Origin of the sequence: Sinomonas atrocyanea, assembly GCF_030811715.1 — a bacterium.
GTDB classification, from domain to species: domain Bacteria; phylum Actinomycetota; class Actinomycetes; order Actinomycetales; family Micrococcaceae; genus Sinomonas; species Sinomonas atrocyanea_A.
Map to the genome: position 1 here is coordinate 1 of NZ_JAUSRH010000017.1, position 53,945 is coordinate 53,945.

The window sequence follows — 53,945 nt, forward strand, 5'->3', positions numbered from 1 at the left end:
GTGTTGATGCTGGCAACGTCTACGCTTCTCAACGAGACAGACCTGTCTGTTCCGTCAGAACGTTTATATAGGTAGACAGACCTGTCTGTCCAGAGTGCTACCATGGACGGCATGAACGGTCGAGACAACGGCCGGGCCCCGGAGGCCGCGGCACGCAAACCTGCCCGCGAGCGGATCCTAGAGACCGCCTACGAGCTATTCGCCAAACGTGGCATCAGGGACGTGGGGATCGACGAGATCATCGCCAGGTCGGGAGTCGCCAAGGCGACGTTCTACCGGCACTTCCCCTCGAAGGAAGCCCTCGTGCTGGCCTACATGGACCGCTGGTACCAGGTGCGCCACGACGCCATCGAGGAAGCCATCGCCCACGCACACAACCCGGACGACGCCCTCCTGGCGGCCTTCAACGTGCTCGACGACTGGTTCAGCCGCGGCGCGGCCGAGGTCAACACGTTCCTGCACGTCATGATCGAGTTCGGGGCCGAGCACCCCTTGGGCCAGGCGGCCATGGCCCATCTCGCCGCGATCCGCGAGCGCCTCGCCGCCCTGGCCGACGCGGCGGGGCTCGACGACCCAGACGGCTTCGCCTGGTCCTTCCACATCCTCACCAAGGGTGCCATGGTCGCCTCCATCGAGGGGGACCAGCGCGCCGCCCTCCGCGCCCGCAACCTGGCGCGCGTGCTCATCGACCTCCACAGGCCGGACCGGCGCCCCGCCGCCCGAGCCGTAGTGAAGACGACGGGGCACGCCTCCGAGCAGAACAAGGCCGGCGGCAGGGAAAGGTCCGGCGGCAGGGAGCCCGCGTCCGTGCGGGAGCGTGGGGACTCCGCCTCGGTGCGCAGACTCGACGACGCGCGCCGCTGAGCTACTCGCCTGCCGCGAGTCGCTTCTACGCCTGCCGCGAGTCTGGGGGAACCGGCCCGCCGGGAGGGAACGGCTCCCCGGGGGCTGGGCGCCCCGGAGACGGCAGGCCGGGCTCCGGTGCCCCGTCCGGGTCGAAAGGCGGGAACGTGTCCGGCCCGGGATCCGGCGGGATGCTCGGCCCCGGCGGAACGCCCGGCTCCTGCGGGCGGTGCGGCGGCGCCGGCTCGGGCGGCACCGTCTCGAGCGCCGGGGCGCAGGAGGAGAGCGCAGAGCTGTCCGCGACCGAGCTGACCTCGACCGCGCAGACGGTGGAATCGATGGTTGCCTCGATGGTCTTCATCCCCACCTCCTTCCCCCTGCGGGCGCCCTTACACAGTCCGGGCCGGGCCGACTCGTCCCTCGGCCGATGTTTGACCCCGGGGCCCGGGGGGAAACGGGAGGGCATGCGGCGCGGGGAGCACTCCCCGCAGCCCGCGGCAAGAACCGGAGGGAGGGGGCACTCCAGCCCCTTCTCGCATCCCAGAAGGAGGAAGCCATGGGTATCGGAGACAAGTTCGAGAACAAGGCCGAAGAGCTCAAGGGCAAGGCCAAGGAAGGCGCCGGCGAGGCCACGGACAACCCGGACCTCCAGGCCGAGGGCAAGGGCGACCAGGCGAAGGCCGGCGTCAAGCAGGCCGGCGAGCACATCAAGGACGCCGCCAAGGACATCACCGGCCACTGAGGCCGCCCCGAACGGTTCACCTCGCGGACCCGTCCGACGTGATCGGTCCGGAATACATCGAGTCCCCCTCAGAAGGAGCTAATCCATGGGCATCATCGCGTTCCTCATCCTCGGCCTGATCGCCGGGGCGATCGCGAAGGCCATCCTCCCCGGCCGTCAGGGCGGGGGCATCCTCATCACCATGCTGTTGGGAGCGGTGGGTGCCCTCCTCGGAGGCTGGATTGGAAGTGCGATCTTCGGCGTCGGGCTCGCGAACTTCTGGAGCCTGCAGACGTGGATCGTTGCGATCATTGGCTCGCTGATCGTCCTCGGCATCTACGGCGCAATCACGCGCCGACGGGCCTGAGGTCCAGTAGCCGACCCTCGACGGCGGCGGCTCGCCCACCCGGGCGGGCCGCCGCCGTCGTGCGTCCGGCCCCCGCAAGGCAATACATAGCAACATCGGGTGCATATTGGACAACTTCCGGGCTAGGATGTGGGCGTGACGCCCCAAGAGACTGAGCTGACCGCAGAGACCCAGACCGCCCTCGAGCGTGCCGACGCCGCCCACCGCCACGAGGCACTCTTCTCCGAGCGCGCCCACAACATCAGGCAGTCGGCGGTCCGGGACGTGTTCGACATCTCGATCCGCCCGGGCCTCGTCTCCCTGGCGGGCGGCTCCCCGAGCCTGACCCGCCTCCCGCTCGGCCTCGTCGCAGAGACCGCACAGCGGGTCATCATGGACCACGGGATGGAGGCGCTGCACTACGGCGGCGGCAAGGGCACCCTCGCGCTGCGCGAGCTGATCTGCGAGATCATGGCCGAGGAGGGCATCCTGGGCGCCTCACCCGAGGACGTTGTGGTGACCACCGGCTCGCAGTCGGCCCAGGACATCGCGGCCAAGGTCTTCTGCAACCCGGGCGACGTGGTGCTCGCCGAGGACCCGACGTACGTGGGCGCGCTGAACACCTTCGAGGCGTACCAGGTCCGGGTCGAGCCGGTCGGGATGGACGAGGACGGGCTCGTGCCCGAGCTCCTCGAGGCGCGCATCGCCGAGCTCGAGGCCGCCGGCAAGACCATCAAGCTCCTCTACACGATCCCGAGCTTCAACAACCCCTCCGGCATCACCCTGGCGGCCGAGCGGCGCCAGCAGGTCGTGGACATCTGCCGCGAGCACAACATCCTCGTGCTCGAGGACAACCCCTACGGCATGCTGCGCTTCGACGGGCGTCCGCTCACCCCGCTGCGCGCCGACAACCCGGACGACGTCATCTACTGCGGCTCGTTCTCCAAGATCTTCTCCCCCGGGGTCCGGCTCGGCTGGGCGCTCGTCCCCAAGCACCTCTACCGGCGCTTCTACCTCGCCGCCGAGGCCGTGGTGCTGTGCCCCTCCATGCTCAACCAGATGCTCGTCACCGAGTTCTTCCGCTCCTTCGACTGGCGCGCGTACCTCGCCGAGTCCCGCGCCGTCTACGCCGAGCGGTGCGCGGCCATGCTGCACGCGCTCGGGGAGCATTTCCCGGCCGAGGCGACGTGGACGACGCCGAGCGGCGGCTTCTTCGTCTGGGTCACCCTCCCCGACGGAGTCGACACCTATCCCCTGCTCCACGAGGCGATCGACGCGGGCGTCGTGTTCATCCCCGGCGCCGCGTTCACGCCGTCGGACGCGCCGAGCCCGAAGCTGCGGCTCGCGTTCTCCGGCGTGGCGCCCGAGCAGATCCGCGAGGGCGTGCGGCGCCTTGGCCCGGTGGTGCGGGCCGCCGTCGAGGCGAACGCGCGCTAGGCGCTGCCCGCCCCGACCGCCGCGGGCGAGGACTACCCGCCGATGGCCCGGAGGGCGTTCACCTGGCCCTTTCCGTAGAACGAGGTGGCCCCCGCGCCGCCCTGGCACACCTGCGGAGCGCCGCCGTCGAACGCCGGGAACGGGGCGTAGATCGACAGGTCCGCCGGGCAGGCCATCGGGTCCGCGGTGTTGGCGATCCTCGCCGCAACGGCTCCGGGGTTCGTCACGCCCGAGCTCACGATGAGCGCGGCAAGCCCGGCCACATGTGGCGAGGCCATCGAGGTCCCCTGGAGGTAGCAGTACGTCGCGCCCGAAGGGTCGACGACCGGGCGCAGGCATCCGCCCATCAGGGCCTTCGGCCACGTCGACAGCACGCGCCCGTTGGGGGCCGCGGCCGTGGGCTGCAGGATGGAGTCTCCGCCGGGGGCCGCGACGTCGACGACTCCGACGCCGTAGTTCGAGAAGAACGACTTGAGGCCGAGGTTGCCCGTGGCCGAGACCGTCACGACGCCGGGGACCTCGGCCGGCACGACAGCGCAGGCATTGGTGATGTCACGCGTCACGGGCGTGGTGTCGTCCGGGCTCGTGGCGTCCTGGGTCGGATGGGCGAGGTCGTCGGACTGGTTGTCCGCGGCCGCGACCACCGTGACTCCCTGCTGCTCGGCGTAGCGGATGGCGCGCCGCTCGGCCTCCCAGATGGCCCTCTGGCCCGGATCGTTCTTGCAGTTGAAGAGCCACGGGTCAGCGAAGTAGCTGTTGTTGGTGACCTGGATGCCGTGGTCAGCTGCCCACATGAACGCGCAGACGATCGCCTCCGGGTAGAAGAGACCCGCCGCGTTGCCGGCCTTGATGCCCGCGAGCTTCACGTTCGGGGCCATGCCCACAATGCCGATGCCGTTCTTGGCTGCCGCGAGCGTGCCGGCCGTGTGGGTCCCGTGGCCGTTGTCGTCCATCCACGCGCTCGGCGCCGTGTTCTCGACCCCGCCCACGCACGAGGCTGAGCGCGAGAAGTCGACGTTCGGCGCCAGGTCCGGGTGCGACCAGTCGAGTCCCGTGTCGATGTCGCCGACCACGACCGACGGGCTGCCGCCGTTGACCGCCCGCGCCTCGGGAGCGTGGATCTGGTCCATGTCCCATTGCAGGGCGGAGAGGCTGTCCGATCCCGGCGCAGGGACCGGAGGAGCAACGGGGGCCGCCGCATCCCCGGAGGCCTCGGCCTGGAGCGCCACGCCGAACGCCGACGTGCCGGCCGCCGCGTCGACGCTCGGGTCTGCGGCCCGGAGCCTCGCAGGGAAGTCCGACGCCGCCGAGCTCACCACCGCGACGCCGATGGCACCGTAGTCCTTGATGAGCGTGCCGCCGGCCGACGCGATCGCGCTGAGGGACCTGCCGGCGGCCTTCCCTCCGGAGGCGTAGAGCACGAGGTAGTCCTGGGCGGCCCGCGCCTGCTGGGCCGCGGGAGCCGTGGTCGCCGACTGCGCGGCCGCTGCGGCCGAGGAGGTGCCCGCGGCGAGGGCGGCGGGGGCTGCCCCCGCGACCGAGAGCCCTGCGGCGAGGCCCGCACAGGCCAGAGACCGTGCGAAGGTACGTGATCGCATCGTGTGCCTTTCGTCCCGCTGGAACGCCTGGGTGCGGGCGACGCTTCAGCCTGAACCTCCGCGACGAAGACTAGTGACGCGAGCTTCCACAAGGGAAGAGTCCGCTGCCACTAGCGCACATCATGCAGTCATGCCCTTGTCATGTCCGTTCATAGACCCACGGCAGGCTGGAGATGGTGAGCCGGTGGCGCCCGCTCCCGGCTGCCCGGGGGTCCCCGTACTGCGCGTCGCCGGCCCAGAGGACCGCCTCGATCCGCCCCTCGGCGTCCACGAGCTGGTAGCTCGCAAACCGGGCCGCCGGCCGCTGCACGCTCCCCAGGGCCTCCTCGACCGAGCCGGCGCCGGCCAGGCCGTGCAGCGTGAGCCACGTCGGCGGGAACAGCACCATCTCTCCCGCCGCGTGCCGCTCGAGGGCAACACCCGGCCGGAGCCATGCGGAGTCCACGTGCTCGTCGGCGCTCAGCAGCATCTCCCCGCCCGGGTCGCGGGCGAGGAAGAACCACGTGGTGAGCCTCTTGGGGGCGCGCGCCGGCGGCACCCAGCGGGAGAGCTCCACGAGGTGCGACTCGGCCAGGACCAGCCCGGTCTCCTCGCGGGTCTCCCGCACGGCGGCCCGGCGCACGGCGGCCGGGGCGGCCGAGGAGGGGTCGTCGTCGTGCGCGGCGGGCTCCTCGGCATCGTCCGGGTGGGAGTCCTCGGGGTCCACCCGGCCGCCGGGGAACGCCCAGGCGCCGCCGAAGGAGCCGGCCACCGGCCTCTCGAGGAGCAGGACCTCGAGCCCGGCCTCCGCATCCCGCACCACGACGACGGTGGCCGCGCGCCCCACGATCGGTGAATCCATACCGTCACTGTAGGCCTACGCTGGAAGACGTGCCCCTCACCCGCCGTGCCTTCCTCCGCGCAGCCTCCGCCGCCGCCGTGCTCGCCCCCGCCGCCCCCGCGCTGGCCGGGTGCGGGGGGACCGAGGACGTGCCGACTGTGCCGTTCGGCGCGCGGCTGCCCATCCCGCCGCTCGATCAGGGCACCGTCGAGACATCGGACGGGGGCCCTGTGCGCACGTTCCGGCTAGCGCCGCAGGCTGGCACGCACGAGTACGTCCCCGGCAAGGCCGCAGAGTCGATGGGCTACAACGGCGCCTACCTCGGCCCGACCCTGCGCGCGGCCCGCGGCGAGAAGGTCCGCATCCGCATCGAGAACCGCCTCTCGGAGGCCACGACCGTGCACTTCCACGGCATGGCGCTGCCCGCGGCAGCGGACGGCGGCCCGCACGCCATGATCGATCCGGGCGGCTCCGCGGCCCCCGAATGGACCATCGACCAGCCCGCCGCGACGCTCTGGTACCACCCCCATCCGCACGGGAGCACCGAGAAGCAGGTGGGGCTCGGGCTCGCGGGCCTGTTCCTCCTCGACGAGGCGCACGACGGCGGCCCGGCGGCCGCGCTCCCGCACCAGTACGGCGTGGACGACATCCCGCTCATCATCCAGGACCGCCGCCTCGACGGCAGCGGCAAGGTCACGTTCGACCCCTCGGGAAACTCGCTCGGCACACTCGGCAACTCGATCGCCGCGAACGGCACGCTCGGCGCCGTGCTGCCCGTGACCACCCAGCGCGTGCGGCTGCGGATCCTCAACGCGAGCGCAGGCCGGTGGTTCAGGTTCGGCTTCGCCGACCGCCGGCGCTTCCACATGGTGGCGTCCGACGGCGGGCTGCTCGCCGCGCCGCTCGAGCTCGATGCCGTGCAGCTCTCCCCCGCGGAGCGGGCCGAGATCGTGGTCGAGCTCAGGCCCGGCGAGTCCGTCATGCTGCGCTCGTTCGCCCCGGACCTGGGCCGGGTGAGCCCGCCGGACGCATTCGGCGGCGGCCGGGACTTCGATGTGGTGAGGCTCGACGCCGCGGCCAGCCTCGCGCCGTCGTCCGCCCTGCCGTCTGCGTTCGGCGCGCTGCCCGCCCCGGTCGAGGCCCGCACCGCCACCTCGCGCTCGTTCACGTTCAGCGGCCGCCAGATCAACGGCAGGACGATGGACATGGGCCGGATCGACTTCACCGCGGCGCCCGGCGCTCCCGAGGTGTGGTTCGTGGACAACGTCAACCCCTACCAGCACAACCTGCACGTCCACGGGGTCCAGTTCCGGCTCCTCGACATCAACGGCGCGCCGCCCCCGCCCGAGCGCGCAGGCTGGAAGGACACCATCCCGCTGCTGCCCAGGGAGCGGAACCGGATCGCGTTCCGCATGCCCCGGTACGCCGACGCCGAGCACCCGTACATGTACCACTGCCACCTGCTCACCCATGAGGACCAGGGCATGATGGGGCAGTTCACCGTCGGTACCTAGCGGGTGCCGCCGCCCTCCGGGGGCCGGGGTCCGTCCGGGTCCCCGGCGGCCGCGGCGTCCGCAGCCGCCGCGGTCGGCGCGTCGGCGTCGGGCGCGTCGATGGCGGCGAACTCGAACTCGTCCTCGCCGACCGCGGCGGCGATGTCCTCGGGCTTCATGGCCAGGCTCACGGCGTAGTAGAAGATCACGAGGCTGAAGCCGACGACGAAGAGGATGTCGACCCATTCGGGGAGGATGTTCAGCGACCCGGTCCCGTAGCGTCCGAGCAGGCCCAGGACGACCAGGCCGATCAGCCAGGGCCAGATCCACGAGGCGGCGCGCCAGTCGAGGTCCCGGCGGAAGCGCAGGGACTTGGACCGGTGCAGCGCGATCTCGAAGATGACGCGGCCGATCAGGATCGCCGTGAGGATCTTCCAGATTGCCTCGAACCCGGACCAGTAGATGATGAGGTTTGCCGCGACGAACCCGAACGGGGTCAGGACCTGCGGCCACGGCACCCGGTAGGGGTGCTCGCGGCCGGCGTGCTGGCGGATGAGCGCCTCGAGGGAGACCGGGGCGAAGGCGTACATGATGGCCGTGGCGTCGGTGACGAGGCCCACGAGGGACTGCCAGCTCGGGAACGGCAGGAGCGCGATGAGACCGATCACGAACGCGAGCACGATCGACCCGAACGGCACTCCGCGCTTGCTGACGGACGTGAGCCACGGCGGTAGGGCGTCGTCCTCCCCCAGCGCGTAGGAGATGCGGGCCGAGGTGCCGATGTACACGAGTCCGGTCCCGAACGGGGAGACGACCGCGTCGATCAGGAGGACGGTGGCGAGCCAGCCGGCGCCGGCGGCGAGGGCGAGGTCGTAGTACGGGCCGAAGGCGCCGGCGCCCAGCGGATTGTCCCAATTCTGGGCCACGTTGGCGGGATTGATTGCACCGATGAAGGCGACCTCGAGCAGGATGTAGACCGCCGCGCCGATGAGCATGGCGGTGATGATGGCCCGGGCGACGTCCTTCTTCGGGTTCCTCGCCTCGCCGGCCATCTGCGCTGCCTGCTCGAAGCCCTGCAGGGCGAAGACGACGCCGAGCGGGAGCGCGGCGAAGATCCCGTGGACCCCGTGGGGCGCGAAGCCGCCCGCACCCTGGCTGAAGTTCTGCGGGTGGAAGGTCAGGGCGATGATCACCACGATCGTCAGCGCGGGCACCGCGGCCTTCCAGATGACCACCGCGATGTTGCTGTCCGAGAGCCATTTGGCCCCCAGCAGGTTGACCACGGTGAACACGGCCAGGGCCAGTACCGCGATGAGGAGTCCGACGGGGGTGAGCGTCGAGTCGGCGTTGACGAGGTCGATGCCCTTGGCCCAGGGGGCGCTCTCGAGGTACGTGATGGCGCCCTCGACCTCGATCGGGGCGATCGTCACGGCCTGGAGGTAGCCGACCCAGCCCGCGGAGAACCCGGCGAGCGCCCCGAACGCGTAGAGGGGGTACCGGGCCGTCCCGCCGGCCACGGGGTAGGCGGCGCCGAGGTCCGCGTGGATCAGGGCGAGCACGATCAGCATGACCGCCGCGATGAGCCACGAGATGATCGACGCCGGCCCGGCCGACTTCGCGGCGCCGAGCGCCCCGAGCAGCCAGCCGGATCCGATGATCGAGCCTAGCGAGACGAACATGAGTCCCCAGAACCCGACGACACGCTTGAGGGGATGTCCGCCGTGCGTGGGGGTGACGACTTCCTGCGCCATGGTGGCCGCCCCTTTCCGGGTTGAAGCCTGCCGGACCCTGCGGCCCGCCCCCAATGACTCCTCGAAGATAAGCCCGCCCTGATCTGCACGGAAGGGTCTGCGCGTCAAAGGGTCTGCGCACGAAAGGGTCTGCGCACAAAAGGGTCTGCGCGCCCCGGGCCCTGCCCCACCCTGGCCGTGGGGTAGGTTCGCACCATGAGCCGCGTCGTCGTCATCGGTGCCACTGGGCACATCGGGTCCTACCTCGTGCCGCGCCTCGTGCGCGCGGGCCACGACGTCGTGGCGGTGAGCCGCGGGAACCGGGAGCCGTACGTCGACACCGCCGAGTGGGCCCTGGTGGAGCGCGTCACCGCGGACCGGGGCGCCGAGGAGGCGGCCGGCACGTTCGGCGGCCGGATCGCCGCCCTGGAACCCGACGCGGTGGTGGACCTCCTCTGCTTCACCCCCGAATCGGCGCAGCACCTCGTGGACGCCCTGCGCGCCACGCGGCCGCTCCTGCTCCACTGCGGGAGCATCTGGGTCCACGGCCGTGCGCTGCGCCTCCCCGTCACCGAGGACGAGCCGCGCACCCCGTTCGGCCCCTACGGGACGGGCAAGGCCCGGATCGAGGAGCTACTCCACCGCGAGACGCGCACCGGCGGGGTGCCCGCCGTCGTGCTGCACCCGGGCCACATCTCGGGCCCCGGCTGGCCCGTCATCACGCCCGCGGGCAATCTGGACGCCGAGGTGTGGCGGCGTCTGGCCACCGGCGAGCCGCAGGCGCTGCCGGACCGGGGCCTCGGGATCCTGCACCATGTCCATGCCGACGACGTGGCGCAGGCCTTCGAGCTCGCGCTGCACCGGCCCGCGGCGGTCGGCTCGAGCTTCCATGTGGTCTCGGCGCAGGCCATGACGCTGCACGGGCTCGCCGCCGGCGTCGCGGCCTGGTTCGGCCGCGAGCCCGTGCTCGAGTTCGTGGACGCCGCGGAGTTCGAGCACCGGTACGGGGCCGAGCATGCACGGGCCACGTACGAGCACACCGAGCGGAGCATCGCCGCGAGCATCGCCCGCGCCCGCGAGGTGCTCGGCTACTCGCCGCGCTACTCGTCGCTCGAGGCGCTCAAGGAGGCGCTGCGGTGGCTCGTGGACCACGGCCAGGTCGAGGTGGGCAGCCAGTCGTTCTGACCCGGCCCGTCGGCGGCGCCGGCCGCGTCAGCGGCCCCACTCGGTCGGCGGCCCGACCACGAGCAGCGCGGTGACGATCAGGGCCACGGCGGCCGCCATGCCGACGCCGAGCGCGACGGGGTGCGCGAGGAGCACCCGCAGGGCCCGGCTCGGGAAGGCGCGGTCGCGGGGATCGTCGGTGGGCTCCCGGCGCCAGGCCCCCTCGAGGTGGCCGCGGCGCTCGAGCCAGCGGTCGAACGGATAGGTCGCGTACGGCACCACGGCGGTAGCCACCGCGGCCGCGATACGGGCCAGGGGCCAGCGCTGGTTCACGCCCACGAGCGCGGCCGTCACGGCATAGGAGACGAACACGATGCCGTGCACCATGCCCGCCACCTGCACGGGCCAGTCGCCGAGCCTCACGGCGTACTTGAGCACCATGCCGAGGATCAGCAGGGTCCAGGTGGCCATCTCGGCGAGGGCGAGGGTCCGGTAGAGGGAGCGGGGCGTGGCGGCGCGCGGCCGGTCCAGGGTCTTCAACGTGGTCACCTGACCATCCTCGCCGAGGCGCACGACGGCGCGCGTCCACCTTTCGGTTGATCCTCGCCCCGGGCGGGGCTTCCCCGGGGAAGGGCCTCGGTCAGTAGCCGGCGGCGGCGTCGACGAGGCCCTCCAGCTGCTGGCCCGCCGAGTACCGGCGCAGGTTCTCGGCGAAGCGCTCACCGAGCAGCGGGCGGATCATCTCGATCGTGTCCGCGGCGTGCGGGGTGATGAGCGCGTGCGGCTCGTCCCAGAGCGCGTGGCCGTCGGGCAGCGGCTCGGGGTCCGTGACGTCGAGCGCCGCGCCGGCGATCGTCCCGGACCGGAGCGCCGCGACCACCGCGTCGGTGTCGACGAGGCCGCCTCGGGCGATGTTCACGAGGATCGCGGTGGGCTTCATGAGCGCCAGCTCGGGGGCGCCGATGAGCTTGGAGGTGTCCGCGGTGAGGGCCGCGGCGACCACCACGACGTCGGCCTCCGGCAGCAGCTCGGCGAGGTGGGCCGGCGTCGTCGTGCTCCTCGCCCCGGCGACGGAGGCGCGCGTGCGGCGCACCACGTCGACGTCCATGTCGAAGACCCGGAAGAGGCGCAGGATCTCCAGGCCCACTCCGCCGGCGCCGATCACGAGCGCGCGCATCCCGTGCAGGGACGTGCCGGTCGCCGGACCCCAGGAGCGGGCGCGGGCGCGCTCGGGCAGGTGGCGCAGCAGCGCGAGGGAGAGGGCGAGCGCGTGCTCCGCGACCGGCTTGGCGTAGGCCCCCTTGGCGCTGGTCCACACCTTCCCCGGGTGCGCGGCGAGCGCGTCCGCATAGGCCTCGATCCCGGCCGAGGGCAGCTGGACCCACCGGATCGAGGGAGTCGCATCGAGCACCCCGAGGAGGTCGTGCTTCGGGTTGCCGTGGTCGAGGGCCAGGACCTCCGGCTCCCCGTCGAGCCCGACCAGGGCTGCCCCTCCCGCCTCGATCGCCTCGGTCATGAACGGCAGCAGCTCGCCGTGGACGGCGACGCGGACGGGCGCGGACGGGGTCTGTGTGGTCATAGGGCCAGACTAGCGGCGCCTACGATCAATGCGTGCACCGCTTCGCGATCGTCCTGCCCCTGGCTCCCATGGCCGTCGGCGAGCGCTACGCGGTGCGGGACTGGCCCCTGCACATCACCGTGATGCCCGTGTTCACGACGTGGGCGAGCGCTGCGCAGCTCGCGGCGGACATGGGTGCGGTGGCCGCCCGGACGGCACCGATCACCGCCGTCGCCGGCCCCGGGGAGCTGTTCGGCCCGCGGCACGACACCCCGGTGGCCCTCGTGGATTCCCCCGAGGTCCGGGCCCTCCACCGCGACCTCGTCGAGGCGCTGGACATCCATGTGCCGACGTTCCGGCGCCCCGACTTCGCCGGCGACGGCTACCGCGCCCACATCACCGCGACCAGGCGCGGCGCCGCCGAGGAGGGCCGGCCGCTGCAGCTGGGCCAGCTCGCGCTCGTCGACATGGAGCCCGAGCCGGGTCAGGGGCGGCCTCTGGTGGTCGCGGTCGCCGGGCTCGCCCCGCCGGGGGGCGGCGCCTGAGCGGCACGCCGGTCTACGGTGCCGTGTGGAGGGACTCCTGGGCACGTTCGGCGGTCGAGCGGAAGACCTCGGCGGCCTGCTGCGCCGCCGGGCTCAGGCGGCGGCCCGCGAGCTGGGCCAGGAGGATCCTCCGGGTGGGCGAGTTCACGATCGGCACGGTCGCGATGTCGGGACGCAGCGCGCTGAGCGCGAGCCGAGGTGCCAGGGCGATCCCGAGGCCCGCCGCGACCATGCCCTGGGTCTCGTTGTAGTCGTTCGCCGCCAGCGCGATGCGGGGTTCGAAGCCTGCCCCGCGGCAGAGGCGGCTGAGGACATCGGCCACCGGATGCTCGTCGCGGACCACCCACTCCTGCTCCCGAAGCCGGCCCACGCGCACCGGACCGCCGCTGGCGAGGGCGTGCTCGCGGGGCACGAGGAGCACGGTCGGGTCCTCCATGAGAGGCGTGATGGCCAGCTCCTCGTCCTTGATGCGCTCCCACGGGTAGTCCCACAGGAGGGTCAGCTCGATGTCCCGGCGCTTGAGCCGCTCGATGAGCCCCGCGCGCCGGGCGCTGGCCACCGTGACGGCGACCCCGGGATGGCGCGCGCGGAAGGCGAGCACCACGTCCGGCATGAGGGAGGCGCCGACCGTGGGGAAGGTGCCCAGGCGCAGCTGCCCCCGCCGCAGGCCCGCGAACTCGCCCATCTCGGCGTGCGCCGCCTCGATCGTCCTGTCGATGTCGTCCGCGTAGCGCAGCAGCGCCGTGCCCGCCTCGGTGAGGACCACGCCTCGGGGGTGCCGCTCCACGAGCGCCACGCCCATCTCGCGCTCGAGCTTGGAGATCTGCTGGGAGACCGCGGACGTCGTGAAGGACAGGGCCGCCGCGGCGGAGGTCAGGGAGCCCAGACGGCCCACTTCCCGCAGGAGATGGAGCCGCCGCAGATCGAGATCAGCCATGGCCCGAGTTTAGCAAGAGTAGAGGGAGGTCTACTTTTCTGCGATTGTGCTGAAGCTTCGATGGCTCGATCGTAGAAGGAGCAGGCGCTGTGAGGCGCGCCACCCAGCGTGAAGGAGAGGACCGTGCAACTCCGCGGCCATTGGTACCGAGGCGGCACGAGCAAGTGCTGGCTCTTCGACGCCCAGGACGTCGCCCGGCACGCCGGCAGCCCCGCGGAGGTGCTCCACCTGCTGGCCGACGCGTTCGGCGCGGCGGATGCCCGGCAGCTCGACGGCGTCGGCGGCGGGACGTCGACCACCTCGAAGGCCGCCGTCATCACCGCGACCCCGGAGGGCCCCTCGGACCTCGACTACCTCTTCGCGCAGGTGGGGATCGGTGACCCCACCGTCGAGCTGGGGTCCAACTGCGGCAACTGCGCCACCGCCATCGCCCTCTACGCCGTCCAGTCCGGCATCGTCGCCGCGCAGGAGGGCACCACCCGGGTCCGGATGCGCAACCTCAACACCGGGGCCGTGCTGACGGGGACCATCGCGACTCCCGGCCGCTGCGTCCCCACCTCCGGCCGGGCGACCGTGCCGGGCAGCAGCGCGCTCGGAGTCCCCGTGAGCCTGTCCTTCCACTCCCCCTGGGGCGGGACGACCGGCAGCGTGCTGCCGACCGGCGAGCCGGTCGACGCGCTGGCGGTGGGACGGGCCACGCTGAACGTGACCATGGTGGACGCCGGCGCCCCCGCAGCCCTGCTCCGGGCCGACGAGCTCGGGATCGACCTGTCCTCCATGGGCGCCGGCCTCGGGGGGCACCTCCCCCAGCTCGTCTCCGCCCGTGCCGCCGCCGGCCTGGCGATGGGCCTGAGGAAGCCGGAGGACCCGCCGCAGAACGCCATCCCGAAGGTCGGGGTGGTGGCCCCCGCGGCGGACTACACCGCAGCCGACGGCTCCCTCGTCACGGCCGGGAGCCACGACCTGCGCGTGCGCATGCTCTCGATGCTCGCGCCGCACCCCGCGATCGGCCTGACCTCGGCGGTCGCGGTCTCCCTCGCCGCCGCGGTGCCCGGATCGTTGGTGGCCGACGTGCTGCCGCAGTCCCGCACGGGCCAGCTGCTGCGCCTCGGCACCCCCGCCGGTGTCATCACCACCGAGGTGGTCACCGACGGCTCGGGAGCAGTCACCGAGGTCGCCCTCCACCGGGCGGCACGCCAGCTCGCGGTCGCCGACATCGACGTCGCACGCTCCATGGCCCAGACGGCCTGACCCCTCTCCCCCCGGCCCCGCCACCAGCTGCGGGCCCCACCCAGGAAGTTGTTCAATGAAGATCAAGTCCATCCTCGGACACCTCTATGTCCAGGTCCTCGTCGGCGTCGCGCTCGGCATCCTCGTCGGCGCCCTCTGGCCCGACCTCGGCTCCACGCTCCAGCCCCTCGGCGACGGCTTCGTCAAACTGGTGAAGTTCCTCATCGCCCCGATCGTCTTCTGCACGATCGTCAGCGGGATCACCTCGCTGACGGACACCAAGAAGGTCGGGCCGACCCTGCTGCGCTCGCTCGGGCTCTTCTACACCCTCACGGCGCTGGCCCTCGCCCTCGGCCTCGCCGCGGTCCTCCTCTTCCAGCCCGGGGCCGGGATGCACATCGATCCCGCCCACCTCAACTCGTCCGTCGCGTCGAAGTACACGAGCCAGCTGCCCAGCAGCAACCCCGCCGACTTCCTGCTGAACATCATCCCCGCCACGTTCGTGGGGGCCTTCGCCAACGGCGAGGTTCTGCCCGTGCTCCTGGTCGCCCTCCTGTGCGGCTTCGCGTTCACCAAGCTCGGTGCGCCCGGCCGGCTCGCCCTCGACGTCGTCAACAGCTTCAACAAGCTCCTGTTCGTCGTCTTCGGCTACGTCATGAAGGTCGCCCCGATCGGCGCCTTCGGTGCCATGGCCTTCACCGTCGGCAAGTACGGCGCCCACTCGATCGGCAACCTCGGGATGCTCATCGTGGCCTTCTACGCGGCCTGCATCGCCTTCGTCGTGATCGGCCTGGGCATCCTCGCCAAGGTCACCGGGTTCAGCCTCTGGCGGCTCCTGCGCTACTTCAAGGACGAGTTCCTGATCGTCCTCGCCACCTCCTCCAGCGAGCCCGTGCTGCCGCGTCTGCTCGCCAAGCTCGAGCGGATCGGCTGCGAGCGCGGCGTCGTCGGGCTCGTCGTCCCGACCGGCTACTCGTTCAACCTCACCGGGACCGCCGTCTACCTCACGCTCGCCTCGATGTTCATCGCCCAGGCCTGCGACATCCACCTCAGCTGGGGCCAGATCCTCCTCATGCTCGGCATGATGCTGCTGACCTCGAAGGGCGCAGCCGGGGTCAGCGGCAGCGGTTTCGTCGCGCTCGTCGCCACGCTCACCGTCATGCCCACGCTCCCGGTTGCGGGCGTTGCGCTGATCGTTGGGATCGACCGGTTCATGAGCGAGGCGCGTGCCCTCACGAGCACGGCCTGCAACATCGTCTCCTGCATCGCCGTCGCACGCTGGGAGAAGGCCCTGGATGCGGAGGTCCTGCAGGCCGAGCTCACCTCCGGCTTCGTCCCCACCGAGACCGAGAAGCAGGCGCTCGCCGCCGCCGTCCCCGCCCACTGACCCAGACAGGCCTCCCGGCGCCGGCTCGCGCAGCTCGCAACACGCACCCCGAGAGTCGGGGGAGCCGGCGCCGGGAACACGTATCCTAGGACAAAGGACGAAGACCATGGCACCCACAGCACTGGACACGATCGAGACCATCGCTATCGAGGACGACCCCTGCACCGGCGGCCCGCAGGCCGGCGAGTGCGTCTACTGCTCCGGCCCGGAAACCGACTGAACAGGGCCCCAATGCTAGGCGGCGGCTGGACCCGAGGCCCGTCGGTGGACCTCGTACTCCTCGAACTCGATGATGCGCCGCTCGCCCGCCGGCGATTCCGCCCAGAAGAGGCCCATGCTCGGGTGGATCTCCAGCACCCGGCCGGCAAAGTGCCACACGCCGCCCACTCTCGCCTCGATGTCCATCCCGGCGCTGAGCTCCCTGCATGCCCTGATACGTCCCGGTGCCACGCCGTGTGCCGTCGCCATCGTTGCCTCCGCTGTCATCGTGGTCTCCGCTCGTCGATGCCTCCGCGATGCTTATACCCCGCCGGCCGGCGGAATATCCGACCGGTTGCGCGGCGGGGCGGCCAGCCGGCGCCGGCCGCCCTAGGGCATGTGGCGCGGCGCGGATCTGTGGAGCAGGTTGAATCTCTCCCAACTGCGTTCCACGGCCATCAGGCTCGTTCGGGTGCGCTCGTCGTCGAGCTTGGCGAGGGCCGCCACGATCCCCTGCTGGACGGCCATGGCACCTGTGAGCGAGGGGAAGAACGAGATGCTCTCCGCCGGCGTGAGCACGACCTCGTCGGCTGACTTCTCGAGCGCCAGCGAGAGGTTGTCCGCCAGGACCACGACCTTGGCGCCATTGGCCTTCGCTTCCGTTGCCGCAGTCACAGCGACGTCGTACAGGCGCCAGTACGAGCAGACCACGAGGGTGTCCCCCGACCTCATCCGGGCCACGGCGTTGGCGAGGCCCGCCGGATTGTCCAAGAGGGACCGGGCCGGGTAGCCGGCGATCTGCATGTTGTGCACGAAGGCGTGGCCCACGGCGGCATAGCTCCCCTGCGCGGTGACGTAGATGTTCTCGGAGCGGGCCAGGAGATCGACGATCCGCCCGATGCGCTCCTCGTCCACGCCGCGCAGGAGGCTCGCCAGGGAGTCCGCGTCCTGGCGGAGCGAGGCCCGGAAGGGAGAGTCCTCCGTTCGATGGCTCTCGGAAACCTCGAGCACCGACAGGTGGGCCAGATAGCGCGCCCTCAGGTCTCGCTGCAGGTCGGGCCACCCCGCGTAGCCGAGCCGCTGGGCCATCCGCGTCACGCTCGAGACGCTCGTCTGCACCAGTTCGGCGAGTTCCGCCGCCGGGGCGAACGCGGCCTTTGCCGGCTGGCTGGCAATCAGGGCGAACACCTGATGAGCGCTTCCTCCCAACGCTTTGTCCGGCAGCAGGGAACGCAGCCAGTCCTCCACGGAGTCAGCCTCGCCGACCCTTGCCACCGTTTCGTTGCTGGCCACACAGCCCCTTCCCTTGAAAAAATCATTGCAGAAAGGCATTGTCTGCAAAAGACCTTGCGCCTACGATTTCGGATCAAGCGGATCGAACCGTCCGATCACGCTATCCCCCAAGGAGCAAGCAGTGTCCCTTTCCGCAAGGCTAGACCGGCTGCCGCTCAGCAAGCCGCACTATGCCCTCCTCCTCATCGGAGGCCTCGGGTACACCTTCGATGGCATGGACAGCGCAATCGTCGCCTTCCTCATGCCGGACGTCCGTCATGTCTTTGCCCTCTCCTCCGGGCAGCTGGGGCTCGTTGCATCGGCCGCCCCGTTCGGCTTCCTCTTCGGCGCTTTCTTCGCCGGCTACCTCGGCGACAAGCTGGGCCGGAAGAAGGTCATGATGTACTCATTGGCCCTGTATGCGGTCGCCTCGCTCGTGGCCGCGTCCGCGTGGAACTTCGAGGTCTTCCTCATCGCCCGGATCCTCGCCGGCGCGGGCGCCGGCGCCGAGAGCGCCATCATCGCCCCGTTCCTGTCCGAGTTCGTGCCCCGCCATCGGCGCGGCTGGTTCATCGGCGCCCTGTCCGGGTTCTTCTCCTTCGGCTTCGTCGCGGCAGCGCTCATCGGCCGCTTCATCGTCCCGGAGATCCCGCAGGGCTGGCGCTGGGCCCAGGTGATCACCTTCCTGCCCATCGTGATGCTGCTCTGGTGGCGGCGCTCCCTGCCCGAGTCGCCGCGCTACCTGCAGAACCTCGGCAAGGCGGGCGAGGCCGAGCACGTGGTGGCACGCTTCGAGCAGCGGGTCCTCGACGCCACCGGCTCCGCGCTCCCCACGCCGGATCCGCACCATGCCGAGGAACCGGCTCCGGTGAAATTCTCCTTGGGCAAGGCCATCGCATTCCTCTGGGGACCGAGGATGTGGCGGATCACGGCTGTCACCTGGCTGATCTGGTTCGTCATCACCTTCTCCTACTACGGCTTCTTCTCGTGGATCCCCACGCTGCTCATCAGCAAGGGCCTCACGGTCACCAGCAGCTTCACGTTCTCCCTGTACATCTACCTGGCCCAGATCCCCGGGTACTTCAGCGCGGCATGGCTGAATGAGAAGCTCGACCGCAAGTTCACCATCGCCATCTACCTCGTCGGCTCCGCAGTCAGCGCCTTCTGGCTCAGCGCGATGACGGACACGCTGTGGATCACCGTTGCCGGCATCGCGCTCTCGTTCTTCCTCAATGGCACCTACGCCGGCGTGTACGCGTACACCCCCGAGGTCTACCCGACGTGGCTGCGCGCCACGGGAGTCGGCCTGAGCTCTTCGTTCGGACGCGTCGGCTCCATCACCGCTCCCCTGATCATCGGAGTCTTCGCGACCCAGTGGGGCTTCGCCGGAGTCTTCGGCATGACCACGGCGGTCCTCGCGGCCGGCGTCATCTGCACCCTGCTCTTCGCCGTCCGCACCGCCGGACGCTCACTCGAAGACATCACCGCCCAGGAAATCATCGGCAAGGAGAAGCCCGCTGAATACCCAGCAGCCCACTGACATCCCCACCGTCGAAGACGCCATCGCCCGCACTGTCGGCTTCAGGCTCTTCACCGTCCTGGCCTTCCGCAACGACGGCCGGGAGATGGAGCGGATCCACTCCTCCCGTCCTGTCGAATACCCGGTGGGAGGGCGCAAAGAGGTCAGCAAGGACGTGGCCGCCGACTGGCTCCGAGCCAGCCTGGTGGAGCAGGTCCCCTTCTTCGGCAGGAGCAAGGCCGACGTCGACCGCATCTTCAAGGACGCCGAGCTGATCGCCAGCCTCGGGTGCGGCTCGATCATCAATGTCCCCGTCATCGCTGACGGGAAGACCGTCGCGGTCCTGAACGTCCTCGATGCCGAGGGCGCCTACACCGACGACGACGTCGACACCGTACAGAACATCGCCAGCGACGGCGCAGACGCGATCATCGCCGCCGCGAAGGAGTAAGAGATGCCCAACGACCTGCTCATCACCAATGCGCGCTACCTCGATGCTGCCGCCGGCGAGTACCGGAAGGGGGCCATCAAGGTCGTCAACGGCACCATCGCCGAGATCGGCACGGATCTGGCTGCCGTTGGCCAGGACACCCTCGATGCCAGCGGCAAGTTCGTCCTGCCCGGCCTGATCGACTGCCACGTCCACGTCACGGCCGCCACCGCGGACCTCACGCAGCTCGGCGAGTGGTCCCCGAACTACGCGGCCCTGAACACCGCGAAGCTCATGGGCGACATGCTGGACCGGGGCTTCACCACCGTGCGCGACGTCGCCGGTGCGGACTTCGGGCTCCATGACGCACAGGCCGAAGGGCTCCTGCGGGGACCGCGCCTGTTCTTCGGAGGCAAGGCGCTGTCCCAGACCGGAGGCCATGCCGACCCCAGGCCTCGGGGCCGGGCAGCCCACGACGGCGGCTACTGCTGCCCCCACATCGGGCGCCTGGCGGACGGCGTCGACCAGGTACGCCATGCGGCCCGAGACGAACTGCGCAAGGGCGCGCACCACATCAAGATCATGGCCGGCGGCGGTGTCGCCTCGCCAACGGACCGCATCGACTCCACCCAGTACTCGATCTCAGAGATCGAGGCCGCAGTCGAGGAGGCCGCCGCCGCCAACCGCTATGTCACGGCGCACGCCTACACGGGCCGGGCGATCAACAGGGCCCTCCGCGCGGGGGTGCGGGGCATCGAACACGGCAACCTGCTCGACGACGAGTCCTTGGAGCTGTTCAAGGAGCACAACGCGTTCTTGACCATGAACCTCGTGACCTACTGGGCGCTGGAGCGGGAGGGGCGCAACTTCGGGCTCTCCCAGGAGAACTGGGAGAAGGTGGCCGAAGTACTCGACGGCGGGTACGAGGCGCTCGGCAGGGCCCACGAGGCAGGCGTCAACCTCGCCTACGGGTCCGACCTCCTCGGCGGCATGCAGGCGCACCAGGCCAAGGAGTTCTCCATCAGGGGAAAGATCCAGCCGGCCATCGACGTCATCCGCAGCGCCACCACGACCGCAGCGGCCCTCCTGCAGCGCGAAGGCCAGCTGGGAGTCATCGCCCCGGGCGCCCACGGCGATTTCGTGATCAGCAGCGAAGACCCCCTCGCTGACCTCTCGGTCCTCGCCGACACGCGCCTGGACTACGTGATCCAGGACGGTTCCATCGTCAGGGGCGGGAGCGCCTCCTGACGAGAGTCAGCGCTCCTCGGCCCGGGGAGCCTCATCGCCTGCGGCCTTCGGCCCGCGCCGCCCTGGCCGGCTCGTAGCCAGGGCTCGGGCGATCCTCGGCTCCAGCCAGAAGACGAGCAGCCCGACCGGGACCCACGCCCAGCTGCCCCACTCCGTGACCGCGTCCGCGGCCTCGTGACGGCCGTTGGGCATCCCCGCGCCCTCGGCCACGAGCTGGAGCGGGGCCCCGGCCGCGATGCAGAGCGAGAGGGCCACGGTCCCGGCGAACGCAGCCCTGACGAAGACCGCCTGCAGCGTCGGGGCCCCCTCCCGGGGACGGTGGTACGCCAGGAGGACCAGCAGGAAGGCGATCCCCAGGACCACCGAGAGGAAGGTCCAGTCTCCGGGCTGGGCGAAGAACGCGGCACCTGCCGCCACGATGGCCGTGGTCAGGGCGCCCGTGTCCACCGTTCCCGGCTCCGAGGCTGAACGGGGCCCATCGGCCGCCCCTGGCATCGTCATCCTGCCATTGTGGGCGGGCACACGGGCTGCGGTGAAGACGACGCCGGCCCAGCCCCATGGAGGCGGCTCCTAGCGAGGAGGACGCCCTACGCGGCGGCGGCCTCGGCGGCCGACGCCGCGTGGCGCCCGAGCGCCTCGGCCAGCCCCGCGGCGTCGTGCGCCCCGGCGAAGGCCTCGGTGCCCGGCTCGAGGGCGCGCCCGGCGGCGAGCGGGCCGGCGTCGACCGCGTCATAGCCGAGCGCGTCGACGAAGGTGAGCGCCCGTTCGCGGGCGGCGGCGTCGTCCCCGGCGACCGCGAGGGCACGGCGGCCGGGCGTGCCGGCGGGACGGCCGTCGGCCTCGAGCTCGTGGTAGCCGATGTGGTTGAGCGTCTTGACCACCCGCGAGGCAGCGAGGAAGTCCTGCACCACCTCGGAGGAGCCGCGGCCGGCCAGCTCGGGCATGGCGCCGTCCGTGGGCTCCCAGTAGTTCATGGCGTCGATGACCACCCTGCCGGCGAGCGCAGCCGGGTCGAGCGTGCGGTACTTGTGCAGCGGCAGGGCGAGAACCACGAGGTCGGCCTGGGCCGCCTCGGCCGCGGTCACCGCGAGGGCGCCGGGGGTGATGATCTCCACGATGAGCGCGATGTCCTCGACCGGCTTCGCGGTGGCGATCCGCACCTCGTACCCGGCCTTGAGGGCTTCGCGCGCCACGGCGGTCCCGACGCGGCCCGCCCCGAGGACGCCGATGCTCCTGATGCCCTGCTCCATGCTGCCGCACTCCCGTCGATGTCGTGGACACGTCAACTACCTAGGACTTTCAACGCCCTGGCCGTCCCAGGCATTCCGGCGCGGTTTGCGGCCGCCCGGGCGGGTAGTGGTTACGGATACGGGGGACGCAGAGCCGAAGGAAGGGCAGGACAGTGAAGCGGCGAGCGACCGTCCATGAACACCGGCAGGAATGGATCCGCAGGCAGAGGAACGAAAGGGTTCCCGCGCAGGGCAGGCAGCCCTCGCAGGGCGAACCGTCCCGCCAGGACCGCGAGGACACGGACTCCGGGCGGGACAGACGGGCGGCCTAGGGCCTTACCGGCTTAGGATCCGGGCATGGAATTCGTAGTGCTCTACACGCTGCGCGACGGCGCCGACCGCGCGCGGGTCCTCGAGGTCTACCCGCGGCACAAGGCCTACTACGAGGCCTTCAGGGCCGACGGCGGCGGCCTCCTCGCGCTCGGCCCGTTCCAGACGCCGGACCCCGCGGCCAGTTCCATGGGGCTCTTCAGCTCGCGCGAGGACGCCGAGCGGTTCGTCGCCGGCGACCCGTTCGTGCTCGAGGGCCTGGCCGAGCCGCGCGTCCTCGAGTGGAACGCCGTGCGGTTCACCTAGGCCCGCTCGCGACTGAGCCCGCCCACACACGCAGGGGCGCGCCGCACCTCCCAAGGTGCGGCGCGCCGTCGTGCACCGGAGCTCGCTGAGCGGCTCCGGCCGTCGCGTCAGAACGTCGCGGCGTCGATCACGAAGCGGTAGCGGACGTCCGAGGCGAGCACGCGCTCGTAGGCCTCGTTGATCTGCTCCGCGGGGATGAGCTCGATGTCCGCGCCGAAGCCGTGCTCGGCGCAGAAGTCCAGCATCTCCTGGGTCTCCCGGATGCCGCCGATCATCGATCCGGCGAGCGTCTTGCCGCCGCCGATCAGGCTGAAGGCGTTGACGGCGAGGGACTCCGGCGGCGCACCGACGCTGACCATGGCGCCGCCCGCGGCGAGCAGGCCGAGGTAGGCGTTGAGGTCGATCGGGGCGCTGACCGTGTTGAGGATGACGTCGAACGTGCCCGCGAGCTTGGCGAACGTCTCGGGATCGGACGTGGCGTAGTAGTGGTCCGCGCCGAGCCGGAGCCCGTCCTCCTTCTTCTTGAGCGACTGCGAGAGCACGGTGACCTCGGCGCCCATGGCGTGTGCGATCTTGACGCCCATGTGGCCGAGGCCGCCCAGGCCCACCACGGCCACCTTCTTGCCGGGGCCCGCGCCCCAGCGGTTCAGCGGCGAGTAGGTGGTGATGCCCGCGCACAGGAGCGGGGTCGCGACGTCGAGCTCGAGGCCGTCCGGGATCCGCAGGACGAAGTCCTCGGTCACCACCACATGGGTCGAGTAGCCGCCCTGGGTGATGGTGCCGTCGCGGTCCACCGCGCCGTAGGTGCCGACGTTGCCCTCGAGGCAGTACTGCTCGTTGCCCTTCTCGCAGTTCACGCAGTGGCCGCACGAGTTGACCATGCAGCCCACGCCGACGCGGTCGCCGACGGAGTGCTTGCTCACCTCGCTGCCGACCTCGGTGACGATGCCCGCGATCTCGTGCCCGGGCGTGAGGGGGTACTGCTGGGGACCCCAGTCCCCGCGGACGGTGTGGATGTCGGAGTGGCAGATGCCCGCGTATTTGATCTCGATGAGGACATCCTGCGGTCCCAGCTCGCGGCGCTCGATGGTGGTCTTGACGAGCGGCTCTGCGGCGCCCGGGGCTGCGTAGGCGTTGACGGTGGGCATGGTGACTCCAATCCGTAGGGTGTTGAGTCTGCTTGATGCGGCAAACATCGCCCAGCATCCTACGCTACCGAGGAGTACAGTCGCATCATCCAGCGCGCTGCGAGGAGGCGGGCATGGCTGTTCCGGACCGCTTCGGGCTGCTTCCTGCGGGGCCTCTGCTGCTCACCACGGAGGAGACGCGCCTCCTGTGGGCGTTCGTGCACGGCGACATCATGGACGCGGCGGTGCGGGCCTGGCTGCGCGCGTCGCTGGGCTTCTGCCCCCGGCACACCTGGGCTTACGCCGTGGTGGAGATCGAGCTGTGGGAGGCCGGGGTCGGCGGCCGGGGCGGCCACCAGCCGTTCGACGTGTGCGTCCTGTACGAGGACCTCTGCCGCACCCTGTCCGCCCGGCTGGGCCGCCCACGCGGGTGGGGCCGCCGCGCCGAGGCCGCCCTCGCCCCGGCGCGCCGCTGCTACCTCTGCACCCAGCTCGCCGGGCCGCGGCGGGAGGGGTTCGCCCTCGGGTACGCGAATTCGAACAGCGCCGCGCTGGCGGCGGAGGCGAACCTCCTGCGCCACACCCGCCGCTGGTGCGCGGCGACGGTCGAGGAGTGGCTCCCCTCGGCCTGCCCGGCCTGCCTCGGCGGACGGTCCCCCGGGGCGGACGACGGCGGCGCGCGCCTGTGCCGCCTCCACCTCGCCGAGGCGGTGCGCACCCGGACGGCGGACGACGCCGGGGCCGCCGCGCGGGTGGCCGAGGCTGCGGACCGGCTCGCCTCGCTCGCGCGGCGCCTCGCCGCCCTCGCCCGCTCGATGACCGCCGCCGGCGCACCCGCCGACGCCGGGACGGAAGCGAGCTGGATCGAGGCGCTCGGGTTCTTCGGCGGCTGGCAGTTCCCCGCCTACCTTGCGGGGATCCCGGCAGACGGCGCCCCCTGAGCCGCGCCGGCCGCGTCAGCCGCCGAGCGACGCGGCCCACGCGTCGATGCGGGCCTTCACCTCGTCGTCGGAGAGGTCCTCGACCCGGGTCATGATGGACCAGCGGATGCCGAAGGGGTCGCGGATGCTCGCGAACCGGTCCCCCGAGACGAAGTCGGTGGCGGGCTCCCGCACGGTCGCCCCGCCGGCCACGGCCCGATCCACGGCGGCATCCACGTCCGGGACGTAGACAGCCAGGGAGTAGCAGTCATCGTCCCCGGCCGGCGGGAGCACGAGGTGGTACTGCGGGTTCGCGTCGCCGAGCTCGAGGCGGCCGCTGGGGAAGTCGAGGACGGCGTGCGCCACGAGGGGCCTGCCGTCGGGGGCGGGCATGTCCGTCCGGGAGAGGAGCCGGGCGCCGAACACGGCCTCGTAGAAGCCGATCGCGGCCTCGGCGCGGTCGACCACGATGAACGGCGTCAGCGAGGTCGAGCCGCGCGGCATCCCGTTGACGGTGTGCTCGCCGTTGGCGGCGCGGCGGTGCGGGGCGGTGGCGGTCTCTTCTGTCTCTTCGCTCATGCGGCCACGCTAACCGCCGCGCGGGCGGTCCTCTTGAAGAATTCCGCCACCGCCTAGGCTGTGCCTGTGCAGCCGACATCTCGCGGGGAGCTGACCCCCGACCCGCGCGCGCCGATCACGAGGATCGCCCCGCCGGACTGGGCAGCGCACGCCGTGCGGCACCTCTGGATCGTCGAATGGGACCTCCCCGCGGGCGAGGCCGTCCGCCAGCTGGTCCTCGGCTACCCCGCGCTCAACATCGTCGCCGAGCCGGAGAAGTTCGCCGTCTACGGACCCACGACGTCGGCCTCCACCCGCACGCTCGCGGGGACCGGCTGGGGCGTGGGGCTGCTGCTGCGGCCGGCGGCCACACCGCTGTTCGCCGACCGGCCCGCGGAGTTCGCCGACGCCGAACGCGACCTCGACGCGCCCAAGGTGCACCGCGCCGTCGTGCGCGCCATGGGGTCTGGACAGCCGGCGGCGGCCCGCTACGCCGAGGCGGCGGACGCCGTGCTGCGGTGGGTCGTGGGGCTCCTGCCGGCCGCGGACCCGCGCGGGCTCGAGGCGAACCGCATGGCCGAGCTCGCCGACTCGCGGCCGGGGCTGCTGAAGGTGGCGGACCTCGCGGCCGCGATGGGGGCGTCCGAGCGCACGCTCGACAGGCTCGCCGCGGACTTCCTGGGCCCGACCCCGGCCGCGCTCATGCGCCGGCGGCGGATCCAGCTCGCGGCCGAGCGGCTGCGCGCCGATCCCCGCACGCCGCTCGCCAACCTCGCCCACAGCCTCGGCTACGCCGACCAGCCCCACCTCACGCGGGACTTCCGCGCCGTCCTCGGGATGACGCCGCGGGAGTACGCGGGCCGCTGAGGGCTCACCGGGCGACGCGGAACTGCGACGGGACTCCCCCGGCGCCACAGGCGAGGTCCGCGGCGAGCTCGCCGATCACGGGCGCGAACTTCGCCCCGTGCCCGGAGCAGGGGGACACGACCGTGATGCCCTCGGCGGAGTCGATGACGAAGTCTTCGGTCGGGGTGTTCGTGAATAGGCACGTGGTCTCCGCATAGGGCTCGGGGACCAGGCCCGGGAGGTACTCGCGCACGTACTCGACGACGCGGCGCCGGTTCTCGGGGTCGATCTGGCCGTCCTGCTCGGCGGCGGAGGGAAGGACCTTGCCGCCGTTGAACTCGGCGACCTTCAGCCCGCGGAAGCCGGCGTCGCGCCCACCGGGGAGCCCGTACGCCGTCCAGCGTCCGCGCATGTGGATGAACGTGGGCCACGCCGCGGCCTCCTCGGCGGAGGCGCCGGCGTAGGGGAAGTGGTAGGCCTGCTCCTGCCGGACCTCGAGGCGGGGCATGGCGGCGAGGAACGCCCCGGGCAGCGGGAGCGCCCTGAGCAGCGGCGGCAGCCAGCCGCCCGCCGCGACGACGACCCGGCCGGCGCGCATCCTCCGCCCGTCCTCCGCGGTGATGATGAACGCGGACCCGTCGCGGACCACAGACTGGGCCGCCCAGCCGGTCTCGAGCCGGGCGCCGTGGTCGGCGGCTGCCCGGACCAGGGCCATGACCGTCTCCTGAGCATCGATGACGCCCGCGCCGGGATGCCACAGGATGTCGGTGTCGAAGGCGATCTGGGGCCACCGGCCGCGGGCCTCGTCGGCGCCGAGCAGTTCGTGCTCGATCCCGCACGCCTCGAGGACGGCGGCGAGGGCGGCCGGATCGCGCTCGGCGCCGTAGTCCACGGACCCGGTGGTGGTGATGAGCTGGCGGCCGCTGAGCCGGGCCAGCTCCGCCCAGCCGTCCTCGGAGCGCCGGAGGAGGCGCGTGTAGAAATCGTCCTCGTAGGCGTAGCGGAAGATGCGGGCGGAACCGTGGGAGCTCCCGCGCTCATTGGCCGGGGTGGTGCGCTCGAGGACGGTCACCTCGTGGCCGCGCGCCGCCAGGTGCCATGCGGTCGAGGCACCTGCCAGTCCGGCCCCGATGACAGCGTAGTCGGTCGATTCCATGGCCCTGCTCCTGAGTCTTCTCGGCTGCTGTGCCTCCAGTAATCCATCAGGGGCTGGGTCTTCGCCAACCGGGTCCGCTGTCCGTGCCAACGTGTCCGTCTATTGCTGGCGTCAGGTCAGTCCACCGGGTCGGCTGTAAATGATTTCGCGACGCTGGAGGAGCGTCTCGGGGCTGAGCCGAGCGAGGTCAGCGAGGCCCAGACGCAGTCCATCGAACCGGCCCTGGTCCTGGAGGCGCTCAAGCGCAGCGGGACCCTCGCGGCCCACTTGGGTGATCCGCAAGGGTTCTGATGCACAGCCGAAGGCATGGCTCGGGTGCCGTTGCTTCGGACTGGTCTAGATTCTGGTGGCGACCGCCGGTTCCCCAGGGCCCATGCCGGGGAACCGGCCGGCGGGTGGTTCAGCCCTTGATGATCTGGGGCTGGCCGAGGTGCTTGAGTCCTTCGACGCCGAATTCGAGGCCGTAGCCGGACTGCTTGGCGCCGCCGAATGGCACCCGGGGGTCGATGGCACCGTGCTCGTTGATCCACACAGTCCCGGCCTCGATCCGCGCAGCGACCTCGCGCGCCTTTTCGCGGTCACTGGACCAGACGGAGGCTCCGAGGCCGACCTCCAGGGCGTTGGCCATCTTCACAGCGTCCTCGATGTCGGTGTACTTGATGATCGGCAGCGCGGGGCCGAACTGCTCCTGGGCGACGAGGGGGTTGGTGTTGTCGATGTCGGCGACGAGGGTGGTGGGGTAGAAGTAGCCCTTTGCCTCCGGGTCGGGGTTTCCGCCGAGGAGGATGCGGGCGCCGGAGTCCTTGGCGGCCTGGACGAGGTCCTTCACGATCGCGTACTGCGAGGCGTTCTGGAGGGGGCCGAGGACGTTCTGCTCCTCCAGGCCCACGCCCATGGGGACGTTGGCGGCGTAGTCGGTGATGGCCTGGCAGACCTGGTCGTAGATGTCCTGATGGACGTAGAGGCGCTTGAGCGCGGCGCAGGTCTGGCCGGTGTTGATGAACGCGCCCCAGAACAGGCCCTCGGCGATGGCCTTCGGGTCCGCGTCCGGGAGCACGATGCCGGGGTCGTTGCCTCCGAGCTCGAGGGTGAGGCGCTTGAGGGTGTCCGCGGAGGAGCGCACGATGGCCTTGCCCGTCGCAGTGGAGCCCGTGAACATGACCTTGTCCACGCCTGGGTGGCCGGCCAGGGCCTCGCCGACCTCGCGGCCGCCGGAGACGGCGGAGAGGACGCCGGCCGGGAGGGCCTCGTTGATGACCTTGACCAGGGCCAGGACGGACAGTGGGGTGTGCTCGCTGGGCTTGACGACGACGGTGTTGCCCATGCGCAGGGCGGGGCCCAGCTGCCAGACGGTGATCATCATCGGCCAGTTCCACGGCCCGATCGCGGCAACAACCCCGAGCGGGCGGTACGTCAGCACGGCCCGGGTGGTTCCATCGTCGACCACGGTTTCAGGCTCCAGCGGGGTGTCCGCGGCGGCGCGCAGCCACGCGACGCAGGCTCCGACCTCGAAGCGGGCGTTGGGGCCGTTGAGGGGCTTGCCCTGCTCGCGGGAGAGGATCCTTGCGAGCTCTTCGGCATGGGCCTCGATGGCGTCGGCAGCCTTGTTCAGCAGCGAGGTGCGCTGGGCATGCCCGAGGGCGGCCCACCCGGGCTGGGCAGCCTTTGCTGCGTCGATGGCTTCCTGGAGGTCGACGACACTGTGCTCCGGTGCCCGTCCGATGGGTTCTCCGGTGGCGGGATCGAGGATCACGCGGCCGCCGTGGTCGGGCTGGATGGCAGTCAGCAGGGAATTGTTGAGATCAGTCTGTGCAGTCATGGTCTTTCCTTGTTGTGGGTTGGTGCTACGGCTGGCCGTGTGGGTTCGGAGAGGGCGCAGCTCGAATTGTCTGGTGGTGGCTTCAGTTGGCGGGCTCCTCCATCGGGGCTCGGAAGTCGATTCGTTCGTCGAAGGCGATCTGGCCGGGCTCGACGGCGATGAGACCTCCGTCGACCGGGATGACCGCGGCGTTGAGGTAGGAAGCAGCTGGGGAGAGCAGCCAGCTGATCGCCTGTCCGATCTCGCTCGGTTCGGCTGGCCGGCGGCTCGGCGCGAACGCCGTCGCCATCGCGTAGGCTTCGTCCCTGGACACCCCGACGGAGGCGCCCAGTTCGGTCATCTCCGCATCAGCCATCTCTGTGCGCGTCCAGCCGGGGCACACGACGTTGGCGCGGACGCCGAGAGGGCCGTAGTCCACTGCTACGGATTGCATCAGCATGGTCAGGCCGGCCTTCGTGGTGTTGTAGCCGGCAATGCCGGCGGTCGCACGAAGCGCGGCCGCCGACGCGACCCCGACAATCGCGCCCCTGGAACTGATCAGATGCGGCAAGGCGGCCCTGGCCAGGCGGAACGGACCGGTCAGGTTAGTGGCGACCATGGCGTCCCAGTCTTCATCGGAGAGTTCTCGCGCACCGCCCGCCCGCACGATCCCGGCATTCAGGACGAGGCCGTCGAGCCGGCCGAACTGGTCGATGGTTTCGGCGACGAGCCTGTTGATGTCTGCGGGCGAGTCCATGTCTGCCACTTTCGCGATGGCGCCTGTGTGTTCGGCGACTGCGTCCAGGGCGTCGGGTCGTCGACCGCAGATGACGACTTCCCAGCCCTGGGCCCGTAGGGCGGCTGCTGTGCTGGCGCCGATGCCGCTTCCACCGCCCGTCAGGATGGCTACCTGTCGGTCCTTCGTGGTCATGTGCTTCACATGCTCCTTGGCTAGCAGTTCGCCCCAGGAAGGGGCCCGTTGTGCAAGGTGGCGCTCAGGCCAGGAAACCGGGGAGGTGTCCCCGGTGACCGGGGCAGCCCAGCCGCGATCCTTCGTCAGATGACCTCTGCTGAGTAGTCGATCTGCGGTTTGGCGCGCCCGAGCACGATGCCTGCTGCCACGACGACGGGGATCAGGATCAGCAGCCATTCTGCGGCGCCGTTGCCGGCGCCCAGCAGGGAGCCGTAGTTGTCGAAGGTGAGGTATCCGATGTAGACGAAGACCACGACCGAGAGCGCTGGGGCGATTCTGGTCGCCCACATCCCAGTCTCCTCCGGGAGACGGACGAAGAAGGCGATCACGGCTACCGAGGTGAGGATGAGGATCGTGATGAAGGCGCCGGTTCCCAGGGCGCTGAACCAGGCGAAAACGGCGAGCGGGTCGCTGCCGGCCAGCAGGAAGGCGGAGACGACTGCGGCGATCACGATGCCGTTGTAGAGCCCGGCCTTGGCGGGTGCGCCCTTGCGCGAGACGTCGGCCAGGGACGCGTGCAGCACTCCGGCCCGGCCGAGGGCGAAGAGGTAGCGGGAGAACATGTTGGTCAGGCCCAGGAGCATGGCCAGGTAGCTGGTGACGACGAGGATCTGCAGGGCCATGCTCAAGGCGTCGCCACCGCTGGCGGCGGCGAGGTCGAAGATGAAGCCGGCGGGGTCCTGGGTCGCCGCCTGCTGGACGGCATCGGTGCCGACGGCACCCCCGATGGCCCAGGTCGAGATGGCGAAGAAGAGCCCGACGAAGGCGATCACCAGGTAGAGCGCCCTCGGGATCGTCTTGCGCGGGTTGACGGCCTCCTCCGAGAAGACCACGGTTGCCTCGAAGCAGGTGAAGCAGAGGAACGCGAAGAGGAGCGCGATGCCCAGGCCCGGCCCGAAGAGGTTGGCGGAGGTGAAGCCGGCGAACGTGAAGACGCCCCAGCCGTGCTTGGCGATGAGTGATCCGACGAGTACAGCCACTACGGTCGTCTCACCCAGGATCAGGACTCCGAGCACCCGGACGCTCGCGTCGATCCCTCCGATGGTCAGTGCAGTGGCCGCCGCCAGCAGGACCAGGATCAGGGCGAGCGGCGGTATGTCGAGGCCGGTGAGTGTCTTGAGCAGCTGTGCTGCGAAGACTCCGAACTGCGACCACAGGCCGACCTGCAGGCTCAGGTACGTCAGGATGGCGATCCCTGCCCCGGCTGTCGCCCAGGAACGCCCGAGGCCCTTGGCGATGTAGGCCACGAATCCGCCAGCATTGGTGATGTACCGGCTCATGCGCAGGTATCCGACTGCGAAGAGGGCGATCAGCAGGGCGGTGATCGCGTAGACCAGGGGGGTGGCGGGGCCGACCGCCGCGAAGATGACGGGGCCTGCCCCGACGATGGCGGCCACCGGGGCGGCGGCGGCGACCACGAAGAAGGCCACGGCGAAGACGCCGAGCTTGTTGCGCCGGAGGTGGCCGGCCTCTGCGGGCCGGGCGGTCTGGTGCGCGTCCATGCGCGCGGCGTCCGAGTTAGTGCTTTCGAGCATCGTCTGTCGCTCTCTCATTCAGAGGAAAGGGGTTGGTGCATTGGGCTGTCTCGCCGTCGAGCAGCCTTGTTCTGAGCGCGGTGAGGACCGGGGGTGTGATCCCGAGGCCGTGCTCGAGGTAGGAGTTGCGTGATCCCCAGGTCCGCTCCACGCTCTCCCACGCCGCTTGCAGATAGGCAGGTCGTGCTTCCATGAGCGGATCGAGCCGCTTCTTCGTGGTCGCGTCAATCGGGACAGCGCGCCCGGCCGGGGTCCGGAGGACGTACTGGTTGGCGGGCCGCGAGCTCAGGAGGTAGTCCTCGACGATGGCCGCCTCCGGGGTCCCGAGAGCGGTCAGGAGGACGGCGATGGCCCAGCCGGTACGGTCCTTTCCCGCGGAGCAGTGGACCACTGCGGGAAGGCCGCCGTGGACCAACGAGGCCAAGAACCCCGCATACGGTGCCGGATCGTCCGCGATGTCGACGGAGTACAGCCGGATCATGGCCTCTTCCGCTCCCGCTTCCGCCACGATGGCGGCCGCCTGTTCGGCCTGCCCTCTCCGGATGGCCGTCCAGAGCGATGCATCCTGCCCCCGGCCGCCCTCGGCAGGGAGCGCCGAAGACGCGGCCCTTTGGTGCAGCCGACCAGCGGCGTCCTCGATCTCCGCCTCCCATGTCTGCCGGAGGTCGATGAAGCGCGCGCCGAATCCGTCCAGCTTCTGCCGGTCGGCCGCCGAGGCGGAGCCGAAGTGCCCGCTCCTGAAGAGGACGCCCCGCCGGATGGCCAGGCCTCCCCCTGCCGGCATGCCGCCGAGGTCGCGGAAGTTCCGGACTCCCTCGAGCCGCAGCCCGCCGGGGGCGTCTGGGAGTGTGACCTCGTTCATACCCATAGGCTAAACATGGGATGCTCCGTCTAACAAGAAGACAGAAAAATAGAGTTCGAATCTCTTGTCCCAACACTGGACATGCTGTTCAATCTTTCTCAGGGGCCGGATGACGACTTCCGGACTCAGCGGTCCAGACTCTGTACGGCATGTTCAAGATCGGGATGTCCGGTGCAAGGATGTGTTCAGGACACGGGTGGCTGCCCGCGACAGCGGGGGCCCGGAAGGAGCTGGGAAGATCATGAGCGAGAACACTGACAGGCCGCTGCCGCTGCGGGAGCGGAACCGCCTGCGGACGCGTGGGGACATCCTCGACGCGGCCGCCGTGCTCCTGGGCACGGACGGGTACGCCGAAACCACCGTTGAGGCGCTCGGCCGCAGTAGCGGGGTCTCCCGCGGCACGATCTATGCGCACTTCCCCGGCGGCCGCGAGGAGATCGTGCAGGAGGTCTACCAGCGCGTCGCCGACGCGGTGTATGTCCAGGGCGTCACGCTCAGGGAGGGCGTCGAGGACCCGGCAGCGCGGATCACGGCGCTGGCGAGGGCGCTCGTCCAGGCCACCCGGGAGCCAGAGGGCCGCTTCTACGGGGTCATGGGCCCCGATGTGATGCCAGTCGTCTCCAAGGTGATGGGTTCGACCTCGAGGTCGTTCCAGTCCCTCATCTCGCGGGACCTCAGCGCCGCCAAGGCCGCCGGCCAGCTCCCGGAGGAGGCCCCTGTCGAAGCCCTGGCCGCCACCCTCGTAGGGGCCATACGCAACGCCGGCGCCACGGCGGCGCTCGAGCCCGAGAAGTCGGAGCAGCTCATCGAAGCGATCCGCTGGCTCGTCGACGGCCTTCTTCAACGGGCGGCGGTCTGACCCGCGGGCGCCCCGCCCATCAACCATGGAGGAACGAAATGTCTCAAGAGAACTATGACGTCATCGTCGTCGGCTTGGGCCCGTGGGGCTCAGCTGCCGCATGGCACCTGTCCAGCCGCGGGAAGTCGGTACTGGCGCTGGATAAGTTCACCCCGCCCCACAAGGAGGGCTCGCACGGGGGCGCGACGCGTCTGGCACGCCAGTCCAGCAGCGCCGGCGAGCAGTACACCGCCTTCACCAAGCGGACGTTCGAGCTCTGGGACCGTGTGGCAGCCGAGACCGGGACACAGATCCTGAACCGGACCGGGACGCTGTTCGTGGGCGAGCCCGGCTCGCTGTGGTTCGACAGGACCATCGGATCCCTGCAGGCCTCCGACTTCGAATTCGAGGCCATCGAGGCATCCGCCGCGCGCCGGCGATTCCCCTGGGCCCGGATCTCCGAGGCCGAGGTCGCCGTGTGGGAGCCGAACGGGACGGTAGCGCTCGTCGAGCCGGGGATCCGCGGCCTCCAGTCGGAGGCCCGCCGCCACGGTGCCGTCCTGCGCACCGGTGAGGAGGTTCTGGGGTGGGACGAGACCCCCGGGGGCGTCCTCGTCCAGACCGACCAGGGCCGGTACACCGCAGACAAGCTCGTGGTCGCGGTCGGATCCAGGGCCAACCACCTCCTTCAGCTGGATCTGCCGTACAAGGTCGCCCGCCAGGTTCTGGCCAACTTCCGCCAGCCGCGCCCCGCCCTTCCCGCCGTGTACTTCGCCAAGCCGCCAGGGTCCACCGAGGCGCCGGCCTACGGCTGCTCGGAGCCCAACGGGGACTGGAAGTTCTCGGTCCCCGGGAAGGAAGACTGGATCGACCCCGACGACCTCGCCCAGGACCTGCGGTCCGGGGACCTCGAGAGGATCCTCCAGGTGCTCCACGACCGGATGCCCGGCATCGACCTCGAGCCGCGGTCCACCACGGTGTGCATGTGGGCCGAAGTCGAGGACGGGCACTGGGTGATCGGCCAGCACCCCCAGTCCTCGAGGGTCATCATCGGCACCGGCGACATGGGCCGCGGATACCGGTACGCACCCGCGGTGGGCGAGATGCTGGCGGACCACGTCGACGAGGTCCCCCGTCCCGACACCGACCTGTTCGTGCCCTCGCGCTTCGCCGCATCCAGGGCCTAGCGGAGCACACCATGACCACGACCACCATTTCCGAGCACGAGCTCGAGATCATCCGCACGATCCTCTCCGCCGCCCCGGGATGGACGGACATCACCGCATACCCGCTCTCCGGCGGGAACGCGCATAAGAACTACCGGGTCGAGAGCAGCGACCGCAGCTGCGTCGTGAAGGTATGGAACAACTACTGGACCTCAGTCGGAGTATGTCCCGAGGCCGAGGTGGTCCTCCAGAACTCGAGGACCGCCGCAGAAGTGGGAGTGGGAGCTCCCGTGATCGCGGTGTCGACCGAACCACCCGGCATCGGCCTGGACTTCCTCACCGGCGGCCACCCACGGCTGCAGGAGGACCCTGACGCCGTCGAGAGGCTGGTCCCCGCACTCAAGCGCCTCCACAACTCCGGACGCCGTTTCGCCAACGCAGTCAATCCCTTCGAGGTCGCCCGGGAAAGGTTCGCCGCCGCCCGTGCCCGCAGCATCCCATTCCCCGCCGGCTTCGAGGTGATCGAGCGCATCATCGACCGCCTCGAGCACACCCTGGCCCTCGACCCCGCAGCGTTCGTCCCGTGCCATCTGGACATCTGGGACGCCAACATCGTCAAAGCCACACCCTCGGGGCCCTACCGCATCATCGACTGGGACCTCAGCGGCAACTCCGACCCCGGGTACGAGCTCGGCTTCGTCGCCGCGTTCAACGGCTTCGACCCCGAGAGGTCACAAGCCCTCTTCCAGGCCTACTTCGGCAGCGCGAACCCCGTAGCGCTGGCCCGCGCCAGGCTCTTCATGACGGTCGCCCACTGGTCGAACTGCGCCCTGTGGATCACCGCCTTGGGCAACACCGACCCCAACGAAGGCTCGGACTTCGAAGGCGAACTCCGGACCAGCTGGGAGGGGCTGCTCACCAGCGTCACCACAGCCGACTTCCACCACGCCATCGCGCAGGCAGCCAAGCCCGGCGCCCTGGTCTAGGCCCCTCTGCCAATGCCTCGGCCCCCGGGCCGGCACCACATCTGATCATCACAGCTCAAGGAGTACCCAAATGACGGACATCTCTCTCAACGAAGCCCAGGAGGTGCTCCAGGCCGCGCACGAAGCGGCCTTGGAAGCGCAGACCAACATGAACATCGCGGTGGTCGATGCAGGAGGAAACCTGAAGGCCTTCACCCGGATGGACGGGGCCTGGCTCGGCAGCATCGACATCGCGGTGAAGAAGGCTCGGACGGCACGCTACTTCGATATGCCGACCGGAGACCTCGGCGCCCTCTCCCAGCCCGGAGAGCCCCTCTTCAACATCGAGGTCTCCAACGGCGGCCTCATCACCTTCCCCGGGGGGATCCCGCTGCTCAAGGACGGCGCGGTCATCGGAGCGATCGGAGTCAGCGGAAGCACGGTCGAGGACGACCACTCCGTCGCAAGCGCAGGCGCGGCGGCGCTCTGAGCACCGGCGCGGTGACCGGCCCGCTCCAGGCGCCGGTCACCGCCGCCCACCGCACTTCACCCTTCACCCTGAGGAAAGCCATGACACTCGAAACCACCGCAATCCAGACAACCGGGGCGCCCCCGGAGCACTCCCTGCTGGAAAGGCGGGGAAGGACCCTCGGCAGCCACTCCCCGCTGTTCTACACAGAGCCGCTGGAGATCGTTGAGGGAGAGGGCGTCTGGGTCCGCGACGCTGCAGGGAAGACCTACCTCGACGTCTACAACAACGTCCCACACGTGGGACACTCCAACCCGGCGGTCCGCGAAGCCATCGCAGCACAGCTGCTCAAGGTCAACCTGCACACCCGCTATCTGCACAGCCGTGTAGTGGAGTATGCAGAGAAGCTCCTTGCGACCTTCGACGAGCCCCTCGACCGCGTCTTCTTCACCAACAGTGGATCGGAGGCGAACGAACTCGCCCTGCGCATCGCCAGGCAGCACACCGGAAACACCGGAATCCTGATTTCCGACCACAGCTACCACGGCAACACCACCACCCTGGCAGAACTGACCACCGCGCTCAGGGTGAAGGAACCACTCGGTCCACATGTGCGGACGCTGACCATCCCGGACGCCTACGGACTCACCTCCGCCAAGGAGAAACGGCTCCTTGCACAGGGACTCACCGAGGTCGACGCGGCCATCGCCTCCCTCGAAGTGAGCGGACACGGGCTCTCAGCGATCCTGTTCGACCCCATCTTCTCCACCGAAGGCCTGTTGAAGACCCCCCGCGGCTACATCGAGGCCGTCGCAGAGCGGGTCCACGCTGCAGGCGGTCTGGTCGTCGCCGACGAAGTCCAGTCAGGATTTGGGCGCATCGGAGCCCACATGTGGGGGCACCAGGCCTACGGAACGACGCCCGATCTGGTCACCCTCGGCAAGCCCATGGGCAACGGCCATCCCGTCGGTGCAACCGTGACATCCGCCGCCCTCATGGACGAGTTCGGCGAGAACAACACCTACTTCAACACCTTCGCCGGGAACCCAGTCTCTGCCTCTGCCGCCCTGGCCGTCCTGCAGGTCATGGAAGACCACAACCTACTGGACAGCACCCGGCGCCTCGGACGGTTCATCAACCGCGAACTCCGCGCACTCGCCCTAGGCAATCCGCGCATCAAGAGCGTCAGGGGAACCGGCCTGTTCTTCGGCCTCGAAATCGTCAGGCCGACCGACTCAGAGCCAGATCCCGAGACCACCAAGGCGATCGTCGAAGACCTCCGCAACAGAGGAGTCCTCATCGGCCGAATCGGCCGCCACGACAACGTGCTGAAGATGCGGCCGCCCATCGTCTTCGAACGCCAGCATGCCGAGATCATGCTGGACCGCGTCCGACTTGCTCTGGAAGCCCAAGGCGTAGCCGACTGACACGCCGTGCATGGCCTGGTGATGCCCCGCCGGCTTGGGAACGATGAGCGAGCCCCAGAGACATACAGCCAGAGGAGCGACCATGATGGAACAGACAAGCCCTCGGCATCCAGCCCTGAGACGGCGAGGCTGCTGGACACCGAGCGTCGGCGACCGAGTCGAGCTGCGCAAGGGCAAGACAACGTTTCAGGCCGGACAGGTCGAGACCGTCATGCCTGATAATTCCGGGTTCTGGATCGCGCCTGAAGGGGTCGGCCAGCGCCGCTACGTCTTGGTCGGAGATGACTCCTTCGAGATCTGGGCCTAGCCCTGCGACGGCTTCCAGAGAGAGGTCCCAGTCGGCCTCAGAGGATGACATGGGGCGCCTTCTTTGGCATATCGGAAGGCGATGACGGCACCAGGCCGGACCGTCCGACGACGGCGCACGGCCCGGTGCGAGGCCTCTCCCCCGGGTCAGCGGCTGATGACCTTGGGGGCGGCGACCGCCTTGAGGCCGGCGACGCCGAATTCCTGCCCGTAGCCGGACTGCTTGGTCCCGCCGAAGGGCACGTCCGGGTTGAGGGTGCCGTGCTGGTTGATCCACACGGTTCCGGCCTGGATCAGCTTGGCGACCGCCACGGCGGCATCGATGTCATCGGACCAGACAGAGGCGCCTAGCCCCTGCTCGGAGGCATTGGCGCGGCGGATCGCGTCGTCGACGTCGGTGTACCTGATAACGGGGATGGCGGGCCCGAACTGCTCCTCGTCCACGAGACGCGAGCCGTCCTCGATGTCAGCGACGACGGTGGCCCGGTAGAAGAGGGGCCCGAGTTCGGGAGCGGGCTCGCCGCCGGCCACGATGCGGGCGCCACGGGCGCGGGCGTCGTCGACGAGGTCCTTGACGATGTCGAACTGGCTCTGGTTCTGCAGCGGGCCGAGCACATTCCCGCCCTCCAGGCCGGGCCCCATGGGCAGTGCGCGGGCCAGCTCGGCGAGGGCCTCGACCACGTCGTCGTAGACGGAGTCATGGACGTAGAGGCGCTTGAGCGCGGCACAGGTCTGGCCGGTGTTGATGAAGCACCCCCAGAACAGGTTCTCGGCGATCGCCTGGGCATCGGTGCCGGGAAGGACGATGCCCGGGTCGTTCCCGCCGAGCTCGAGGGTGAGGCGGGCGAGGTTCTGGGCCGATGAGGCGACGATCTTGCGTCCGGCCTCGGTCGAGCCGGTGAACATGATCTTGTCCAGTCCACGGTGGGCGGCGATCGCGGCGCCGACCTCCCTGTTGCCGGACACCACGGTGAGGACGCCCTCGGGCAGGTGGCGGTTGAAGATCTCGGCGAGGGCGAGGACCGACAGCGGGGTGAAGCTGCTCGGCTTGGCCACCACCGTGTTGCCCATCCGCAGCGAGGGGGCGATCTGCCAGACCGTGATCATCATCGGCCAGTTCCACGGTCCGATGGCCCCGACGACGCCGAGGGCGTCGTAGTGCAGCTCGGAGCGGGCGCCGCCTGCCTCGAAGACGACCTCGGGTTCGAGGACAGTGTTCGCCGCGTTGCGGGTCCACACCGCGCAGGCGCCGACCTCGAAGCGGGCGTTGGGGCCGTCGAGGGGCTTGCCCTGCTCGCGGGAGAGGATGCGGGCGAGTTCCTCGAGGTTGGCCTCGAGGTCGTCCGCGATGGCGTTGAGGATGCGGGACCGCTCCGCGTGGCCGAGCGCGTTCCAGGCTGGCTGGGCGGCGCGGGCGGCGGTGATCGCTGCTTCGAGGTCGTCGAGCCCGTGGACGGGCGCGTGCCCGATGATCTCGCGGGTCGCTGCGTCCGGGATGGGGCGGCCGTGGCCTTCTGGGACGGTGATGGCGTTGAGGATCGACGTCGTCGTCGTGGTCATGGTGGTCTCCTGTGGTGCTCTCTTCGGGGTTCGCCTGCGGGTCATTCGGCCGGGTACGGGGTGTCGTCGAGGATGGTGAACTGGCTGTCGAAGGGCAGGTGCACGGTGTCCAGGGTCGGCCCGTCCCAGCAGAACATCCGCCCGATGGAGCGGGCGTTGGCCAGGTCGATGACGACGATCGACTCGACCGGCATGACGGTCTCGCTCCAGTGGAGGAGGACGAGGCCGTCGGCGAGCTCGAAGACCTGGATGGGGTCTGCGTCGGCGAGGCCCACCTCGCCTCCCTTGACGCAGTGCCAGACGAAGGTGCCGGAGTTGAGGTAGATGTGCTCGTAGTGCTCGGTCGGGCTGTAGCGGTAGTAGATCCGCTTGCCGACGAGTTCGCTGGTGCGCTTGCGGGGCTCGATCTCGCCGGTGCCCGTGACGCGGCCGGAGAGGATCCCGGTCTGCAGACGGACCTTGCCGTCGCGGTCGACGAAGGACGAGTCCGCGACTGTCACCCGCCCGTCCGACTGGTCGATCACCATGGAGACGTCACTGGCGTGGACGCCCTCGCCCTTGACGAAGTCGACGAAGAAGATGCCCGGGCGCACCTCCACGGCGCGGTAGGGATGGGTTCCCGACTGCCCGGTGCCCTTCCCGTCAGTGATCGTCCAGGTGATCTGTCCGTCGGCGAACGTGTGCTCGATCGTCCAGCCGTTCTCGAAGCGGACTTCGATGGGAGCTCCTTCGAGGCCAGCGCTGGCCGGCAGACTGGGCTCGCCGAAGCCGTCGAGCATCATCGTGACGTCGGGCCACTGGTCGGTGGGGACGTAGCCCTGCTCGGTCGGGGAGAGCTGCTGAGGGGTGGTCGGCATGGGAGTTCCTTACGTTGGTGGTTCTGCAGAGGAGTGTTGGGACTAGGGGGCGGACCCGGTCAGCCGCCGGCGGTGGCGATGCGGTCGAAGTCGATGTCCTTCTTGAGGAGCGGGAGGACCGCCCCGGCGGCGAAGGCCACGGGGATGGACCACAGCAGCTGCCTCGCGATGGAGCCGTCGCCGGAGAGCATCGCGTCGTAGTTCGCGATCGCGATCACCAGGACGGTGACCATGAGCACGACCGAGGCGGCCGGGGCGACCCGAGTGCTCCAGAATCCGCGCTCGAGCTTCTCGCGGATGAAGAAGACGAGGATGGAGACAGAGGCGAAGCCCATCATGACGATGAAGCCCACGGTGCCCAGGGCGACGAACCAGGAGAAGACGACCACGATCGGATCGGCCCCGGACCAGAGGAAGGCCATGAGGATCACGGCGATCACCAGTCCGTTCACCAGGGCCGCGGCGGCGGGGACCTGCGACTTCTTCGACACCCGCGAGAGCGGCTTCGGCAGAGCCCCTCCCCGGGCGAGGGCGAAGACGTAGCGGGAGAACATGTTCTGAATCCCGATGAGCATCGCGATGAAGCTCGAGACGACCAGGACCTGCATCGTGATGTCCAGCCACGGCCCGACGTACTTGGCGGCGACCGAGAAGACAATCCCGGCCAGGTCGTTTGCCGCAGCGTCCTGGACCTTGTCCGGGCCGACCGCCACGCTCACGGCCCACGTGGCCACGGTGTAGAAGATGCCGACGAAGATGATCACCGCGAACAGTGCGCGGGGAATGGTCCGACGAGGCTCGCGGGCCTCCTCCGCGAAGACGGTCGTGGCCTCGAAGGTCGTGAAGCAGGCGAAGACGAACAGCACCGCCACGCCGAGCCCGGGCTGGACCAGCTGGGACGGGGCGAAGCTCACCAGCGACATGTCCTTGCCGCCCGATCCCGCCACGATCCCGATGATCAGGGCGGCGATGGCAATGACCTCCAGGACCAGCAGTACCCCGAGGATGCGCAGGTTCAGGTCCACTCCGCGCATGGTGAGCGCGGTGGTGATGATCAGGAACCCGAGCACCCATCCCCACACTGGCAGGTCCACGCCGAACAGACGCGAGGCGAGCTGCTGCGCGAATACCGCGAACTGGGCCCACAGCCCCACCTGGAGCGAAACGTACGTGACGATCACGATCCCGGCAGCGCCCGTGGCCGCGCGCCGTCCGAGGCCGCGCGAGATGTAGGCGACGAAGCCGCCCGCACTGACGATGTGGCGACTCATCTTCAGGTAGCCGACCGCGAAGACGGCGATGATGAGCGCGACCAAGACGTAGACGAGCGGGACGCCCGGACCCATGACGGAGAAGATCACCGGGCTCGCCCCCACGAATGCCGCCATCGGCGCCGCGGCGGAGACCACGAAGAAGGCGATTCCGATGCAGCCGAGGCTGTTGGACTTCAGTCGTGTCTCGCCGATGGACGGCGGCACCACGACCTCGTGCTGGGTATTGCTCATGGGTCCTCCTTTGGACCTGCTGCCCTGTGCGGGCGAGAGATTGTGGGACGCCTCGTCGGGGGCGAGTGCCGAGGCTGCAAGCTGGGCGTCCGATGCGGAATGGGATCCCTGGACCCATATTGAGCATCTGCTTAGTGATAGAGATTACGAGCGCCCCTGAGGGGTGTCAAGGGGGTCTGCCAGAGCCCGGGACCGCCTAAGCTGAACCTGTGAGCCGCGAGAAACGACAGCCCAGTCATGGAGAGGGCAGGGAAGCGCTCCTCGAAGCGGCGGTGCGGGTCGGTGCCCGCAAGGGCCTGCGCGGGCTGACCTTCCGCGCCGTGGCCGAGGAAGCCGGCCTGAACAACAGCCTCATCGCCCACCACTTCGGCACCCGGGACAGGCTGCTCGCCGCGGCGCTCGAATGGACAGTCGACCGCCTGATCGGCGCTGCCGACCTCAGCGAGTACGCGACCGACTCCACTGCCTTCCGCGAGGCCCTCATTCGGAACGTCCTGTCCCAGCCCGACATCGAGATCTTCCAGTTCGAGATGGTGATCGAGGCAACGCGGAGGCCCGAGCTCCAGGAAGCAGTCCGTGAGCTCTACGGCCGCTACGTGGCCGCCCTGGCCGCCGGCCGCACCGCTCTCGGAGCCGAGGACAACCCCGGCCTGAACCGTGCCATGTTCGCTGCCTTGGACGGACTCACCCTCCAGTACTTCTGCAGGGCGATCACCGCAGAACAGCTCTCCGAGGCGGTCGAGGCACTGGGGGTCGCCGTCGGCGGCCCCGTCCGAGACGCGCGGCTGGCGCCCTAGCCTGCCCAAGGGCCCAGCCGAGGGGCGGGGGCCGCTACCGAACAGCGAGCTGTTCGGCGACGTCCCGCGCGGCGGTGAAGCCGCTCTCGATGGCGCCGTCGATGAATCCGCCCCAGCCGTTGGCGTAGTCGGACCCGGCGAGGTGGATCCGGCCCTCGGGCCGCTGGAGCTCCGGGAGGCTCTCGGACAGGTAGCCGGCGCGGTGCATGGGCCAGGTCTCGCGGGCGTACTCGTCCTGGACCCAGTTGTGGCCGGAGACTTCGAGGACCTCGATGGCGGGGATCCACCGGCGCAGGATCTCCTGCGCGGCGGCGGCGTCGTCGACGTCGACCGCCTCGGCGTCCGGGCCGAAGGCCACGAGTGTGGTGCTCTCGGCGTCGAGGTACTCGGCCTGGACGAAGTTCAGCGGCCAGTCCTGGGGGCCCATGGCCACGAAGCGCTCGTGGCGGCCCCTGACCTTGATCCAGAGCTTGGCTCCGAGGCCGAGCTGCCCGCGCTCGGCGGCCTCGCGCTTGCCCGCGGAGAGCTCCGGCTCGAACCGGACCGAGTTGAGCACGTGCAGCGGCACCGTGACCACCGCTGCCCTCGCGGTGTATTCGGTGCCGTCGCGTCCGACGGCGGTGACCCCCTTCTCGTTGCGGCGCACCTCGGCGACGGGGGCGTTGAGCGTCAGCGTCGCGCCGCAGTCCTCGAGGATGGCCCGGGCGAGGGCCCCCGTGCCGCCCTGGACCTTGTAGGTCGCGCAGGTCTCGAACATGACCGGCCACTCGTGGAAGGCGGCGGCGGCCCAGCGGAGGGCCTGGGTGTAGGCGGCGTCCTGGATGCGGCCGTTGAAGTTCAGGGCCCAGAAGCTGCGCATGAGCTCGTCGGCGACGGTGTCGAGGCCGAGCTCGTCGATCTTCTCGGCGACGGTCAGCTGGTCGGCCGCCTTCACCGCCGGGTTGGCGAGCGGCTCGTACGGCAGGGGGACGAGCTGCCGGGACGGGGCGAGGAAGTCGCGGTTGGGCCCGTCGAGGATCGCCATCAGCTCCTCCGGTGAGCCCTGCCGCAGCTGGCCGCCTGCGTGCCAGTAGGCCTTCTCGAATTCGGGGGCGGTGACCACGCCGATGCCATAGCGGGTGAGCTCGGCCCAGACGTGGGGCTGGCTCCAGTGGACCCAGGTCCCGCCGAATTCGAGGCTGCGGCCCATCTTGGGCTCGAGCCAGGTCCGCCCGCCGATCCTGTCGCGGGCCTCGAGGATCTGGACGTCCAGGCCCTTCCGGCTCAGCTCGCGGGCGGCGACGAGGCCGGCGAAGCCGGCGCCGATGACGAGGACGTCGGAGGTGTTCTGCATCTCGCTCGGGCCCCTTCAGCTGTAGACGAAGAACTCCGTGGTCGGCCTGACCACGGTCCACCGGGTCTTGGCCCCCTTGTTGAACGAGGCCATGCTCCCATCGGTGAGGTCGAAGGTCTCCCCGCCGATCACCTCGATGCGCAGGTGGCCCTCGACGATGTAGAGGGTCTCGTCCTCCTCGAAGGCGAGGTCGAACGTCTCCGGCGCCTCTTCGGGCGTCACGGTCCAGATCCCGCCGGAGAGGGCGGGCCGCTCGCCGTCGCTCGGCTTGCGGAGCCACTGGACCTGGCCGACGGCGAAGGGCTCCGCCAGCTCCCGGTCGGTGTCGGCGTGGAAAATGTGGGCGCTCATCATCGCTCCTTTGCGAGGGGAAGGGCCGGTCACCTGTGGACGTGGCCCGTATCACTACGCCCACTACTCTGCACTTGCTTAGTTTTCAGTGTCAAGCTCTGCAGATGCAGAGTTTTTGTGCGCGCGCCGGTAGCATCGACCCATGACGGTCAGCGAGGTCAGGTACGGCACAGGGCGCGAGGCGCTCATCCGCGCGGTGGTGGATGTCGTGGCCGAGGAGGGCCTGGACGGACTGAGCTACCGGAAGGTGGCGCAGCGGGCGCGCGTGAACAACACCCTGATCTCCCACCACTTCGGTTCCAAGGAAGCACTCCTCGAGGCGGCAACCGTGTGGGCCGTGCAGCGCACCCAGCAGCGGGCTGACCTCACGCTGGCAGCGGCCCTCGACCGCGACTTTGCCGAGACCCTCACGCGGATCGTCGGCGAGGAGCCCAATCTGCAGGTCTTCCAGTACTACATGATCCTCGCCTCCCGCCGCAGCCCGGAGCTGCGCAGGATTGCCGGAAACCTCTACGAGAGCTACATCGGCATGGTCCAGGACGTCCTCGTCCGCTATGGATACCAGCCCGACCGGGCCGCGGCGCGCGCTGTCTTCGCCGCGCTCGACGGGCTCGTCATGCAGCAGGTCACCGTGGCGGAGCGCGAGGAGATCGTTGCGGCGATCGTGCGGCTCGGCTCGCTCCTCGAGAGGAAGTAGCCCGCCGAGGCCGGCGCTACCCCCGCTCGGCCGCCCGCAGCTCGCGCCGGAGGATCTTGCCCGAGGACGACTTCGGGATCGCGTCGAGGAACTCCACGACGCGGACCTTCTTGAAGGGGGCGACATGCTCGGCCACGAACGCGATGACGTCCTCGTCCCCGAGCTCGGCCCCCGGCTGGCGGACGACGAAGGCCTTGGGGACCTCCTCGCCGTCGTCCGCCCGCACCCCGATGACGGCGGCGTCCGCGATCTCCGGGTGGGTGAGCAGCACTGCCTCGAGCTCCGCCGGCGCGATCTGGTAGCCCTTGTACTTGATGAGCTCCTTGAGCCGGTCCACGATCGTCACGACGCCGTCCGCGCGCACCGTGGCGATGTCCCCGGTGCGCAGGAAGCCGTCCGGATCGATCGTCGCGGCGGTGGCGTCGGGCCGGTTGAGGTAGCCGAGCATCACCTGCGGCCCGCGGACCAGCAGCTGTCCCGGCGCGCTCACGGCCCCCGGGTCCCCGTCCGCGGGCGGCAGCGGGATCTCCTCGTCCGTGGCCGGGTCGAGCAGCTTGCACTGCGTGTTGGGCACTGTCACGCCGACCGAGTCCAGCGGCATGCGCCCGGCCTCCGAGAGCGGCAGGATGTGCGAGGCGGGGCTGAGCTCCGTCATCCCGTAGCCCTGCAGCATCGCGCACCCGAGGCGCGCGGCAACGGCGGCGCCGAGCCCGGCGTCCAGCGGCGCGGCCCCGGAGAACGCGACGCGGACACTCGAGAGGTCGTACCGCTCCACGAGCGGGTGCTTGGCGAGCGCCACCGCGATGGGCGGGGCGATGAACAGGTACGTGCAGCGGTGGTCCTGGGTGATCCGCAGGAACTCGGCCAGGTCGAACTTGGGCATCGTGACAAGCCGCGCCCGCTGCAGGAAGGCCGCGTTGACGAGCATCGTGAGCCCGTAGATATGGAAGAACGGCAAGACGGCCAGGAGCGTGTCCTCCCCCGTCACGCCCAGCAGCGGCCGGCCCTGGGCCACGTTCGCCACGAGGTTGAAGTGGCTGAGCATCACGCCCTTGGGCGTGCCGGAGGTGCCCGAGGAATACGGCAGGACCGCGACCGCGTGCGGGTCCACGTGCATGTCCGGCGCGTGCAACCCGGCAGACAGCGCCTCCCCGAGCGAGGGGTGCGCGGCGCCGGAGGGTGAGGGGCCGCCGTCGAGCACCACGACGCGCTCGGGCGGGATGCCGGCCTCCTCCGCGGCGGGCTCGGCGCGGCCCAGGAACGGCGAGACGGTGAAGAGCCACGCGGCGCCGGCATCGGCGAGCTGGCGGCCCGTCTCCTCGGCCGTGTAGAGCGAGTTGACGGTGGTGACCGCCGCGCCGGCACGGAGGATCCCGTGGAAGACCACGGCGAAGGCGGGGATGTTGGGGCACATGAGCCCGAGCGTGGTGCCCGGACCCACCCCGTGGGCGGCGAGCCAGCCGGCGAGGGCGTCGATGCGCGCCACGAGCTCGCGGTACGTGGTCTCCGCCCCGCTCGTGCCGTCCACCATCGCGACCCGGTCCAGCTCCTCCTCGGCGAGGCCGCCGAACAGGTACTCGTGGAGGGGGACCTCCGGGATCTCGACGTCCGGGTACGGGCTCGCGAACATGGGTTCTCCTTCGAATCCAACGGATCGGCGCACGACGGCGGCACTCGCCGCTGTGGACATCGTGCTGTGCCGCCCGGGCCGGGGCAAGGGCTTGGGCAGCGGGGCAGCGGAAGGGAGGGTCCAGGGCATCGGCAGGATCCTGCCGGATTGGGCTGTCGCTCCCCCGGGCGGCGCCCGCGGGGGCGGAGAGCGGCAGGATCTTGCCGGATGCCGCCGCGCGGGAGACACTGGGCACCTGAGCACGAGCCGATCGGCAGGATCCTGCCGGGAGAGGAAGCCGTGGACGAACCCGCGCGGGACGCGCTGGCGGCGCTGGGCGCGGCCATCAGGGCCGCGCGCAAGGACGCCGGCATCACGCAGGCAACGTTGGCCGAGCTCGCCGGGACGTCGGAGCGGACGGTGCGGGACATCGAGCGCGGCTCGCCGAGCCCGAGCATCGGCTCGGTCGTCGCGGCCGCACGGGCGGTGGGCCTCACGGTCGGCGCGAGCTGATGTCCCGGGACCTCTCCGCGCTCCGGTTCATCAGCGAGGCGGACGTGTACAAGGCCGGCGTCCTCGCCGGCCGGCTCTGGCGCGACGAGCGCGCGCGCATCAGCTTCGCCTACCGCGAGGACTACGTCGCAGCGCAGGGGCGGCCGGTGGCCCGGACCCTGCCCGTGGGGCCGGAGGCAGTGGGGCCGCTCCACGGCCTCCCCGCATTCTTCGCCGGCCTCCTGCCCGAGGGCCACCGGCTCAGCGTGCTCCCGCTCCGCGGCGAAGACGAGCCTCGACGACGAGCTCACGCTCCTCCTCGCGGTCGGGGCCGATGTCCCCGGCGACGTGCAGGTGGTCCCCGCGGGCACGGTCCCGGAGGAGCCGGAGCCGCTCGCCGACCTCGATGCGGCGCCCGCGGACTTCTCGCGGCTCGCGGACGCCCTCGACCTGCACGGGCTGCCCGGCGTCCAGGACAAGGTCAGCGCCTCCATGCTCTCCGCCCCCGTCGCCTCCCCGCACCACCGGTGGATCCTCAAGCTCGACCCGCCCGGAACGCCGCACCTCGTGCTCAACGAGGCGCTGCACCTCAGGGCCGCACGCTCGCTGCGGATTCCCGTCGCCTCCGCCCACGTGGTGCGCGACGCCCGAGGGGTTCCGGGGCTCCTCGTCTCTCGGTTCGACAGGATCCACGAGGACGGCCGCTGGCGCCGGCTCGAGCTGGAGGACGGCGCCCAGATCCTCGGGATGCTCCCCGCGGCGAAGTACTCCGTGGCGGCCGAGGAACTCGTCTCCGCGGTCGCGGCGGCGTGCCGGGCGCCGGCAGTCGCCGCCCGCAACCTGTACCTGCAGTTCCTGTTCGCCTGGCTCACTGGCAACGGCGACCTCCACGCCAAGAACGTGGCGGTCCTGACCGGCCCGGCCGGTCATCGCGCCCCGGCGCCCGCCTTCGACCTTCCCAGCACCGTGCTCTATGGCGACATGTCGATGGCCCTCCCCGTTGCCGGACGCACCAAGGGCCTGCGGGCCCGGCACTGGGCCGAGTTCGCCGCGACGATCGGCCTGCCCGAGCGCGCCGCCGCGTCCGCGACCTCACTGGCGCTCAAGGCGGCGGCCGGCGCCGACCTCGCGGCGCTTCCCTTCGAGGGCTCGCCGCTCAACCGCGCCCTCCGCGAGCTGCGGCACCGGAGGGCGGAGCTCGACTAGCCCGGAACGGAGGCCGGGCGTCGTCAGGCCCCGGCGGCGGCGAACCGCTCGGCGAGCTCGCGCATGGCATCCCGCAGCTCCGGCGGGTCGATCACGGTGACCGGCCAGCCGAGCCGGACCACGTGGTAGGCCACGTAGTCGAGGTCGTCGGCGCCGGCGGTGAGGATGCTGGCCTCGCCGTCCGGCTCGACGACGGCCATCGTGGACGGAACCCGCTCCGCGACCTCGTGGGCCGGGGCGTGGATGCGGACCTTCGCGACGAATTGGTACGGCGCCTGCGTGATGGACGACTGGACGTACTCGACCGCGTCCGGCGCCTCCCGGGGCCTGAAGCGCCAGCCGGTGCCGCGCGCGGCCGCCATCCGGTCGAGCCGGAAGGTCCTCCAGTCCTCACGGTCAAGGTCCCAGGCCATGAGGTACCAGCGCCTGGCCGCGGCCACGAGGCGGTAGGGCTCGACCCGGCGCTCGGACCGCTCGCCGCCGGACTTCGTGTAGTCGAACGTGGCCCGCTCCGGCGTGCGGATGGCCCGCGCGAGGGCCACCAGGACGTCGGCATCCACGGCCGTCACGGGGCTGTCCAGGCTCACGGTCGCCTCGATGACGCCCTTGACCTCGGCCCGCAGCCTAGCCGGGAGCACCTGGTCGAGCTTCGCGAGCGAGCGGACGGCCGCCTCGCCGAGCCCCGCGACCGTCCCTCCCGCGGCGAGCCGGAGGCTCACGGCCACCGCCACGGCCTCCTCGTCGTCGAGGAGCAGCGGTGGCAGCGCCTTGCCGGCGCCGAGCTGGTAGCCGCCCCCGGTGCCGTGCTCGGCCCGCACGGGGTAGCCGAGCTCTCGCAGGCGGTCCACGTCGCGGCGGATGCTGCGCGTCGTGACCCCGAGCCGCTCGGCGAGCTCCGCGCCCGTCCATACCGGGCGGGACTGGAGCAGGTTCAGCAGGCTCAGGACGCGCTGCGTCGTGTCATTCATGGCTCCATCATGGACTCTGGCTGCGGACAGGATCTGTCCGCAGCGCACGTGGCGTGGGCCGCATCCCCAGCGGCTGAGGCAGCGGACCGCCCCTGTCCTGCACCCCCGGGACACTGGTCTCGGGACAGCAGGAAGCCCCGGGAACGGGCAGGGAAGAAGGAGTGGCCATGGCCGCACAGGGAACAGTCCAGCAGCTTCACGGCATGGCGTGGACCGGCCCGGGGAGCACGCAGACGAGGACCCGGGAGGCGGGCCGGCTGGCCGAGGTGCTCCGCGCCGTCGTTCGCGGGTGGGCCAGCAGGTGGGAAGGCGCGGTCCGCGCCTGGCGCGGCGCGGACCGGCGGGTGCTGGGGATCGACGAGAGCCGGGAGCGGGTGCGCCGGGACATCGCGCTGCTCGGACCGCGCCCGTGGTGAGCCCCCCCCGGTCCTCCCGGGCCGTGGGTTCAGGCGCGGGTGAGCAGCAGGCTCACGTTGTGGCCGCCGAACCCGAACGAGTTCGAGACGGCGGCCTCGACGCGAGCCCGGCGCGGGGCGCCGGCCACGACGTCGAGGTCGATCGCCGGGTCGAGGCGGTCGAGGTTGCGCGTGGGTGGGATGATGCCCGATTCCAGGGTGAGCGCGGTGAGGATCGCCTCGACGGCCCCGGCCGCGCCGACGAGGTGCCCGAGCGCACCCTTCGGTGCGGTCACCGCCACCTGCTCGCCGAGGGCCTCGCGCACGGCGAGGGCCTCGCTGATGTCGCCGATGTGAGTTCCGGTGGCGTGGGCGTTGACGTGCTGGATGTCGCCGCCGTCGATGCCCGCGCGGCGCAGGGCCTTGCGGATCGCCTTGATCTGCCCGACGCCCTCGGGGTCCGTGCCGGTGATGTGGAACGCGTCCGCCGTGACGCCGTAGCCGGAGAGGGCGGCGCGGGTGCGGGCCCGGCGGGCCCGCGCGTGCTCCGCGCGCTCGAGGACCACGACGCCGGCCCCCTCGCCGAGCACGAACCCGGTGCGGTCGGCGTCGAACGGCCGGGAGGCGGCCTCGGGGTCGCCCTGGGACTTCGAGAGGGCGCCGATCTGGGCGAACCCGGCGATGGTCAGCGGCGTGATCGCGGCCTCGGCCCCGCCCGCGATGACGATGTCCGCCTCGTCGCACTCTATGAGCCGCGCCGCGTGGACGATCGCCTCGGCGCCCGAGGCGCACGCGGAGGAGGGCGCCATCGCGGCGGCGCGCGCGCCGTACTCGATGCTCAGCTGCGCGGCGGCCGCGTTGGCCATGAGCATCGGCACCGTGCGCGGGGAGACGCGGCGGGAGCCGGAGGACTCGAGGACGTCGTCCTGGGCCAGGAGGGTCTCCACCCCGCCGATGCCGGTCCCGATCACGACGGCGAGCCGGTCGCCGTCGACCTCCGGCGCACCCGCGTCGGCCCATGCCTCGCGGGCGGCGATGACGGCGGCCTGCTGGCTGCGGTCGAGCCGGCGCGCCCGGACGGGCTGCATGGCCTGCTCCGGCTCGACCGCGAGCCGGCCGGCGATGTGGACCGGGAGCGAGACGTCGAAGCCCGAAAGGGCGCGCACACCGGACCGGAGGGACAGGACGCCCTCCCAGAGCTCGGCCACGGTGCCGCCCAGCGGCGTGGTGGCACCCATTCCGGTGATGACGATCTCGGTCCCCATGATGTCCTCTGCGTAGAAGAGCCCTCCGGCCGGCGCTTGTATGCCGTACAAGAGGGAAAGATGTTTGTACAGCATACAATTCAGTCATGGGTCCCGTCGAGACACGCGCTGCCGCCGCCGCACGGCGCCTCCTCGCGCAGCGCAAGGGCCGCGGCGCCGAGACGCGCCAGCGCATCGTCGACGCTGCGGCGGCGCTGTTCGCGGCCCGCCCCGCCGACTCCGTCACGGTCAGCCAGATCGCCGCCGCGGCCCGGGTCTTCCCGAACCAGATCACGTACCACTTCGGCTCGAAGGACTCCCTCTTCATCCACGCCGCGTTCGTGCTGCTGCTGCGGGACGCCGGGCGCCTCGAGGGCGTGGGCACGCGGCTCTCGTCGGCCGAGGCGTTCCGGCGCGCCATGGCGCGGACCGTCCTCGTCACCCCGTCGCTGCCCGTGGTGATCAGCGCGCTCGCGCTCGCACGGGCCAAACCCAAGCTGAGCCCGGTGGTCAAGGGCCACCTGAGCCTGCTGTTCCGCATCTCGGAGCACTACCTCGAGAACATGCTCGCGCTGCGCGGCTGGGTGATCGACCGCAGCCTGCGCCAGGAGGTCAAGACGTTCTGGTCGGCCGCCTTCGGGGCCATCCTCATCGCCGAGTCCGGCTACCCCGGCACCCAGGCCGACCTCGACTTGGCCGGCACCCTGACCGTCCGGGAGGCCTAGGGGCACCCACACGAGGTGCCCTCCCAGAGTCAGGTCCTGATGCTGGGCCCTCGTGGGTTACCCGAAGCCCGAGCTGGGCATAAGGACAAGGGACCCGTGTGCCGCTACCCTGAGCTGGCCCGCCAATGACCAGGAATGAGGACTCCATGTCCGAGACGCCCGACACTCCCGCCAAGCGGCAGCTCGCCGGTCTCTTCACCGACACGCTCGGCCGGGCCGGAATCCGTTCGGTCCAGGCCCTCGCCGTCGGCGCCCTCCTGTGGGCCGTAGTGTGGGTACTCCTCAGGATCCCCCTCGTGGTGATCCCCGTGATCATCGCCGCGATCCTGGCCTCCGCGATCGCGCCCCTCGTCCACTGGCTGCACGTCCACGGGTGGCCCAGGGCGCTGGCTGTGCTGGCCTCCTTCGTGGCCATCCTCGCGGTCTTCGGCGGGATCATCACGGGGATTGTGTTCCTGATCCGAGCCCAGGCGCACGAGCTGGCGGAGCGCTTCACGGCCGGCCTGGAGCAGCTCCACACCTTCCTCAACAACGGCCCGGCTCGCATCAGCGACCAGCAGATCACCCAGGCGCGCGATTCCCTCCAGCACTTCTTCACCTCCGGCAGCCTCGGAGCCGAGGCGCTCACCGGGGCCCGCACCGCGGGCGAGATCCTCACCGCGCTCATCCTCATGGCCGTGATCCTGTTCTTCTTCCTCAAGGACGGCCGGCAGATCCTCGACTTCATGCTCTGGTTCATGCCGCCGTCCCATCGGGACAAGGCCCGGCTCGCGGCGGACCGCAGCGCACACGTACTCGGCGGCTACGTGCGGGGCACCGTGCTGGTCGCCGCCGCGGACGCGATCATCGTGGGCACGGGCCTGGTGATCCTGCACGTGCCCCTGGCCCCGGCGCTCGCAGTGTTCGTCTTCATCGGGGGGTTCATCCCGATCCTGGGCGCAACGCTCGCGGGCTTCCTCGCCGTCGGGGTGGCCCTCATCTCCAACGGCCCGGTCGTGGGGCTCATCGTCCTGATCGTGGTCCTGGTGGCGAACCAGATCGAGCACCACCTCCTGCAGCCACTCCTGATGGGCCGGGTCCTCTCGATCCACGGGCTGGCGATCATCCTCGCCCTCGCCTCCGGAACGGTGCTCGCCGGCATCATCGGCGCACTGCTGGCCGTGCCCGTCACGGCCGTGGCCTGGGCCATCATCAAGACCTTCACCGGCCGCGGCGAACCGACCGAGCCGGAGGAGCCGACGGGGCCGGTCGGGACAGACTTGGGCCCGGTTCCCACGACGCATTCCGATTCGTAGCCTGCAGAGCAGGCTCAGCCCAGGCCCAGGAACGCCTGCCACAGCCCCACGATCACGACCGGCCCGAACAGGGTCCCGGCGACAACCTGGGCGAGCGTGTGGGCGCGGAGCACCACGCGGGCCCAGCCCACGGCGAGGACCACGAGCAGCAGCGGCCACCACGCCGGGCCGAACAGCACGATGGCCGTGACCGCGGCCGACGACACGGCCGCGGCGTGGCCGCTCACCTTCCACCAGATGCTCACGATCGCGAGGACGGCGATCCCCGCGATGAGCGCCAGGACCATCGCGGTCACCGAGGGCGGCGCACCCGCCCAGACGAGGACGCCGAGCCCGAGCAGCACGCACACGATCGCCATGGCGAGCACGGGGGCGCGCTGGGACCTCTCGCTCACGTGGTGGTCCACCACCTTGCCGGCGTGCACGAGCGCGAGGAGCACCACGAACGGCAGCACGGACGTGAAGACCAGCGCGACCGCGCCGTACCACCAGGTGCCGGGCCAGCCGGGGCTCGCCGCCGGGCTCAGCAGGAGCTGGACGGCAATGGTGAATGGCGGCTGGAAGACCTCGCTGAGCACGCGCGCGACGGCGGCGGCGCTCCCCCGCGGGGACGGCGCCGGGGGCGTCGGGCGATGGCTGGCTAGCACGGTTCCAGTCTTCCATGCCCGGACCCGCCCCCGGCGGCCGCTGCCGCCGTGGGTGTCCGCGGACATCAGGGCGAGATGTGGTCCAGGTGCCGGTTGCGCGTATGCGGGGCGAACTGCACCAGGACCGCGGCGATGACGAGGAACACCGAGATCAGCCCGAGCGCCCAGATCACCGGGAGCATCGGCAGGATCGGGGTGATGACCATGACGCCGATGCCGCCCCCGATGTGCCCCGCGCCGTCCACAATCGCGAAGCCCGTGGTCCGCGCACGGGTCGGGAAGGACTCCGCCGTGAGGGCATAGGTCGGCGAGACCCACAGGTTGAAGCCGGCGAAGATGAGGATGGCGCCGATCATCGCGACCCCCACGTTGGTGCCCGCGGCGGCCACGACGAGCGAGCCGATCACGGTCACGACCGCGCCGACGGGCAGCCAGTAGCGGCGCTCGAGCCGCTCGACGATCACGCTCATCACGGCGGCCTCGGCCACGAACCCGAGCGTGCCCACAGCGGCGATGACGCCGGCCTCGGGCGGCGGGTAGTGCAGGGCCGCGAGGACCACGGTGAAGCCGGCCGCGAATGCGTAGACCGTGATGTACCCGATGAACCAGACGAAGAAGAGCAGGACCATGCGCTTGACGTACAGCGGGTTGGTGAACAGGTCGCGGTACGGGACGGGCGACGGCGGCCTGGTCGCCCCGTGCACGTCGGTCACCACCGGCTCGGCGAGGGGCCCGTGCTTGGCGGCGCGCGCCTCCATGTCCTTCACCACGGAGTCGGCCTCGGCGAAGCGGCCCTGGCCGATGAGCCAGCGCGGCGACTCGGGCAGCTCGAACCTCAGCAGCACCGCGACCGCGGCCAGGATGGCGCCGACCCCGTACATCCACCGCCACCCGGTCTCGAACCCGGGCCCGGCCATCGCGAAGGGGAGGCCGAGGGGCCACGGAGTGGCCGGTGTCGTGAGGATGAGGCCGAGCCA

General features: G+C 70.7%; 56 protein-coding genes and 1 pseudogene (1 of these 57 running past the window's edge). 29 read left to right on the forward strand and 28 right to left on the reverse strand.

Annotation, left to right across the window (positions count from 1 at the left end):
• Positions 1–111: 111 nt before the first annotated feature.
• Complete coding sequence (locus tag J2W21_RS18480; RefSeq protein ID WP_307115982.1) at positions 112–864, forward strand: TetR/AcrR family transcriptional regulator; 753 nt, start codon at positions 112–114, stop codon at positions 862–864.
• A 25-nt stretch (positions 865–889) separates the two neighbouring features.
• Here the strand turns inward: J2W21_RS18480 and J2W21_RS18485 are convergent, their stop codons facing one another.
• Complete coding sequence (locus tag J2W21_RS18485; RefSeq protein ID WP_307115983.1) at positions 890–1,204, reverse strand: hypothetical protein; 315 nt, start codon at positions 1,202–1,204, stop codon at positions 890–892.
• A 195-nt stretch (positions 1,205–1,399) separates the two neighbouring features.
• Here J2W21_RS18485 and J2W21_RS18490 point away from each other — a divergent pair, with 195 nt between their 5' ends.
• The 3 genes from J2W21_RS18490 to J2W21_RS18500 all read left to right on the forward strand — a co-directional run bounded on the left by J2W21_RS18490 (position 1,400) and on the right by J2W21_RS18500 (position 3,347).
• A complete protein-coding gene (locus J2W21_RS18490; protein ID WP_307006508.1) occupies positions 1,400–1,585 on the forward strand; it encodes a CsbD family protein in 186 nt (61 codons plus the stop codon).
• 85 nt (positions 1,586–1,670) lie between these two features.
• Positions 1,671–1,931, forward strand: a complete 261-nt coding sequence (locus J2W21_RS18495; protein ID WP_307115984.1) for a GlsB/YeaQ/YmgE family stress response membrane protein — start codon at positions 1,671–1,673, stop codon at positions 1,929–1,931.
• 135 nt (positions 1,932–2,066) lie between these two features.
• The gene (locus J2W21_RS18500; RefSeq protein ID WP_307115985.1) at positions 2,067–3,347 is read left to right on the forward strand and encodes an aminotransferase-like domain-containing protein; all 1,281 of its coding nucleotides are present in this window, start codon (positions 2,067–2,069) and stop codon (positions 3,345–3,347) included.
• Between the two features lie 32 nt (positions 3,348–3,379).
• Here J2W21_RS18500 and J2W21_RS18505 read toward each other — a convergent pair whose 3' ends face one another.
• Both J2W21_RS18505 and J2W21_RS18510 read right to left on the reverse strand, forming a co-directional pair.
• Positions 3,380–4,945 (reverse strand): S8 family serine peptidase, encoded by a 1,566-nt coding sequence (locus J2W21_RS18505; RefSeq protein ID WP_307115986.1) that lies wholly within the window; start codon positions 4,943–4,945, stop codon positions 3,380–3,382.
• 139 nt (positions 4,946–5,084) lie between these two features.
• Positions 5,085–5,786, reverse strand: a complete 702-nt coding sequence (locus J2W21_RS18510; RefSeq protein ID WP_307115987.1) for an NUDIX hydrolase — start codon at positions 5,784–5,786, stop codon at positions 5,085–5,087.
• A gap of 29 nt (positions 5,787–5,815) precedes the next feature.
• Between J2W21_RS18510 and J2W21_RS18515 the strand changes: the two genes are divergently transcribed.
• Entirely contained in the window at positions 5,816–7,279 is a 1,464-nt protein-coding gene (locus tag J2W21_RS18515) for a multicopper oxidase family protein (protein ID WP_307115988.1), read from the forward strand.
• On the opposite strand, the gene J2W21_RS18520 is transcribed toward J2W21_RS18515, so the two are convergent.
• On the reverse strand, positions 7,276–9,009 hold the full coding sequence (locus J2W21_RS18520) for an APC family permease (protein WP_307115989.1): 1,734 nt from the start codon (positions 9,007–9,009) through the stop codon (positions 7,276–7,278). The genes J2W21_RS18515 and J2W21_RS18520 overlap by 4 nt on opposite strands.
• A gap of 195 nt (positions 9,010–9,204) precedes the next feature.
• On the opposite strand from J2W21_RS18520, the gene J2W21_RS18525 reads away from it, so the two are divergent.
• Positions 9,205–10,173 (forward strand): NAD-dependent epimerase/dehydratase family protein, encoded by a 969-nt coding sequence (locus J2W21_RS18525; protein WP_307115990.1) that lies wholly within the window; start codon positions 9,205–9,207, stop codon positions 10,171–10,173.
• Positions 10,174–10,200: 27 nt separating this feature from the next.
• On the opposite strand, the gene J2W21_RS18530 is transcribed toward J2W21_RS18525, so the two are convergent.
• Both J2W21_RS18530 and J2W21_RS18535 read right to left on the reverse strand, forming a co-directional pair.
• Positions 10,201–10,701 carry a DUF3817 domain-containing protein gene (locus J2W21_RS18530; RefSeq protein ID WP_307115991.1) on the reverse strand — a complete coding sequence of 167 codons (501 nt, stop codon included), beginning with the start codon at positions 10,699–10,701 and terminating at the stop codon, positions 10,201–10,203.
• A 91-nt stretch (positions 10,702–10,792) separates the two neighbouring features.
• The gene (locus J2W21_RS18535) at positions 10,793–11,731 is read right to left on the reverse strand and encodes an NAD(P)-dependent oxidoreductase (protein ID WP_307115992.1); all 939 of its coding nucleotides are present in this window, start codon (positions 11,729–11,731) and stop codon (positions 10,793–10,795) included.
• Positions 11,732–11,763: 32 nt separating this feature from the next.
• On the opposite strand from J2W21_RS18535, the gene J2W21_RS18540 reads away from it, so the two are divergent.
• The gene (locus J2W21_RS18540) at positions 11,764–12,255 is read left to right on the forward strand and encodes a 2'-5' RNA ligase family protein (protein WP_307115993.1); all 492 of its coding nucleotides are present in this window, start codon (positions 11,764–11,766) and stop codon (positions 12,253–12,255) included.
• A 13-nt stretch (positions 12,256–12,268) separates the two neighbouring features.
• Here J2W21_RS18540 and J2W21_RS18545 read toward each other — a convergent pair whose 3' ends face one another.
• A complete protein-coding gene (locus J2W21_RS18545; protein ID WP_307115994.1) occupies positions 12,269–13,192 on the reverse strand; it encodes a LysR family transcriptional regulator in 924 nt (307 codons plus the stop codon).
• A gap of 123 nt (positions 13,193–13,315) precedes the next feature.
• Between J2W21_RS18545 and J2W21_RS18550 the strand changes: the two genes are divergently transcribed.
• On the forward strand, positions 13,316–14,443 hold the full coding sequence (locus J2W21_RS18550; RefSeq protein WP_307115995.1) for a PrpF domain-containing protein: 1,128 nt from the start codon (positions 13,316–13,318) through the stop codon (positions 14,441–14,443).
• A 55-nt stretch (positions 14,444–14,498) separates the two neighbouring features.
• Positions 14,499–15,809 carry a C4-dicarboxylate transporter DctA gene (gene dctA / locus J2W21_RS18555; protein WP_307115996.1) on the forward strand — a complete coding sequence of 437 codons (1,311 nt, stop codon included), beginning with the start codon at positions 14,499–14,501 and terminating at the stop codon, positions 15,807–15,809.
• A 234-nt stretch (positions 15,810–16,043) separates the two neighbouring features.
• On the opposite strand, the gene J2W21_RS18560 is transcribed toward dctA, so the two are convergent.
• Positions 16,044–16,295, reverse strand: coding sequence for a hypothetical protein (locus J2W21_RS18560; RefSeq protein WP_307115997.1), 252 nt, complete (start codon positions 16,293–16,295; stop codon positions 16,044–16,046).
• Between the two features lie 102 nt (positions 16,296–16,397).
• Entirely contained in the window at positions 16,398–17,195 is a 798-nt protein-coding gene (locus tag J2W21_RS18565) for a MurR/RpiR family transcriptional regulator (protein WP_307115998.1), read from the reverse strand.
• Positions 17,196–17,421: 226 nt separating this feature from the next.
• Between J2W21_RS18565 and J2W21_RS18570 the strand changes: the two genes are divergently transcribed.
• From J2W21_RS18570 to J2W21_RS18580, 3 genes are read left to right on the forward strand one after another with little or no spacing between them, the layout of a single operon-like run.
• Positions 17,422–18,819 carry an MFS transporter gene (locus J2W21_RS18570; protein ID WP_307115999.1) on the forward strand — a complete coding sequence of 466 codons (1,398 nt, stop codon included), beginning with the start codon at positions 17,422–17,424 and terminating at the stop codon, positions 18,817–18,819.
• Positions 18,820–18,841: 22 nt separating this feature from the next.
• On the forward strand, positions 18,842–19,249 hold the full coding sequence (locus J2W21_RS18575; protein ID WP_307116060.1) for a GAF domain-containing protein: 408 nt from the start codon (positions 18,842–18,844) through the stop codon (positions 19,247–19,249).
• A gap of 3 nt (positions 19,250–19,252) precedes the next feature.
• Positions 19,253–20,476, forward strand: a complete 1,224-nt coding sequence (locus J2W21_RS18580; RefSeq protein ID WP_307116000.1) for a metal-dependent hydrolase family protein — start codon at positions 19,253–19,255, stop codon at positions 20,474–20,476.
• Positions 20,477–20,482: 6 nt separating this feature from the next.
• Here the strand turns inward: J2W21_RS18580 and J2W21_RS18585 are convergent, their stop codons facing one another.
• Together J2W21_RS18585 and J2W21_RS18590 are read right to left on the reverse strand one after the other, a co-directional pair.
• Positions 20,483–20,977, reverse strand: coding sequence for a hypothetical protein (locus J2W21_RS18585; protein ID WP_307116001.1), 495 nt, complete (start codon positions 20,975–20,977; stop codon positions 20,483–20,485).
• 86 nt (positions 20,978–21,063) lie between these two features.
• Positions 21,064–21,726 carry an NADPH-dependent F420 reductase gene (locus J2W21_RS18590; protein ID WP_307116002.1) on the reverse strand — a complete coding sequence of 221 codons (663 nt, stop codon included), beginning with the start codon at positions 21,724–21,726 and terminating at the stop codon, positions 21,064–21,066.
• 336 nt (positions 21,727–22,062) lie between these two features.
• Here J2W21_RS18590 and J2W21_RS18595 point away from each other — a divergent pair, with 336 nt between their 5' ends.
• Positions 22,063–22,341 (forward strand): YciI family protein, encoded by a 279-nt coding sequence (locus J2W21_RS18595; protein WP_307116003.1) that lies wholly within the window; start codon positions 22,063–22,065, stop codon positions 22,339–22,341.
• A 107-nt stretch (positions 22,342–22,448) separates the two neighbouring features.
• Here the strand turns inward: J2W21_RS18595 and J2W21_RS18600 are convergent, their stop codons facing one another.
• The gene (locus J2W21_RS18600; RefSeq protein ID WP_307116004.1) at positions 22,449–23,489 is read right to left on the reverse strand and encodes an NAD(P)-dependent alcohol dehydrogenase; all 1,041 of its coding nucleotides are present in this window, start codon (positions 23,487–23,489) and stop codon (positions 22,449–22,451) included.
• Positions 23,490–23,602: 113 nt separating this feature from the next.
• On the opposite strand from J2W21_RS18600, the gene J2W21_RS18605 reads away from it, so the two are divergent.
• Positions 23,603–24,409 (forward strand): hypothetical protein, encoded by an 807-nt coding sequence (locus tag J2W21_RS18605; RefSeq protein WP_307116005.1) that lies wholly within the window; start codon positions 23,603–23,605, stop codon positions 24,407–24,409.
• 15 nt (positions 24,410–24,424) lie between these two features.
• Here the strand turns inward: J2W21_RS18605 and J2W21_RS18610 are convergent, their stop codons facing one another.
• Positions 24,425–24,967, reverse strand: coding sequence for a VOC family protein (locus tag J2W21_RS18610; protein WP_307116006.1), 543 nt, complete (start codon positions 24,965–24,967; stop codon positions 24,425–24,427).
• Between the two features lie 66 nt (positions 24,968–25,033).
• On the opposite strand from J2W21_RS18610, the gene J2W21_RS18615 reads away from it, so the two are divergent.
• Positions 25,034–25,813, forward strand: a complete 780-nt coding sequence (locus tag J2W21_RS18615) for a helix-turn-helix domain-containing protein (RefSeq protein WP_307116007.1) — start codon at positions 25,034–25,036, stop codon at positions 25,811–25,813.
• Positions 25,814–25,817: 4 nt separating this feature from the next.
• Here the strand turns inward: J2W21_RS18615 and J2W21_RS18620 are convergent, their stop codons facing one another.
• From J2W21_RS18620 to J2W21_RS18640, 5 genes are all read right to left on the reverse strand, one after another.
• Positions 25,818–26,948, reverse strand: a complete 1,131-nt coding sequence (locus J2W21_RS18620) for an FAD-dependent oxidoreductase (protein WP_307116008.1) — start codon at positions 26,946–26,948, stop codon at positions 25,818–25,820.
• 400 nt (positions 26,949–27,348) lie between these two features.
• Positions 27,349–28,767, reverse strand: a complete 1,419-nt coding sequence (locus tag J2W21_RS18625; RefSeq protein WP_307116009.1) for an aldehyde dehydrogenase family protein — start codon at positions 28,765–28,767, stop codon at positions 27,349–27,351.
• An 82-nt stretch (positions 28,768–28,849) separates the two neighbouring features.
• Positions 28,850–29,677 (reverse strand): SDR family NAD(P)-dependent oxidoreductase, encoded by an 828-nt coding sequence (locus J2W21_RS18630; RefSeq protein ID WP_307116010.1) that lies wholly within the window; start codon positions 29,675–29,677, stop codon positions 28,850–28,852.
• A gap of 125 nt (positions 29,678–29,802) precedes the next feature.
• Complete coding sequence (locus J2W21_RS18635) at positions 29,803–31,254, reverse strand: APC family permease (RefSeq protein ID WP_307116011.1); 1,452 nt, start codon at positions 31,252–31,254, stop codon at positions 29,803–29,805.
• Positions 31,238–32,116 (reverse strand): tyrosine-protein phosphatase, encoded by an 879-nt coding sequence (locus tag J2W21_RS18640; RefSeq protein ID WP_307116012.1) that lies wholly within the window; start codon positions 32,114–32,116, stop codon positions 31,238–31,240. Before J2W21_RS18640 ends, J2W21_RS18635 begins: the two co-directional genes overlap by 17 nt.
• A gap of 241 nt (positions 32,117–32,357) precedes the next feature.
• On the opposite strand from J2W21_RS18640, the gene J2W21_RS18645 reads away from it, so the two are divergent.
• The 6 genes from J2W21_RS18645 (at position 32,358) to J2W21_RS18670 (ending at position 37,288) form a co-directional block, all read left to right on the forward strand.
• The gene (locus tag J2W21_RS18645; RefSeq protein ID WP_307116013.1) at positions 32,358–32,975 is read left to right on the forward strand and encodes a TetR/AcrR family transcriptional regulator; all 618 of its coding nucleotides are present in this window, start codon (positions 32,358–32,360) and stop codon (positions 32,973–32,975) included.
• Between the two features lie 38 nt (positions 32,976–33,013).
• On the forward strand, positions 33,014–34,141 hold the full coding sequence (gene solA / locus J2W21_RS18650; RefSeq protein ID WP_307116014.1) for an N-methyl-L-tryptophan oxidase: 1,128 nt from the start codon (positions 33,014–33,016) through the stop codon (positions 34,139–34,141).
• Between the two features lie 11 nt (positions 34,142–34,152).
• A complete protein-coding gene (locus tag J2W21_RS18655; protein ID WP_307116015.1) occupies positions 34,153–35,106 on the forward strand; it encodes a phosphotransferase in 954 nt (317 codons plus the stop codon).
• A gap of 70 nt (positions 35,107–35,176) precedes the next feature.
• Positions 35,177–35,575 carry a GlcG/HbpS family heme-binding protein gene (locus J2W21_RS18660; protein ID WP_307116016.1) on the forward strand — a complete coding sequence of 133 codons (399 nt, stop codon included), beginning with the start codon at positions 35,177–35,179 and terminating at the stop codon, positions 35,573–35,575.
• An 80-nt stretch (positions 35,576–35,655) separates the two neighbouring features.
• Positions 35,656–36,981 (forward strand): aspartate aminotransferase family protein, encoded by a 1,326-nt coding sequence (locus J2W21_RS18665; RefSeq protein ID WP_307116017.1) that lies wholly within the window; start codon positions 35,656–35,658, stop codon positions 36,979–36,981.
• A gap of 82 nt (positions 36,982–37,063) precedes the next feature.
• Positions 37,064–37,288, forward strand: coding sequence for a hypothetical protein (locus tag J2W21_RS18670; RefSeq protein ID WP_307116018.1), 225 nt, complete (start codon positions 37,064–37,066; stop codon positions 37,286–37,288).
• Between the two features lie 146 nt (positions 37,289–37,434).
• On the opposite strand, the gene J2W21_RS18675 is transcribed toward J2W21_RS18670, so the two are convergent.
• From J2W21_RS18675 to J2W21_RS18685, 3 genes are read right to left on the reverse strand one after another with little or no spacing between them, the layout of a single operon-like run.
• Positions 37,435–38,847, reverse strand: a complete 1,413-nt coding sequence (locus J2W21_RS18675) for an aldehyde dehydrogenase family protein (RefSeq protein WP_307116019.1) — start codon at positions 38,845–38,847, stop codon at positions 37,435–37,437.
• A gap of 41 nt (positions 38,848–38,888) precedes the next feature.
• Positions 38,889–39,704, reverse strand: a complete 816-nt coding sequence (locus tag J2W21_RS18680) for a MoaF C-terminal domain-containing protein (protein ID WP_307116020.1) — start codon at positions 39,702–39,704, stop codon at positions 38,889–38,891.
• Between the two features lie 59 nt (positions 39,705–39,763).
• Entirely contained in the window at positions 39,764–41,209 is a 1,446-nt protein-coding gene (locus J2W21_RS18685; protein WP_307116021.1) for an APC family permease, read from the reverse strand.
• A 209-nt stretch (positions 41,210–41,418) separates the two neighbouring features.
• On the opposite strand from J2W21_RS18685, the gene J2W21_RS18690 reads away from it, so the two are divergent.
• The gene (locus J2W21_RS18690; protein WP_307116022.1) at positions 41,419–42,006 is read left to right on the forward strand and encodes a TetR/AcrR family transcriptional regulator; all 588 of its coding nucleotides are present in this window, start codon (positions 41,419–41,421) and stop codon (positions 42,004–42,006) included.
• Positions 42,007–42,040: 34 nt separating this feature from the next.
• Here the strand turns inward: J2W21_RS18690 and J2W21_RS18695 are convergent, their stop codons facing one another.
• Both J2W21_RS18695 and J2W21_RS18700 read right to left on the reverse strand, forming a co-directional pair.
• Positions 42,041–43,339, reverse strand: a complete 1,299-nt coding sequence (locus J2W21_RS18695; protein ID WP_307116023.1) for a flavin monoamine oxidase family protein — start codon at positions 43,337–43,339, stop codon at positions 42,041–42,043.
• Between the two features lie 15 nt (positions 43,340–43,354).
• Positions 43,355–43,690, reverse strand: a complete 336-nt coding sequence (locus J2W21_RS18700) for a cupin domain-containing protein (RefSeq protein WP_307116024.1) — start codon at positions 43,688–43,690, stop codon at positions 43,355–43,357.
• 142 nt (positions 43,691–43,832) lie between these two features.
• Between J2W21_RS18700 and J2W21_RS18705 the strand changes: the two genes are divergently transcribed.
• A complete protein-coding gene (locus tag J2W21_RS18705) occupies positions 43,833–44,387 on the forward strand; it encodes a TetR/AcrR family transcriptional regulator (RefSeq protein WP_307116025.1) in 555 nt (184 codons plus the stop codon).
• Between the two features lie 16 nt (positions 44,388–44,403).
• Here J2W21_RS18705 and J2W21_RS18710 read toward each other — a convergent pair whose 3' ends face one another.
• The gene (locus J2W21_RS18710; protein WP_307116026.1) at positions 44,404–46,017 is read right to left on the reverse strand and encodes an AMP-binding protein; all 1,614 of its coding nucleotides are present in this window, start codon (positions 46,015–46,017) and stop codon (positions 44,404–44,406) included.
• Between the two features lie 279 nt (positions 46,018–46,296).
• Here J2W21_RS18710 and J2W21_RS18715 point away from each other — a divergent pair, with 279 nt between their 5' ends.
• From J2W21_RS18715 to J2W21_RS18725, 3 genes and pseudogenes are all read left to right on the forward strand, one after another.
• Complete coding sequence (locus J2W21_RS18715) at positions 46,297–46,509, forward strand: helix-turn-helix domain-containing protein (protein ID WP_307116027.1); 213 nt, start codon at positions 46,297–46,299, stop codon at positions 46,507–46,509.
• Positions 46,509–46,700 (forward strand): annotated as a pseudogene (locus J2W21_RS18720) (HipA N-terminal domain-containing protein); the annotation flags it as partial. The gene J2W21_RS18715 and the pseudogene J2W21_RS18720, both read left to right, overlap by 1 nt.
• A gap of 136 nt (positions 46,701–46,836) precedes the next feature.
• Positions 46,837–47,694, forward strand: coding sequence for a type II toxin-antitoxin system HipA family toxin (locus J2W21_RS18725; protein WP_307116028.1), 858 nt, complete (start codon positions 46,837–46,839; stop codon positions 47,692–47,694).
• Between the two features lie 23 nt (positions 47,695–47,717).
• Here the strand turns inward: J2W21_RS18725 and J2W21_RS18730 are convergent, their stop codons facing one another.
• On the reverse strand, positions 47,718–48,662 hold the full coding sequence (locus tag J2W21_RS18730) for a helix-turn-helix transcriptional regulator (RefSeq protein WP_307116029.1): 945 nt from the start codon (positions 48,660–48,662) through the stop codon (positions 47,718–47,720).
• 167 nt (positions 48,663–48,829) lie between these two features.
• Between J2W21_RS18730 and J2W21_RS18735 the strand changes: the two genes are divergently transcribed.
• Positions 48,830–49,078, forward strand: coding sequence for a hypothetical protein (locus tag J2W21_RS18735; RefSeq protein WP_307116030.1), 249 nt, complete (start codon positions 48,830–48,832; stop codon positions 49,076–49,078).
• A 29-nt stretch (positions 49,079–49,107) separates the two neighbouring features.
• Here J2W21_RS18735 and J2W21_RS18740 read toward each other — a convergent pair whose 3' ends face one another.
• Positions 49,108–50,322, reverse strand: coding sequence for a beta-ketoacyl-[acyl-carrier-protein] synthase family protein (locus tag J2W21_RS18740; protein ID WP_307116031.1), 1,215 nt, complete (start codon positions 50,320–50,322; stop codon positions 49,108–49,110).
• Between the two features lie 86 nt (positions 50,323–50,408).
• Between J2W21_RS18740 and J2W21_RS18745 the strand changes: the two genes are divergently transcribed.
• A complete protein-coding gene (locus J2W21_RS18745; RefSeq protein ID WP_307116032.1) occupies positions 50,409–51,026 on the forward strand; it encodes a TetR/AcrR family transcriptional regulator C-terminal domain-containing protein in 618 nt (205 codons plus the stop codon).
• A gap of 146 nt (positions 51,027–51,172) precedes the next feature.
• On the forward strand, positions 51,173–52,321 hold the full coding sequence (locus tag J2W21_RS18750; protein WP_307116033.1) for an AI-2E family transporter: 1,149 nt from the start codon (positions 51,173–51,175) through the stop codon (positions 52,319–52,321).
• Between the two features lie 14 nt (positions 52,322–52,335).
• Here J2W21_RS18750 and J2W21_RS18755 read toward each other — a convergent pair whose 3' ends face one another.
• Together J2W21_RS18755 and J2W21_RS18760 are read right to left on the reverse strand one after the other, a co-directional pair.
• Positions 52,336–52,968, reverse strand: a complete 633-nt coding sequence (locus tag J2W21_RS18755; RefSeq protein ID WP_307116034.1) for a phosphatase PAP2 family protein — start codon at positions 52,966–52,968, stop codon at positions 52,336–52,338.
• 65 nt (positions 52,969–53,033) lie between these two features.
• Positions 53,034–53,945: the 3' portion of an MFS transporter gene (locus tag J2W21_RS18760; RefSeq protein WP_307116035.1), read on the reverse strand. Its footprint extends 516 nt past the window's final position; the window shows 912 of its 1,428 coding nt (coding positions 517–1,428); its start codon lies off the right edge, out of view — the gene reads right to left on this strand; the stop codon is at positions 53,034–53,036.

What these genes read in the sequence shown, in the direction of transcription:
- J2W21_RS18645 (WP_307116013.1), top strand. Translation starts at nt 32,358, where the DNA reads ATGAGCGAGAACACTGACAGGCCGCTGCCGCTGCGGGAGCGGAACCGC.
- J2W21_RS18520 (WP_307115989.1), bottom strand. Translation starts at nt 9,009, where the DNA reads ATGGCGCAGGAAGTCGTCACCCCCACGCACGGCGGACATCCCCTCAAG.
- J2W21_RS18700 (WP_307116024.1), bottom strand. Translation starts at nt 43,690, where the DNA reads ATGAGCGCCCACATTTTCCACGCCGACACCGACCGGGAGCTGGCGGAG.
- J2W21_RS18490 (WP_307006508.1), top strand. Translation starts at nt 1,400, where the DNA reads ATGGGTATCGGAGACAAGTTCGAGAACAAGGCCGAAGAGCTCAAGGGC.
- J2W21_RS18595 (WP_307116003.1), top strand. Translation starts at nt 22,063, where the DNA reads ATGGAATTCGTAGTGCTCTACACGCTGCGCGACGGCGCCGACCGCGCG.
- J2W21_RS18600 (WP_307116004.1), bottom strand. Translation starts at nt 23,489, where the DNA reads ATGCCCACCGTCAACGCCTACGCAGCCCCGGGCGCCGCAGAGCCGCTC.
- J2W21_RS18485 (WP_307115983.1), bottom strand. Translation starts at nt 1,204, where the DNA reads ATGAAGACCATCGAGGCAACCATCGATTCCACCGTCTGCGCGGTCGAG.
- J2W21_RS18635 (WP_307116011.1), bottom strand. Translation starts at nt 31,254, where the DNA reads ATGCTCGAAAGCACTAACTCGGACGCCGCGCGCATGGACGCGCACCAG.
- J2W21_RS18505 (WP_307115986.1), bottom strand. Translation starts at nt 4,945, where the DNA reads ATGCGATCACGTACCTTCGCACGGTCTCTGGCCTGTGCGGGCCTCGCC.
- J2W21_RS18740 (WP_307116031.1), bottom strand. Translation starts at nt 50,322, where the DNA reads ATGGGGACCGAGATCGTCATCACCGGAATGGGTGCCACCACGCCGCTG.
- J2W21_RS18695 (WP_307116023.1), bottom strand. Translation starts at nt 43,339, where the DNA reads ATGCAGAACACCTCCGACGTCCTCGTCATCGGCGCCGGCTTCGCCGGC.
- J2W21_RS18745 (WP_307116032.1), top strand. Translation starts at nt 50,409, where the DNA reads ATGGGTCCCGTCGAGACACGCGCTGCCGCCGCCGCACGGCGCCTCCTC.
- J2W21_RS18590 (WP_307116002.1), bottom strand. Translation starts at nt 21,726, where the DNA reads ATGGAGCAGGGCATCAGGAGCATCGGCGTCCTCGGGGCGGGCCGCGTC.
- J2W21_RS18560 (WP_307115997.1), bottom strand. Translation starts at nt 16,295, where the DNA reads ATGACAGCGGAGGCAACGATGGCGACGGCACACGGCGTGGCACCGGGA.
- J2W21_RS18605 (WP_307116005.1), top strand. Translation starts at nt 23,603, where the DNA reads ATGGCTGTTCCGGACCGCTTCGGGCTGCTTCCTGCGGGGCCTCTGCTG.
- J2W21_RS18630 (WP_307116010.1), bottom strand. Translation starts at nt 29,677, where the DNA reads ATGACCACGAAGGACCGACAGGTAGCCATCCTGACGGGCGGTGGAAGC.
- J2W21_RS18660 (WP_307116016.1), top strand. Translation starts at nt 35,177, where the DNA reads ATGACGGACATCTCTCTCAACGAAGCCCAGGAGGTGCTCCAGGCCGCG.
- J2W21_RS18735 (WP_307116030.1), top strand. Translation starts at nt 48,830, where the DNA reads ATGGCCGCACAGGGAACAGTCCAGCAGCTTCACGGCATGGCGTGGACC.
- J2W21_RS18525 (WP_307115990.1), top strand. Translation starts at nt 9,205, where the DNA reads ATGAGCCGCGTCGTCGTCATCGGTGCCACTGGGCACATCGGGTCCTAC.
- dctA (WP_307115996.1), top strand. Translation starts at nt 14,499, where the DNA reads ATGAAGATCAAGTCCATCCTCGGACACCTCTATGTCCAGGTCCTCGTC.
- J2W21_RS18545 (WP_307115994.1), bottom strand. Translation starts at nt 13,192, where the DNA reads ATGGCTGATCTCGATCTGCGGCGGCTCCATCTCCTGCGGGAAGTGGGC.
- J2W21_RS18535 (WP_307115992.1), bottom strand. Translation starts at nt 11,731, where the DNA reads ATGACCACACAGACCCCGTCCGCGCCCGTCCGCGTCGCCGTCCACGGC.
- J2W21_RS18750 (WP_307116033.1), top strand. Translation starts at nt 51,173, where the DNA reads ATGTCCGAGACGCCCGACACTCCCGCCAAGCGGCAGCTCGCCGGTCTC.
- solA (WP_307116014.1), top strand. Translation starts at nt 33,014, where the DNA reads ATGTCTCAAGAGAACTATGACGTCATCGTCGTCGGCTTGGGCCCGTGG.
- J2W21_RS18495 (WP_307115984.1), top strand. Translation starts at nt 1,671, where the DNA reads ATGGGCATCATCGCGTTCCTCATCCTCGGCCTGATCGCCGGGGCGATC.
- J2W21_RS18670 (WP_307116018.1), top strand. Translation starts at nt 37,064, where the DNA reads ATGATGGAACAGACAAGCCCTCGGCATCCAGCCCTGAGACGGCGAGGC.
- J2W21_RS18705 (WP_307116025.1), top strand. Translation starts at nt 43,833, where the DNA reads ATGACGGTCAGCGAGGTCAGGTACGGCACAGGGCGCGAGGCGCTCATC.
- J2W21_RS18580 (WP_307116000.1), top strand. Translation starts at nt 19,253, where the DNA reads ATGCCCAACGACCTGCTCATCACCAATGCGCGCTACCTCGATGCTGCC.
- J2W21_RS18730 (WP_307116029.1), bottom strand. Translation starts at nt 48,662, where the DNA reads ATGAATGACACGACGCAGCGCGTCCTGAGCCTGCTGAACCTGCTCCAG.
- J2W21_RS18675 (WP_307116019.1), bottom strand. Translation starts at nt 38,847, where the DNA reads ATGACCACGACGACGACGTCGATCCTCAACGCCATCACCGTCCCAGAA.
- J2W21_RS18655 (WP_307116015.1), top strand. Translation starts at nt 34,153, where the DNA reads ATGACCACGACCACCATTTCCGAGCACGAGCTCGAGATCATCCGCACG.
- J2W21_RS18610 (WP_307116006.1), bottom strand. Translation starts at nt 24,967, where the DNA reads ATGAGCGAAGAGACAGAAGAGACCGCCACCGCCCCGCACCGCCGCGCC.
- J2W21_RS18685 (WP_307116021.1), bottom strand. Translation starts at nt 41,209, where the DNA reads ATGAGCAATACCCAGCACGAGGTCGTGGTGCCGCCGTCCATCGGCGAG.
- J2W21_RS18680 (WP_307116020.1), bottom strand. Translation starts at nt 39,704, where the DNA reads ATGCCGACCACCCCTCAGCAGCTCTCCCCGACCGAGCAGGGCTACGTC.
- J2W21_RS18480 (WP_307115982.1), top strand. Translation starts at nt 112, where the DNA reads ATGAACGGTCGAGACAACGGCCGGGCCCCGGAGGCCGCGGCACGCAAA.
- J2W21_RS18665 (WP_307116017.1), top strand. Translation starts at nt 35,656, where the DNA reads ATGACACTCGAAACCACCGCAATCCAGACAACCGGGGCGCCCCCGGAG.
- J2W21_RS18620 (WP_307116008.1), bottom strand. Translation starts at nt 26,948, where the DNA reads ATGGAATCGACCGACTACGCTGTCATCGGGGCCGGACTGGCAGGTGCC.
- J2W21_RS18710 (WP_307116026.1), bottom strand. Translation starts at nt 46,017, where the DNA reads ATGTTCGCGAGCCCGTACCCGGACGTCGAGATCCCGGAGGTCCCCCTC.
- J2W21_RS18640 (WP_307116012.1), bottom strand. Translation starts at nt 32,116, where the DNA reads ATGAACGAGGTCACACTCCCAGACGCCCCCGGCGGGCTGCGGCTCGAG.
- J2W21_RS18510 (WP_307115987.1), bottom strand. Translation starts at nt 5,786, where the DNA reads ATGGATTCACCGATCGTGGGGCGCGCGGCCACCGTCGTCGTGGTGCGG.
- J2W21_RS18585 (WP_307116001.1), bottom strand. Translation starts at nt 20,977, where the DNA reads ATGACGATGCCAGGGGCGGCCGATGGGCCCCGTTCAGCCTCGGAGCCG.
- J2W21_RS18625 (WP_307116009.1), bottom strand. Translation starts at nt 28,767, where the DNA reads ATGACTGCACAGACTGATCTCAACAATTCCCTGCTGACTGCCATCCAG.